We start from the raw sequence: 56,297 nt of genomic DNA, 5'->3' as shown, positions 1-56,297 counted from the left end.
CGCTGCGGACCTCGGGCGCGAATGCCATCGCGGGCATCTCGATGGCGGCCACCTCGGCGCTGAACCTGGCCATCGCCGCCCCCGGCCTCTATCGCGCGGTCGGCTCCTACAGCGGCTGCGCCTCCACCTACGACGAGACCAGCCGCGCCTTCGTCCGGCTGGTGATGGAACGCTCCGGCGCGGATGTCCGCAATATGTTCGGCGCGGACGACGATCCGGCCTGGCTCGAGCACGATGCCGTGCGCAATGCCGAGAAGTTGCGCGGCACCACGCTCTTCATCTCCAACTCGACCGGATTGCCCGGCTCGGAGGACACCCTCGACGCTCCCAATATCGCGGGCCGGACCATGACCCTCGCCAATCAGATCGCTCTCGGCGGCATGATCGAGGCGGCCACCAACCTGTGCACGCACCAGCTCGCCGACCGGCTCGGTGAGCTCGGCATCCCGGCCCAGGTCGAATTCCGCTCGGCCGGAACACATTCCTGGCGGTACTGGCAGGACGCCCTGCACCGGTCCTGGCCGACGCTGGAGGCCGCGCTGCTGCGCTGAGGGGGCGAACCGACGTAAATCGGACGATTTCCGAGGCTCGGTGGCAACTGCGCCAAGGGCCCTTTATTGTTATGCACGGTGTGTCGCCGATCTCGTCGTATGGGCGGGGTTCGCGCATCTCATAACGGGCGGGTAACCAGCGTTAACCCAGCGTGCACCGTCAGGTCACGAGGCGATATCACCATGATGAGGACTGGGACGGAATACGGTCCCGGGTAGGCATGTGTGAACTGGAGCAGTATGCGGTTGAAGAATATTGTCGCGGCTGCGGGGGCAGCGGCGAGTGTGCTCATGTCGGGTGTCGTTCTCGGCAGCGGCCCCGTTACGGCGGACCCGGGTTGTCCGTCGCTGTACACGGTGGCGGTCCCCGGTACCTGGGAGACCGGTCACGACAAGACGCCGCAGCCCGGCATGTTGTCGACCGTCACCAATGGCCTACCCGGCGAGGTCGAGTACGTAACCTATGCGGCGACCGCCTTCCCGTGGGAGGGCGACGTCTACGGCGCGTCCAAGAACGAGGCTCTCTCCAATGCCCGTGCGGCCGTGCGGAACTTCGCGGCCCGTTGCGGCGCTTCGAAGATCGCCATCACCGGCTACAGCCAGGGTGCCGACGCCGCCGGTGATCTCGCCGCCGAGATCGGCAGCGGACTCGGCGTGGTCCCGCCGGATCGCATCGCCGCCGTGGCGCTGATCTCCGATCCGCGGCGTTCCCCGACCGATATCCAGGTCGGCCCGTTCGCGCCCGGCGCGGGTGCGGGTGGCGCTCGGGTGGGCGGCTTCGGCTGGATCGCGGACAAGGTGCGCACCGTGTGCGTGGTCGGCGATCTCTACTGCTCCACCGAGGAATCCGACTTCGTCACTCGGTTCGCGGGCTTCCTCGCCCAGACCTCGAACCCCAACCCGCTCAACATGTGGCGCTACCAGCTCGAGGTCGGCTCCATCATCAACGATCTGATGGCGCAGGGCGGTATCGCCACCTTGCAGTCGCAGCTCAGCGAAGGCGCCAATCAGGAGCGAGTCGCGCAGTTCGAGCAGTTCTTCAAGACCGGCAAGCACACCAGCTACGGCAGCTACTCGGTGGGCGGCGGCCAGACCGCTCTCACCTGGATGCACAACTGGATCGCGACCAACGCGTAGCGCACCGGATTCGAACGAACATCGCTGGGGCCGCTCTCCGAAAAAGGGAGCGGCCCTCGGCTTTTCCGGGATCAGCGCATCAGCTGCGCGGAGCTTGGTTGCGGGGCAGTAGATCCCAGACGTGCCCGTTCTCGTTGACGGTCGCCGCGGTGCGGGTGCCGGTGCGCGAGTACAGGATCCGGGTGATCGAGCAGTAGTCGATCGGGAAGGTGAGTGGGCGCGCCAGCCCGAGCACGTCCTGCAAGAGCACGTTGATCACGCCGCCGTGTGCGAAGGCGACGACGGTGTCGGTGTGGTTCGCGGCGGCGACGATGTCGGCGACCTTGGTCAGCACCCGCGAGGTGAACGCGGCGGCATCGATGGGCTCGGGGATGTATCCGGCCTTGATCCGGGCGTACACGTCCTTGAAGTCGCGCTGCGCGTCCTCGATCGGAATGTAGGCGGGCAGGTCGCGGTCGTACTCGGCCAGATCGTCGAACACTTCGACGTCGAGGCCGAGCTTCGCCGCGGTGGGCCGCGCGGTTTCGCGGGCGCGCAGCTGCGAGCTGCTCACCACGCGCGCGATGTCGTGGTGGGCGAGCGCGGCCGGAAGCCGCCCGGCCTGCTGGATTCCGATCTCGGTGAGATCCGGGTCGGCCGGGCCGGAGGCATCCGTGACACGACGCGGCTGGGCATGGCGAACGAGGATCAACTGCACGTCACCACTGTGCCGCACCGTGCCTTCAGTCGGCTCGGCGGGGGAGCCTGGCTAGCCCTGGTTCTTCTTCCGGTTCTGCATCAGGTAGACGATGCCGAGGATCAGTGCGACGATGCCGATGCAGCAGACGGCGGCGAAGATCCAGAAGCTGCCGCCCTTCTTCTTGCTCGACTTCTTCGCCGTGTACTCCATGGCGGTGGTCCAGGTGTCGGGGTTGGTCCAGACCGTGTGGTCCAGCAGGTTGGCTTGGGACATCAGTTCTAGGTACATCTCTAACCCCATCGTCGAGCGGTAAGCCGGCCTCCTCCCAGGGGCCGCCTTAAAGATTAGCTGCCGATTCTGTATTGCGGCACAGGTTCTTTGCGACCCGCGCCGCGCCGTCAGGTATTGCGCGGTTTCACCAGTGGGAAGGGCAGCGTCTCGCGGATGCTGCGGCCGGTCAGCAGCATGACCACCCGGTCCACACCGACGCCGAGGCCACCGGTCGGCGGCATGGCGTGCTCCAGCGCCTGGAGGAAATCCTCGTCCAGTTCCATGGCCTCCGGATCGCCGCCGGCGGCCAGCATGGACTGTTCGGTGAGCCGTCGTCGCTGTTCGATCGGATCGGTCAATTCGCTGTAGGCGGTGGCGAGTTCGACGCCCCAGGCCACCAGATCCCAGCGTTCGGTGACGCCCGCGATATGGCGGTGCGCGCGGGTCAGCGGCGACACCGAGGTGGGGAAGTCGATGTAGAAGGTGGGTTCCTCGGTGGCCGACTCGACCAGCTGCTCGTACATCTCGAGGACGATCTGCCCGGCGTCCCAACCCAATTGGCAAGGGACCCCGGCCTTGTCGCAGAGCATCCGCAGCCGTTCCTCGTCGGTCTCCGGCGTGATGGTCTCGCCCAGCTTCTCCGACACCGCCCCGTGCACGGTCTTGACGCTCCATTCCCCGGAGATGTCGACCTCGGTGACGGTGCCGTCGTCGGCGGCGCGCAGCGCCACCATCTTGCCGTTGGCAGCCACCGCGGCTTCCTGGATGAGCTGGCGGCAAGCGTGCATCATGCGTTCGTAATCGCTGTGCGCCTCATAGGCTTCCAGAATCGTGAACTCGGGATTGTGGCTGTAGTCGACGCCCTCGTTGCGGAACACCCGCCCGAGTTCGAACACCTTCTCCATGCCGCCCACGCAGAGCCGCTTCAAATACAGCTCCGGTGCGATACGTAGGTAGAGGTCGAGGTCGTAGGCGTTGATGTGGGTGGTGAACGGCAGGGCGTTGGCGCCGCCGTGCACCTGTTGCAGGACAGGGGTTTCCACCTCCAGGAAGCCCCAGCCGTGCAGGGTGTCGCGCAGCGAGCGCACCACGGCGCTGCGCTTGGCCATCACCTCGCGGATATCGGTGTTGATGGCCATGTCGACATAGCGTTGCCGCACTTTGGCTTCCGGGTCGGCCAGACCCTTCCACTTGTCGGGCAGCGGGTGCAGGCATTTGCCGAGCATCCGCCAATCCGCGGCCAGTAAAGACAATTCGCCGCGCCGGCTGCGCCCGATCTGCCCGCTGATCTCGATCAGATCGCCCAGGTCGAAGAATTCGTGGAATTCGTCGCTGCGCTCGGCGCCCACCCGCTCACGATCGATGACCAGCTGGATCTCCCCGGACCAGTCACGGACCACGGCGAAGATGACGCCGCCGTAATCGCGGATCCGCAAGAGCCGCCCGCAGACTCGCACCGTGGTGCCCTGCGGGGCGCGGCGGGCTCCGGCGACGGTGTGCGTGGGCGGGTAGGCGACCGGATAGGCGTCGATGCCGGCGTCGTTGAGCTTGGCCAGCTTGTCCATCCGCACCCGCACCTGTTCGGGGCGGCGCGGACCGGTCTCCTCCAGCTCCTCGGGCGGCAGATCGGGCAGGCTGCCGTCGGCGTGCAGCCCGGTCATGGTGTCGGGCACCGAGGATCGGACGCCGGTGTGCGAGGTGGTGTCGGGTTGCTTGCCGATGCGCGGCAGGAAGCCTTCGGCGATGGCGCTGGCGGTGGCCACCCGCACCAGGTGGCGGCGGTCCTCGAAGAGCGAGAAGCGCGGCACCCAATCCGGCTGGTACTTCACATTGGAGCGGTACAGGGCTTCGAGCTGATACCAGCGCGAGAAGAACATGAGCACGCCGCGCCACAGCCGCAGCACCGGGCCCGCGCCGATCCGCCCGCCCTCTTCGAAGACCGAGCGGAAGACCGCGAAGTTCAACGAGATTCGCGTGATCCCGTACTGCTCGGAGGTGAGCGCCAGCCGCGAGATCATCAATTCCATGATCCCGTTGGGGCTGGTGCGGTCGCGGCGCATGAGATCCAGGGAGACGCCGGTGCGGCCCCACGGGACGAGGGACAGCATGCCCAGTACCCGGCCGCCGGAGTCCACGGCCTCGACCAGCAGGCAATCGCCGTCGAGGGGATCGCCGAGGCGGTCCAGCGCCATGGAGAAACCGCGTTCGGTCTCGGTGTCGCGCCAGGCGGCGGCGCGTGCCATGACCTCCTTCATCTCCTCCGGATCGAGCTCTTTGTGCCGCCGTACGCGCACCGAGATGCCCTGTTTGGCAAGGCGATTGGCGGCCTGGCGGACCTGCTTCATATCGGGGCCGGCCAGCGAGAAGGTGCGGGTTTCCAGAATGGCCTCGTCACCCAGGCGCAGCGCGGAGAGTCCGGCGCGGCGGTAGGCGGTGGCGCCGATCTCGCTGGCGCCCATCACCGCGGGGGCCCAGCCGTACTGGTCGGCCAGTTTCAGCCAGGCGTCGATGGCATGCGGCCACGCCTCTTTCATGCCGATCGGGTCGCCGGAGGCCAGGCAGACGCCCATCTCCACGCGATAGGTGACCGCCGCCTTGCCGCTGGGCGCGAACACCACGGCCTTGTCGCGGCGGGTGGCGAAGTAGGCGAGCGAATCCTCGACATCGGAGCGTTCGATGAGCCCGCGCAGCGCCGATTCGTCGATGCCGGTGAGCGCGTTGGACGCCCGTTGCGAACGGAACAGCACGATCACCGCCGCCAGCAGCGCCAGCGCGCCGAACAGGCCGAGCAGCAGGTTCACCGGATGCGGCGGATGGCCGTCGAAATCGTCATTGCTGACCAGAATGGCGGCGGTGACCCGGTAGACCGCCCACAGCGGCCGTTGCGCACCGCCGGGCAGGCTGCCCGGGAACAGCTCCACCAGACCCCAGCCGAGCAGGCAGCCCAGTGCGATGCCGCCGGCCAGCACGCCCAGTGCCCGCCATACCGCGCCGCGCTGCACATGCGTGTAGAACTCCGACCAGGAGGCCAGCAGCAGGCCGATCACCAGCAGGTGCACGATGAGCGCCATCAGGGCGCTGACATCGTTCTCGGCGGCGAAGTCGAGGGCATTGGCGAGCGCGTATGCCGCCATGTAGCCGATCAGCAGCCACCAGGCGATGCGTTTGCGGCTCGCGGTCGCGCCCGCGAGCAGGCCGACCACCAGTGCCCACACCAGCGAGGTGTCGGGCGCGTCGAAGTAATAGGTGTCGACGTAGTGCCGCAGGCCCGAGGTCAGATACCGCAGTCCTGGCGAAATGCTCCACAGTGCGCAGAAGGTGGCGAAAACGCCCAGGACCAGGCCCGCGATATGCGGCACCTCGCTGAATCGCCCGTGCCCGCGATGCGGCACCTCGGATTCTCGCGAGCCCACTCTCGGCTCGATGTCGTGGTGTTGCCGGTCCTGCGTCGAAGTCACCGCACCAGTGTGTATGTTGCCGCTGCCCATGTGCACTCAGAACCCGTTTCGTGTCTCCGTGCCGCGTCCTACCGACCGGTTGCGGGGCCCGCATTTTGGTGTCCCGGGATTCGCGGGTAAGGATGTACCCATGTCGGATCCCATCGATATCCCGATCACGGACGACGTCATTCGACTCGGCCAGTTCCTGAAACTGGCGAACCTCATCGATTCCGGTTCGGAAGCCAAGAACGTCATCGCCCAGGGCCTGGTCCGCGTCAACGACGAAGTAGAACTCCGCCGCGGCCGCCAGCTGCAAACCGGCGACGTGGTAACCCTCGCCGGCCACAAGGCCCGCGTCACCGACGGGTAGGAGGTATTCGGGGGCAAGCCCCCGAACCCCCGATCAGATGGGGACGCCTTCGCCGCCGAACCCATAGGGCGGGCCCATCGACCAACCGGGATGCCCGCACCACCGAACCTCCGATCGGGAGGGCTGGGGCAGTGCCCGGGAGCGCGAGCCCGCCCTTCCCGACTGGGGTTTCAGGGCTTGCCCCTGAGAGTTACGAGAGTTGTCTAACTCTCGGCCCGCACCACGACGCCGTCGGAGTCGCTGTAGAGCATGTCGCCGGGCACGAAAGTCACTCCGCCGAATTCGACGGGGACGTCCTTGTCGCCGGATCCGGTCTGGGTGGACTTGCGGGGGTTGGTGCCCAGCGCCTTGATGCCGATGGGCAGGGTGCGCAGGATCGCCGAGTCGCGGACGGCGCCGTTGACGATCACACCGGCCCAGCCGTTGTCGACGCCGCGGCCCGCGATGATGTCGCCGACCAGGGCGGTGTGCACGCTGGCACCGCCGTCGACGACGAGCACCCGGCCTTCGCCCGGTTCGCCGAGGGTCTGCTTGACCAGGAGGTTGTCCTGGAAGCAACGGATCGTCACGATGCGGCCCGCGAAGGCTTCGCGCCCGCCGAATTGAATGAATTGGGTATCGCAGCTGCGGATCTCAGGGCCGATCTCATCGGCTAGGTCGGCAGTCGCCACAACGTTTGCTGATTCGGTCACGAGATCATCTTGTCAGGGCGAAAATGCGCAAGTCGCGCGTGGTGCGGTTGCGGTAGGCCGTGTACGCCGAGGTGGTCTCCTCGAAGCGCGCGAAAATCGCCCGCTTGCGCTCCTCATCGGTGACGAGGGTGGCGGTGACCGGAATCCGCTCCCCGGCGATGGTGACCTCGCCGTGCGGGTCGGCCAGCAGGTTTCCGGTCCACGCCGGATGCGTCGCCTGCCCGAAATTACTGCCGATCACATACAGCGTGTCCCCGTCGTGCACGTAGATCAGGGGAGTGGTGCGCGGCTCCCCGGATTTGCGCCCGGTGGTGGTGAGCAGGATGAGCGGCGCCCCGATCGGCCCGAGCACGGTGTATTTGCCGGCGGTGCGCTCGAGCACCTTGCGATCCAGCGGGGTGAGTTTGCGGATCACCAGTGACCCGAACGCGCTGGCGGCGAACGGACTGGCCAGTCGGCCAAGGATATTCGTGCGCGAACCCCAGATGCGGTCCGGAAACTGCTCACTCATGTTCGAGGAACTTACCCGGCTCGTGGATACGTTGCCGGGCCGCCGGACGATCTACAGGGGACGAAATATTCGCCTGTGCGGTCCGGAAACCGGGCGCATACTGGCGATACCCGCTAGGCGATCGGGGGGAGTGCATGAGTGTCGATCCAGTCGTGGATTCGGGGGCCGTCGACGAGACCCGTTCCCTGCTGACCGCCGTCGCCGCCCGATTCACCGCCGCCTGGGAGGCCGCCGGCGCACCCCCGGACCTGGCCCGATTCCTCCCCGAAGTGACCCCGCAACTGCGCCGCCTGTGCCTGATCGAGCTGATCAAGGTGGATCTCGAGTACCGCTGGATCCGCTACGACTTCCCCAAGCGCCTGGCCGAATATCGCCTGGAATTCGACGAATTGCGCTCCGGCCCGCTCCCGATGGACCTGGCCTACGAGGAGTTCCACGCCCTGCGCCGCTCCGGCCGCGGCCCGGATCAGAGCGGATACCCGACCGAAGCCGGCCCGACCGCCGTCTGGGGTGAACGCGACTATCGCAGCACCCTGATCGCCCGCCCCGCGGCCCGGGAAGCCTTGGACGGCATCGAGGTCGGTGATCGAGTCGACGATTTCGACCTGCTCGTGGAGTTGGGCGCGGGCGCGTTCGCCCGGGTCTTCCTGGCCCGCCAGCGTTCCATGCAACGCCTGGTGGCGGTGAAGATCTCGCAGAATCACGGCACCGAATCCGAGACCCTCGCCCAGCTCGATCACGAGAACATCGTCCGCGTCTTCGACCAGCGCCTGATGGCCGACCGCGAACTCAAGCTCATGTACATGCAGTACCTGCCCGGCGGCACATTGTCGAAGGTGCTGAGCCTGGTCCGCGAGCGCCCGCCCGAGCAGCGCGACGGCGGCCTGCTGCTGGACGCGGTCGACGCCGCCATGCGCGACAAGGGCGGCCTGGTGCCCAGCGAGTCCACCACCCGCACCGCCATGCGCGCCCGCAGTTGGCCCGAGGCGGTGGCCTGGCTGGGTAGCCGCCTGGCCCGCGCACTGGACTACGCCGCGGAAAACGGTGTGCTGCACCGCGATATCAAGCCCGCGAACGTGCTGCTCACCGCCGACGGCATCCCGAAACTCGCGGATTTCAACATCAGCTTCAGCCTGCACGTGGCGGGCACGAGCCCGCTCGCCTACTTCGGCGGCTCGCTGGCCTACATGTCGCCCGAGCAGCTGGCCGCCTGCCACCCGAGCCTGCCCGATACCCCCGAGCAGCTCGACGGCCGCAGCGATATCTACGCGCTCGGGGTGGTGCTGTGGGAACTGCTCACCGGCCGCCGCCCCTTCGACGACGAATCCCGGGCGGGCGATTCGGAATCCTCGCTCGAGCGCATGCTGCGCCTGCGCCGGCATCCGGTGGATCCCATCCACCTCTCCGACCTGCCGCCCGACACCCCGCCGACGCTGCGCCGCGTGCTGCTGAAATGCCTTGCCCCGCACCGCGAGGACCGCTGGCCAACCGGGGCCGCGCTGGCCCAGCAACTGGATCTGTGCCTGGATCACCGCGCCCGCGACCTGGTGGATCCGCCGAGCCGCAGCCTGCGCGCCCGGGTCGGCCCGTGGTCGCTGATCCTGCTGGTCACCCTCGCCACCTTCGTCGGCGACTATCTCGGCATCCTCTACGCCAACCTGCACAACGGCCCGCTGTTCGAGCTCTGGTTCACCCCGGACGAGCACGTGAAGTTGCAGACGGTCGGCCTGCTGCTCGGGTTGATCACCACGCCGGCGGCGGTCGCGGTCACGAACTATCTGTGCCGCAAGGCGTTCCTGGTGTGGCGAGGTCTGCGCAAAGGCCGTGCCTACGAGCCGGAAGCCCTCGCCGTGGCTCGCCGCGACACCCTGGTGAACGGCGACCGGGTGGCGCTGCTGGCGTTCCTGTGGTGGGTGGTGTCGGCCGTCGTCTCCACCGCCGCGCTGATCGGCTACACCGATCTGCCCGCCGACCGCATCGTGAATCTGACCGCGACACTGCTGGTCGCGGGCGCGATCGCGACGGCGTACCCGTTCTTCCTGGTGACCTTCGCGGTGGTGCGCTGCTTCTATCCGCGGCTGCTCTCGCACGGGGAGACCGCCGACGACGGCCGGGCCCTGCGCGCCCTGGGCCGGCGCTGCACGCTGTATCTCGCTGTCGCCGCGGCCATTCCATTGATCGGCGTGGTGGTCAGCCTGATGTTCCTGGACTCGCACGAGGTGTCGCTGGTGCTGGGCCCGATTCGCTGGCTGTGCCTGCTGGGCGTGCTGGGTTTCATCGGAAACTATTGGTTGTTCCGGCAATTGGAGGCGGACCTGCGTGCTTTCGAACGCGCGCTCTCCGCCCCGCTCAGCTGAAGAACCACCAGCCGAACAGCATCATCCACATGCCGCCGACCGCCACTCCGGCGATCGCGAAGCCTTTGTCGTCGCGTTCGGAATCGATTGCCAGCGCCACCAATCCGAGCACCACCGCCGGTACCGCGGTGATCCCGCAGATCACCCCGAAGACGCTGAGCACGAATGCGGTGATCCCCATCCCGCGTTGCCGTTTTTCCGGCATCGGTTGATAGAACATCGGCGTCGGCGGATATCCCGGCGGCATATTCGGATACACCGGAATGCTCGTGCGAATCGAGGGCAGCCCGTGCATCGCGATATCGAGATCGGCGAAAGTCCGTGCGGCGAGCGCCTGCCCGATGCGTTCGGACAACTGGTCGACCCCGATACGCCCGGCTTGGAAATTCTGTTTGAGGGCCTCGACCGTGCGTTCCCGATCGGTATCGCTCGCGAGGAAATGCTCGCCTGCCCAGTGAGGTTCCATGGGGCTCTCCGTCGAACCGTGCCGAATCCGTCTGGCTCCGAGCGTATTCCCGGGGATGCCGGTGTGCCCGAATGGAGACCGGAACCACAGGGTTCCCTCAGGCGCGGCCGTGCCGCCTTTCGTAGGACCGGCGGTCGGAGTCCTCGCGGGCGCGGCGATCGGCATCGGCGAGCGCGGGATCGAGGCCGTGCTTGATGAGCCGATTGCGGCGGAAGACGTAGGTGAGCGCCGCGGTGAAATAGATCAGCGGCAGGTACAGCAGCGCCATCATCGCCAGGCCCACCCATTTCGGGCCGGGCACCAGGAGAAAGACGCAGAGCAGCGGAATGATCGGGACGAGAATGCGCAACAGGTAGCGGCGGGTGGCGCCGGGCCCGATCAGATCGTTCAGCACCCAGTCGTTCATGGCGGGCGGCAGCGTCCTGCCGCAGATGTAGCCGAGCCGCTGGGCCGGGCCGGGGGTGCTGCGTTCGGGCATGCGCCCAGGATCCTCGGGGGCGCGGGGCGCGGGCAACTCAGGGGGTCGGCGGCTTTGGCGACCCCGGATCGTCAGGCGTTCTCGCGCTCGGCGTGGAAGGCGGCGACCTGGGTGGTCAGATTGTGGGTGGAGCTCTTCACGGCCAATTTCACGAACGGCTCGATGGTCTTGCCGAGCAGTTTGCCCGCGATCCCGCCCGGCACCCGGTAATCGACAATGGCGTCGATGGTGCAGGACTCCTCGCCCTTGGCGTGGAAGAGGAAGGTGGATTCGATTTCGAAGCCCTTGATGGACTTCACGGCAATGGCGTAACCCGGTTCGTGCCGCACGATTTTGATGGTCGAATGCAGCGTGATGGGGCCGAGGCCGATGGTGCCGTCGAAAGTGGCGTCCACACCTTCGGTCTGCTCGGTGAGCGGTTCGAATGCGCTGATCTCATTGATGAATCGCGGCAGATGGCGGTAGTCGTTGACATAGGCGAAGGCCGATTCGGCCGAGGCGGCGCAATCTGCGACGATCTTGACTTCGGTCATGCGCTCGACTGTAACGTGTTCTAGTTTTCGTCGCAGATCTTGTGATGCATGCCATCTATGAGAACGGCCTCACGCCGTGACGGCCAAGGTCGCGGCCAGCCCGAAGACTACCGCCATCGCCAGCACTTCGAAAATCGAACGCCGCAGCGAGGATTCCGCATCCATCCGATGGTCGGTGGCGCGCGGCACCCAGGTGCGCCGCCACCACCAGCCCAGTGCCAGCAGGCCGATCAGCAGCAGCGTCTTCGCCAGCAGGATCCGGCCGTAGCCCGTGGTGAGCAACGGCGTCAGGCCGCCGATCCGGACCAGGCCGTCGATGACGCCGGTGACCGTGACCGTAGCGGCCAGCGGCAGCGCCCAATTCGAATAGCGGGGGAGCAGCACCGCCCACTCGCCGCGCGTGCGCACCACCAGCGCCAGCGCCAGCAGGCCGCCGAACCAGAGCGAGGCCGCCAGCGCGTGCACCGCGCCCAGCACCGAACCGAGGAACTGCTGCGAGAGATGCCCGGTGATGGGTCGCAGCGCGATCGTCACCGCCGTGAACACCAGCACCAGGTCCGCGGTGGCGCGCTCCGGGCTGCGGAACCCGAAAGCGCTGTAGATCGCCACCGCGCCACAGCCGACCAGCAGGGCGATGCCGATCTGACCGCCGCTGACATCGGTCAGATACTCACCGAAGCGCTCGGCGCTCAACCGCCGCACCGGAACGCCCTGCACCTCGGCGGCTTCCACCACCAGCATGGTGAATTCCATTGCCGCCCACAGGCCCGCCAGCAAGGTCAGCAGCCGCCAATGGGTATCGAGGCGGTCGTGCAGGCGCGGCAGCGCGGCCAGGCCGAGCACCGTCGCGCCCGCGCAATCGGCGAGCACCCGGGCGGTGGCCTCCGGCTGCACCGGATCGTCGGCGGCGAGAATCCAGGCCAGCAGCGCACCGAACAGGCCGCACGGAACGACCAGCAGCAGTAGCCATCTCGTGCTGCTGCCGCCGGTCGCCCCGCGGTCGCGGCGATCGGTGCGGTCGGACCGGTTCACTTACGCTGCTTACCCCGGCCGCCCAGCAGTGCGAACGCCAGACCGCCGCCGAACAGCACCACCGCGCCCGCGATGAACACCCACAGCGGGACGCCGCCGTCATCGGAGTCGCCGGACTTGGCCGAGCTGTCCGCCTTCGGGCCGGGCGTGCCGTTGCCCGCCTTGGTGAGGGTGAAGGAACGGGTGCCCTTCACCGGGTGACCGTCGGCCGAGGTGACCCGGTAGGCGATCTTGTATTCGCCGGCCGGGCCGAGCTCACCGACTTCGATGCTGACCGTGGCGCCCTCGACCTTCGGCTGGCCCTTGGACCACAGGTTGCCGTCCGGGCCGGTCACCGTCATGGACGGGAACGACGCCTGGAGATCCTCGTTGAAGGTGACGGTCACCCGCGCGGGCGAGGCGTCGATCTGCGCGCCGTCGGCGGGATCGGAGCCGATGGCGGCCGAATGCGCGCTCGCCACACCGCTTCCCAGCAGTGCCATGCCGGTGACCAGCAGGCCGGTGAGCACACCGGCGAAGACCTTGCGCATCATGAGCGGCGACTCCGGATCACGCTGCCCAGACCCAGGGCCGCACCCAGCGCGCCCAGCGCCAGGCCGAGGCCGCCGAGCCAGCGGGCGGTGGTGTCGGTGCCCTTGTCGTCATCCTTCGCGGCGGTATCGGCGTCGTGATCGTCGCCCTTCGCCGCGCTCAAAGACAGTGCGGGAGCGGGATGCTCGGGCTCGGAGCCGTCCGCGTTCTCCGGCTGATTCCACTCCACGACCTTGCCGTCGCTGTAGGTCTGGGAGGCCGGGAAGCTCAGCTTCTCCTGCTTGGGCAGCGGGCCCAGCGACAGCACGAACCGCTGGAACTGCCCCGGGGCCACGCCCGCATTGCCCGGCTCGACGGCCCAGGTGACCGAGACCGCCTCGCCCTTGTCATTGCGGTCGATCTTCTCCGACCAACCGGCCATCGGCTCGGTCCGGATGCTCTTCAGATTCGGCACCGCCACGGTCAATTTCGTGGTGGACGCGGTATTCGACTCGGTCGGCACCTTGAAAGTGGCCACGGTGTAACCGTTCTGGGCCGCGCCCGGCGCGTCCACGGTCACGTGCGCGGACGCCGCGCCCGCACCGAGCAGGGTCAGCCCCACGACCGCGCCGCTCGCGGTGAGCGCGCGCGAAATAGAGGTATGCATGAATGAATGGCCTTTTCTCACAAAGGGTTACGGGTGAATTCGGGAATCACGCCGCAACCGGAGGCGCGCGCGGCCCCGCCGCACCCGCGATGCGCAGGCTTCTCAATGTGGAACGTGGGGAGGTCCACGTCCTCGGCCGAGGCCCGGCGGCCAGGGCGCCCGGGCGGTTGACCGCCACCCGGACCGCCTGTGCCACAAGGCCGTACAGGCGGTCCGCGGCCGCTATGAGGAGGGCACACACCACCGCGGCCGCCGCGTGCCCGGCCGCCATCGCCGCATCCGAGACGATCGCGGCGCTACCGGACAGGAATCCGCTGAATCCGCCTGCCGCCGAACCGTGCCCGCCATGGGAGAGCCCGGTCAACGCCACATGGCACAGCGGTTGCGCCGCCGCCATCAGCGCGGGCAGCGCGGTACGTGACGCGCTGCGCGGCAACGTCATGGCGACGGCCCCGATCGCGGCCGCCGCGAGCAGCAACAGCGTCACGCCCGTCGATCCCGGCGTCGGGCCGCCCGCCGCCGCGTGCGCCGCGATCGCCAGGGCCGCGGTCAGCGCGCCCGCCGAACCACCGCGCAGCCGAGACGTTCGATCCTGCCCGCCACCCGCCTTCCACATCCCGCCGCGGGTGGTCACCGCCGCGCCGGCGTGCGCCCGGAACGCGGTGTCCGGCAATCGCATTCCGGAACGGCGGCGGGGCATCGCAGGCTCAGTTCACGCCGAGGCGGGCGAGCACGTCGGCTTCGATGCCGGAGAGCTCGTTGGAGATGGAGGCGTGCACGGCGCGACGGCGCTGCACCGGCATCTGGGCGGCGGTGCGGGTGGCGGCGGCCAGGCTTTCCAGGCGGTCGCGGGTCGCGGTCGCGAACTTCTTGGTGTCCGCGTCGGAGTTCTTCTTCTCCACCTCGGCGAGCGTGGACTCCACATTCGCCAGGCGGGCCTGCAATTTCGAACCGGGACCGGAGAATTCGCCGAGCTGGTTCACGCCGATGCCCAGCTGCTGCGCCCGCCGATTGTCCAGCTGCGCGCGCACCATGGTCGCGCCCCGGTAGGCCAGCGGCGCCAGCACCGGAACCAGCAGCCGCGCCACGCTCAAATACTTGCGCACCGACGCCACGCTGAACGGATCCCGCTCCGCCTTGGCGGCCAGCTTCAAAGCGGCCTTCTCCTCCGCCTGCAACTTGGCGATCTCGGCCTTGGCGACCTTGGACTGCGTCCGCGCCTCGATCCGATGCCGCTTGCGCTCGTTGCGCGCCCCGAGCTTGGCCTCCATACCGGCCTTGTGCTTGAGGGCTTTCGCCTCGGCTCGGCGGCTGACCCGCTTCTTGCGCTTGGTGAACAACCCCATTGATGGCCTCCGTCATGCTGGTTCGCCATGGCAGCACAGGGCCGGGGGAATGCCTGTCCGCCCATGAAACACAGTTTGCCGATCACCTTAACCGGTGAGCGTGAAGCGCCGCCCGCACCCGGCGGTTTCGACGCCTCATCGTGGTCAGGAAGGACCTGGGGGCTACGCCCCGAACCCCGTAGCGGTGGCCCCGGACCGTCAGGTCCGGGGCCACCTTTTCCTTCTTTTCCGGCTGAGCTGAAACGTCTCGGGCGCGGCGGGATTCGGCGTGGCGGGGACGCGGGGCCAACGGTGTCGGGGGTTAACGCCATACTGCTAGGCGTGTATTCGGGCATCGGTGACCATGGCGAGCGGGCCGCGTTTCTGGACGCGCGGGCGCTGATCGGGTGCCGGCACCGGCTGCTTCTGGACGCCACCCACCCGGAGGTGCTGCACGGAGTTGCCGAGGACGCCGGCGTGCAGCAGCGGCGGGAGGCGGCGGCCGCACACCGGTTGAATGTGCGAGACACGCTGGTGGGGGCGGATCCGGACAAGTGGGTGGTGATCACGCCCGGACTGCCCGCGAGGGAGCGCGCGGCGGCGACCATGGCCGCCATGGAGTCGGGTGTGGAGCGGATCTGGGGCGGGCTGCTGCCGCAGGAGACCGATACCGGCCGGCGCGGCGGATGCGAGATCCTGTGGCGGGATACCGACCGGGGCGGATACATCCCCGTGGTCGTGGTCAACCACAAGGTCACCGATCCCCGGCAGCCCGACCCGGCGGACTACCACCCGCTGACCACCGGCATGTACGAGTGGAATCCGAAGCCGGACAAGCACGTCCGCACCCGCCCGCAACCGCGCGATCAGCAACGCCTCGCGCACCTGTACCGCATGTTGCAGCGGCACGGGCAAGCCAGCCCGGCCCTGACCGGCGGCGCCATCGGCTACCACTTCGACCGCATTCTGGTGCACGACCTCGGCCCCGTTCTGGACGATTACGACCGCCGCTACGCCGACCGCATCGCCGTGGTGCGCGGGGAACTCCCCACCATCCCGTCCAAGGTCCCCGAATGCCGCCAATGCCCGTGGTGGACACGCGCTCCCGAGGAGGGCGGCCAGAGCTGCGAGAAGTGGCTGATCGCCCACCGCGACGTCAGCCTGGTCGCCCCGGGCGCGCGCGGAGGTGCTGCGCCGGCACGGCGTGGAGACCATCGACGAGCTGGCCGCCTGGTCCGGCGACGACCCGGACGACTGGCATTTCGAACCCTTCACCGAAACCGTGGTGACCGCCCGCGCCTGGGCCACCGGCGCCCCGCTGGTCCGCCGCGTCGAGCACATCCGCGTGCAGCGCGCCGACGTCGAGGTGGACGTGGACCTGGAGAGCTACCAGGAGTACGGCGCCTACCTGTGGGGCACCCTGCTGGACGGCGTCTATCGCGGCTTCGTCACCTGGGACCCGCTGCCCACCGAGGACGAGGGCCGCTCCTTCGCCGAGTTCTGGACCTGGCTCATGGAGGTGCGCGCGCAGGCCGCCGCGGACGGCAAAACCTTTGCCGCCTACTGCTATTCCCGCACCGCCGAGGACAAGTGGCTCTACGAGTCGGCCCGCCGCTTCGCCGGTCAGCCCGGCATCCCCACCGAGAAGCAGATCCAGCAGTTCGTCGACGGCCCGCAATGGGTCGATATGTTCCAGGCGGTCTCGGACCAGTTCATCTGCCCGAACGGCAAGGGCCTGAAGAAGATCGCCCCGGTCGCCGGTTTCCACTGGCGCGACCCGGAGGCCGGGGGAGAGGCCAGTATGGCCTGGTACCGCTTGGCCGTCGCCTACGACGGCGGCGACCCCGACCTGTCCCAGCGCACCCGCATCCTCGAGTACAACGAGGACGATGTGCTGGCCACGAAGGCATTACGGGAGTGGATGTCCGATCGCGCCGATGCCGAGGTTCCCTCCATCGCCGAGTTCGCCCGTCGTAATATCGCGTCGTGACCGAACACATCGAACACCTGGAGTTTCAGGCCGAGACCCATCAGCTCCTGGAGCTGATGATTCACTCGGTGTATTCGAACAAGGACACGTTCCTTCGCGAACTCATCTCGAACGCCTCCGACGCGCTGGACAAGCTGCGCCTGGAGTCGTTCCGCGACAAGGACCTGTCCGCCGACATCTCCGATCTGCACATCGAGCTCGAGGTCGATCGCGACAATCGGGTGCTGACCGTGCGCGACAACGGCATCGGCATGTCGCGCGCCGAAGTGGTGGATCTGATCGGCACGCTGGCCAAATCGGGCACCGCCCAATTGCGCAAGCAGCTGCTGGAGACCAAGCCGGATCAGGCGGCCGAGGAGCTCATCGGCCAGTTCGGCATCGGCTTCTACTCGACCTTCATGGTGGCCGACAAGGTCGCCCTGACCACCCGTAAAGCCGGCGAAACCACCGGCACCCGTTGGGAATCTGAGGCGGGCAGCCCCACCTATTCGATCGAGGAACTCGAAGAGGCCCCGCAGGGCACCACGGTGACCCTGCACCTCAAGCCCGCCGACGAGGACGATCACCTCTTCGACTACACGCAGGAGTGGAAGCTCCGCGAAATCGTCAAGAAGTACTCCGATTTCATCGCCTGGCCGATCCGCATGGACGTGACCCGCACGGTCATGGACGGCGAGGGCGAGGACAAGGTCGAGAAGGAACTCACCGAGACCCAGACCCTCAACTCTCAGAAGGCGCTGTGGACGCGCCCCAAGTCCGAGGTGTCGGACGAGGAGTACAAGGAGTTCTACAAGCACGTCTCGCACGCCTGGGACGATCCGCTCGAGATCATCCCGATGAAGGCCGAGGGCACCTTCGAATACCAAGCGCTGCTGTTCATTCCGTCGCACGCGCCGTTCGACCTGTTCGCCCGCGAGCACAAGCGCGGCGTGCAGCTCTACGTGCGCCGGGTGTTCATCATGGACAACTGCGAAGAGCTGATGCCGGAGTACCTGCGCTTCGTCAAGGGCGTGGTGGACGCGCAGGACCTCTCGCTCAATGTCTCGCGCGAGATCCTGCAACAGGACCGCCAGATCCGGATGATCCGCAAGCGCCTGGTCAAGAAGGTGCTCTCCACGGTCAAGGATTTGAAGAACGCCGAGGATCAGGCCAAGTACCAGTCGTTCTGGTCGGAGTTCGGCCGGGTGCTCAAGGAGGGCCTGCTCTCCGATCCCGACAATCGCGAATCCATCCTGGCCGTCTCGTCCTTCGCCTCCACCAATTCCGAGTCCGAGCTGACCACGCTCGCGGAGTACGTGGAGCGGATGAAGGAGGGCCAGCAGGGGATCTACTACCTGACCGGCGAATCGCGGCAGCAGATCGAGAACTCCCCGCACATGGAGGCGTTCAAGGCCAAGGGTCTCGAGGTGCTGGTGCTGACCGATCCGGTCGACGAGATGTGGGTCGGCTCGGTCACCGAGTTCGAGGGCAAGCCGATCCAGTCCATCGCCAAGGGTGAGATCGACCTGGAGACCGAGGACGAGAAGCAGGCGTCGGAGCAGCTGCGCGAGCAGCAGGAGAAGGATTTCGCCGACGTCCTGGGCTGGTTGCGGACGACCCTCGACGCGGACGTCAAAGAGGTGCGCCTGACCAACCGGCTCACCACCTCCCCGGCCTGCATCGTCGGCGACGTCTTCGATTTCACCCCGATGCTGGAGCGCATGTACCGCGCCTCCGGGCAGGATCTGCCGCACAGCAAGCGCATCCTCGAGCTGAACCCGGATCACCCGCTGGTGACCGGTCTGCGCGATGCGTACGCGGGTGTGAAGGACGCCGAGGAGAAGCCCGCCGAACTGGGTGAGACCGCCGAATTGCTCTACGGCACAGCGGTTCTCGCCGAGGGCGGCGAACTGAAGGATCCGGCGCACTTCGCCCGCATCCTGGCCGATCGCCTGACTCGCACGCTCTGACCGAACCGACCGCCCGCCTTCGCCAGCTGCGCGAAGGCGGGTTTCGGTCATGCCTGACGTGGCGCAAATGTGACGTCCAACATGCTCGCGTCATCCCGGGAACTGTTCCGCGATGCGTACGTTGTACGTCTTGGTCGTAAGTTTTACGTGTTCGTGTTTTTCAGCATGTCGCCTTCTGATCGACCCGGTCACCGCAACCTGTGGGTGACCACGCACCAAAAGAAACACCTCGTCAGGAGAAGGTAATGGTTCAGGGCACCGTCAAGTGGTTCAACGCGGAGAAGGGCTACGGCTTCATCGCCCGCGAAGACGGCCCCGACGTATTCGTCCACTACTCGGAGATCGAGGGCAACGGATACCGTCAGCTCGAGGAAGGCCAGTCGGTCTCCTTCGAGATCACCGAGGGCAAGAAGGGTCCGCAGGCAGCGGCCGTCCAGCCCCACTGAGACCGGTCCGTCGCGCACCTGAAGGCGCGCGCCGCCCCGCTTCGAAATAACAAAACCCGCACCGGCAACGGCGCGGGTTTTGTCGTATTCAGAGGTTTGGGGACCGGGGGCTGGCCCCCGGATTCCCCCTTCCCGCAGGGGGTTTGGGGGTGAAACCCCCAAAACCAAGCGTTAGCGCGGGGCCATGCGGAGGGCGCCGTCCATGCGGATGGTCTCGCCGTTCAGGTAGTCGTGCTCGGTGATGTACTGCGCCAGCTGGGCGTACTCGTCCGGGCGGCCCAGGCGGGACGGGAAGGGGACGCCGGCCTCGAGGCCCTTGCGGTACTCCTCGGTGACACCGGCCAGCATCGGGGTGTCGATGATGCCGGGGGCGATGGTGTTCACGCGAATACCGAACTGCGCCAGGTCGCGAGCGGCCGGAATGGTCATACCGGCGACGCCGCCCTTGGACGCGGAGTAGGCGATCTGCCCGATCTGGCCTTCGAACGCCGCCACGGAAGCGGTGTTGATGACCACGCCGCGCTGCCCGTACTCGTCGACCGGCTCGGTCTTGGCGATGGCGTCGGCGGCCAGGCGCATCACGTTGAAGGATCCGAGCAGGTTCACGGTGATCACGGTCCGGAACAGCTCGAGGTCGTGTGGCCCGTTCTTGGACAGGATGCGTCCCGCCCAGCCCACGCCCGCGCAGTTGACGACGATGCGCAGCGGCACACCGGATTCCACGACCTTGGCGACCGCGGCGGCCACCTCGTCACTGCTGGTGACGTCGGTCGGGATGAGGGTGACGCCGGCGGGGACGTTGTCGCCCGCACGCTCGATCGACTGTGCCAGGTCCAGGCCGAAGACGGTGGCGCCGGCATCGGCGAAGCGCTTGGCGGTGGCCGCACCCAGTCCGGAAGCGCCTCCGGTGACAATGGCGGCGGAGCCCGAAATCTCCACGGTGTTGGTCCTCTCGAACGTGGACGGCCCTCTCACTGGCCCTCCGTCAATAAGCACGATATCCGGATCGATCATGATGCCCGCGCGGGGTCCGCGGAAGACGACCATCGAGTTTGCGAACAAGAGTGTTCGCCTAGTGGTACCGTCATCACATGAACGCCAGCACGGCCGAACGTCCGCGCCGTGGTCTCTTCCGCCCGGCCCCCCAGGTCGCCGGGAAGCGAATCCTGATCACCGGCGCCGCCCGCGGCATCGGCGCGGCCCTGGCCCGCCAACTGCACGCGCACGGCGCGCGCGTCGCCCTGCTCGGCATCGAGGAAGCCCTGCTCGCCGAGACCGCCACCGAATGCGGCGACGCCCCCTGGCGGTACTGCGACATCGGCGACCCGGCGCAGGTGGAGCGCGCGGTGCAATCCCTGGTCACCGAATTGGGCGGCCTGGACGCGGTCGTCGTCAACGCCGGCATCGCCCGCCAGCTCGCCCTGCTCTCCGGTGATCCCGAGGTGCTCGAGCAGACCCTCACCGTGAACGTGCTCGGCGCGTACTACACGATGCGCGCCGCCGGCCCGCACATCGCGCACCCGAACGGCTATGTGCTGCTGGTGTCTTCGCTGGCCGCGGCCGTGCACCTACCCTTGGCCGGGGCCTACAGCGCGTCCAAAGCGGCGGTCGAGGCCCTCGGCCAAACCCTGCGAATCGAGCTGCGCCACACCGGCGCCCGCGTCGGTCTCGCCTACTTCGCCGAACTCGATACCGAGATGACCAGCCGCGGCTTCGGGACCGAGGCCGCCCGCAGCATTCTCGGCCAGGCCCAGGGCGGCGGCGTCAGCAGCGTCTCCGGCATCGCCCCGCTCGGCCCGGCCATCGACGCCATGCAGCGGGCCCTGGCCCGGCGTTCGCGCCGGGTGGTCTCCCCGTACTGGGTCGGCACCGTACTGTGGTGGCGACCACTCGCCCAGCGCGTGATCGAGTACACGCTGCGGCATGGTGTCGCCTCGGGATTGGCCATCGCCGACACCGAAGCGACGCGATACACCACCGATCAACCGGCCAGGCCCCGCAGAATGGGAAAGATCGCCTGAACGTTCCTTCGGCACAACGGAGTTCACCGCATGCCCGAATCGGCAACCACCGTCGGCCGGCTGCCCCGCGGCCGGCACGGACTACCGCGTGAAACCGTGGTCGCCGCTCAGCGCGACCGCATCCTGCTCGCCCTGGCGGAGGCGATGGCCGAAAACGGTTATGTCGGAACGCCGGTCGCCGCGGTCATCAAACGCGCCGGAGTTTCACGGGAAACCTTCTACGAGCAATTCCGTTCCAAGGAGGATTGTTTCGAGGCCGCCTTCGAGCGGGCCGCGGAGCTCATGCTGACCGGCATCTTCGCCGCCACCGGCGTGGGCTTCGAGGGCGAGACGCCGGCCGAGCGCATCGAACGCGTCCTCGGTTCCTACCTCGACGCCGTCGCCTCGCAACCCGCCTACGCCCGGCTGTTCCTGGTCGAGGTGTACGCGGTCGGCCCGGATGCCATCGCGCGCCGGGCCTCGCTCCAGGAAGCGTTCTCGGCCATGGTGGCCGACATTCTCGGCGCGGACACCGAGGATCAGCTCTTCGCCTGCCAGACCCTGGTCGCCGCCATGAGCGCCATGGTCACCGCGCGTATCGCGGCCGGTGACGTGGACGGTCTGCGCGCGCTGCGGAGACCGCTACTGGGCCTGGTGGGGCGCAGCCGCGATCTCTTCGGCAACGTCCCGCTCGGCGACTGAGGTCCCGGCCCGGCGGCGCAGCGCCAGCAGAATCGCAGCCGCGAGCGCGGGCAGCCCGGCGGCGAGCACCGCGGCGATCGGGGTGCTCACGCCCGTCGCGAAGGCTTCCAGCAGAGTGAGCGCGCCGAAGTACAGGAACAGCAGACCCGAGCAGATCGCGATGAAGCGTTCCGGAATGTGCTTGCCGACCGTCACCCCGACCAGAATGGCGAGCCCACCGGCCGCGACCATGCCCGCGACGGAACCGATCCACACCGCGACCCAGCCGTTCTTGGTGGCCAGGGCCATGGTGGCGAACATGGTGCGGTCGCCGAGCGCGGCAAGCAGGAAGGCCGAGAGCACGACCAGGAACGCCGACCGCGACTTGGGCTGCGGTGCGGGGGTTTCGTCATCCGCCCCGCCGGAACCGGGCAGCGTCTCGCGCAGCGTCCACAGGCCCACGCCGATGAGAGTGGCCGCGGCGCACAGGGAAATGAGTTCGGTGGGCAGGGCCGCCCCGAGGAAATGACCGACTCCGACCGCGATCAGGTTGACCAGCACGCTCGCCGCGGTGATCGCGCTCAGCACCACCCACCAGCGGTAGCGCAGCGCGAAGGTCAATGCCATGAGCTGGGATTTGTCTCCCAGTTCGGCGAGAAAGAGCACGCCGAAGCTCAGCAATATCGTGGCGATCATGAAGGTCAGCTCCCAGGTCTCCGGCCTGTCGGCTGAAATGCGGGGGCGCTTCAGCCGACACCGCACCGGTAAAACGGTTTGGTTTTCGTTCGGCCGAAGGTCTCGCCCACCGGAACTCCGGTTCACACAGCCGGATCCGAGCTGGACCAGTATGTCGACTGCGCGATTGCGGGCTACTCCCCTTCGCTGCCCGCCATGCTACCCCGGCAAATCCGGCGCGCGCAAACCCGTGTCCTCGAAATCGCAATGCGCGCAATAAGTTTGGTTGCGCTGCCGCGAGGTTTCGGGAACCCTTACGCGGCCAGCAGCATAGCCAGAACCGCGGTGTCGGGATCGCTGATCGGATCGACCCCCACCCGCGAAACCATCGAGGTGACGGTGCCGTCGCTGTCGGTCTCGACCCAGGCGGCGCGATGCTCCAAGCCCAGATGGGGGAGTCCCGGCAGCAGCAGGCATCCGGACGCCGCACCCGAACATTCGGGTAGCGAAGGCCGCGTCTCGCGCGGCGGATGCAACATGATCAAGGCCGGTGGCACATGTCCGGCAAACTGCCCGGGCCGCAAGCCCTCCTCGCCCAGCACGGTCCCCTCCGCGATCACCAGGCCCACCATCCCCGGGTCCGGATCATCCGGCAGCTCCTCGCGCGCCCCGAAAACCGTCGAGGTCGGCAGCAATCCCGGCAGGCTGGCCACGCGCACCGCCAGCACCAGCACCTGCGCCCATTCCTTGGTCGAATCGGGCCACCGGCCCGAGATGACGAATCCGCATAGCGACCCGCGCGAATGAAACGGCATGATGCCGATCTGCTCGCTCATCGCGTGCCTCCCGATCGATCCGGGGCCGCTTTGCCCATCCATTTGTAGGACCATCAGGTTGTACCGAGAACGAACTGGCACACAAGTACCAAAGACTGCTAGCAGTCGGCCCCCTGAAATGCGAAAAGCCCGCAGACCGAAATCGGTCTGCGGGCCTTTGCGCACGTGACAACTGATTTCGTGCGGCGGGGGTAACCCGTCGGGCACGCCCGAAATCGGGTTGGCACCCGACCGCCGGCACGCGTTGCCATCAGCCAACGGCTCTCAGCCGGGCGCTAGTCCCGGAGAGGCGGATCAGAAGATGAGGCCCTTGCCCTGCTGGGTGGCGCGGGCGAAGCGGTCCTGCACCTCGGCCCAGTTCACGACGTTCCAGAACGCCTTGACGTAGTCGGCCTTCACGTTCTTGTACTGGAGGTAGAAGGCGTGCTCCCACATGTCCAGGCCGAGCAGCGGGATGATGCCGAGCGGCACGTTGCCCTGCTGGTCGGTGAGCTGGAAGGTGAGCAGCTTCTCGCCGAGGGTGTCCCAGCCCAGCCAGGCCCAGCCGGAACCCTGGAGCCCGTTGGCCGCGGCGGAGAACTGCGCGACGAACTTGTCGAACGAACCGAACTGGTTGTCGATGGCGGCCTCGAGCTCGCCGACCGGCTTGTCGCCACCGTCCTTGGAGAGGCTCTTCCACCAGATCGAGTGGTTGACGTGGCCGCCCAGGTGGAAGGCCAGGTTCTTCTCGTTCAGGAAGATGGCGGCGTGGTCGCCGGCCTCGCGGGCGGCTTCCAGCTTCTCGACGGCGGCATTCGCGCCGGCGACATAGGCGGCGTGGTGCTTGGTGTGGTGGATCTCGTTGATCTGCCCGGAGATGAAAGGCTCCAGGGCGCTGTAGTCGTAATCCAGTTCCGGCAGCGTGTACTCAGCCACGATGTCCCTTCCTCAGTGTCGGGGCTGTGTGCCTCGATATATGTCGAGCGCACCCAACCATCATTCGTACACCCGCTCGGGTGCAACCGGGTCGTTCGCCCCCACATTCCGGTCCGGGACGGATCGTCTCGAGGAGTGGACAGCCCGACTGAGTTCGGTCTACAGCGGCGGCACGATATTCGGCCGCATGGTGCGCGGATCGCCCGCGTCGTGCGCTTTCCACCAGCGCACCCCGCCCGCGATGAACTCCTCGAGCGGAATCTCGTTGCTCTGCTTGTCGGTGATGGTCAACCCGTCGAACCACACCCGCACATCGAGTTCGCGCGGATCGATGCCCTCCTCCTGGGAGAACTCCAGCATGTGCGAGGCGGGGCCATCGCCGATCGTGGTGTCGAAGCTGAGCAGCTTGCGCCACTGATTCCAGGCGTTGTCGTCCAGGTCGATGAATTCCCACCCGTGCAATGCGCCGCCGCCGAAACTGTTGACCGCGTCGTGCAATCCCTCGAGTTCCAAGGGCAGCACGACCGGTTCCAGGTCGTCCCAGCGCTGTCGCCGCAGCGAGGCGGCCACCCGGCTGACGCCGGTGAGCACCAGGTAGACGTCGCAGTCGTCCGGCGGCGGGCCGTCGGCCGGGAGGGTGAGGACGTCGAGTTCCAGCCGTAGGGTCGCGGCCACCGGGTCGACGTCGATCCCGAGGCAGGTCGCCTCGGACAGCGCGGTGCTGAGTCCGGTGATATCCAGTCCGTCGAGTAGCCCCCTGCTCACAGTCATAGCGCCAGGCTACCGATACGGCCAGGCCGGGCCTAGGATTTCCGTTTTTCGGTAGTGTTGTCGTTTTTTTCGGATCCGAACGGAACCACGGCGTCACCGGGCGCGTCAGAGTAGGTGAGGGCCGGGTAGGCGGTCCTCGGAACGGGCGGTCGCTCCGGAACGTGGAGGGGACTTCCGGATCGGCCGACCGGACATTTCAGACGAGTCTGAAGCTGTGGATCAGGTTGTGGATTATGTGGATAACTGCTGTCCGGCCATGCACAGGACACCGATAGCACTGCACGACACCCCCGCCCGCGTGGCAGGATCGAAACCGTGACGATGCCCCATGTCCCCTCGGTGCCGATCGATGCCGTCCCGGCCGAGTTCGACACGCCCGAGCCGTGGGCAGGCGCCGAACCCCTGCCCGCCCAGCTCCTGGATGTCCGTGAGGATGACGAATGGCAGCTCGGCCACGCGCCGGGCGCGCTGCACATCCCGCTCGTCGATGTGCCCGCCCGGATCGGCGAACTGGATATCGACGCCCAGATCTACGTGATCTGCCGGCAGGGCGGCCGCTCCATCACCGCGGTGCAGTACCTGGAACAACTCGGCTACGAAGCCGTGCACGTCAACGGCGGCATGGTGGCCTGGCAGCAGACCGGGCGCCCGCTCACCGGCGACGCCGACGAGCCCAAGATCTACTGATGACGACGAACCACCGATGACAGGGGGACGAGTGGCCGACACGCGATCCGCGGTCGTACAGCCGTGCGCCCGCTGCGGCGCCCGCTGGGCCGTGCAGGGCAAACCGCTGCACTGGTGTCCCCGCTGCCACGGTGTCCTGCTCTCACCCGCGCCCGTGGACGCCCCCGCCGAACGGCGCAACTACCGCTGGGTGGCGCGCGTCCCCGGCCGCCGGAGCCATCCGGCGGGCGGGGCGCGCCGGACGGTGAGCCGGGAGACGCCGCGCTACACCACGATTCCGCGCTGGGGACTGCGCGATCGTCCCGTCACGCCGGCCCCGGAGCCCCGGAACGCGCTGTCGCCGTTCGTCGATCGCCTGCACAGCCTGCTGTACGCGACCGTCGCGCTGTTCGTGCTCGCGGCGCTCGCCGAGCTGGGCCGGTACGGCGTGCTGCTGCGCAATCGCACCCGGCTGATCCAGCCCGCGCTGCTGTGGGCCTCGGATATCGCCGTCTACGTCACTTCCCTGCTGTCGCTGGTGTTCGCGCTGGCCACCGCTGTCGCCCTGGTCGGCTGGCTGGTGCGGACCCGCGCCACGCTCTACGCCGCGCGGGGGCAACGGGATCCGCGCTCGCCGCGCGCCCTCGCCCTCGGCTGTCTGATCCCCGGCGTGAACCTGGTCTTCCCCGGCGTCTTCCTCAGCGAGGCCGCCCGCCTGCGCGGCCTCGACGCCGATGTCGTCCCCGCGCGCTCCGGCGGAGCAGGAGCCGGGGTGGCCGGTCGCGCGCGTCCGGGCGCGTCGGCGGTCGGACGGTCCGGCGCCGAAGGCATTGCGGCGGAACCGGTCGCGGATCCCCGCCTGCTGCGCGCCGTGCGGATCTGGTGGGGCGCCTGGGTTCTCGACGCGCTGCTGGTCGTGGTCACGCAGCTGTACCGATTCGCGGATTCGTTGCAGGTCAAGGCCGATGGCGTACTGGCCGCCATGTGGACCGATCTGGCCGCGGCCGGGGTGGCGGTGCTGACGCTGTGGCTGGTGCGCGCCTTCGCCGGACAGGATCTGCGCGGGCGGCCCACCACGGTCACCCGCTGGCTGCCCGCGACCGCCCCGGCGCAGCCGGTCATCGAACCGGTGCAGCCCGCCGAACGTGGTACGGCTGCCGCCGGACGCGCGCCCGGCGCCGCCGTCGGGAATGATGAGGCCACCGCATCCGATTCGGAATCCGGCGTCGCCGATACCGAGGGGGCGGCGGAGTCCGAACATGAGGAGGTATTGGCGAAGTGAGCCGGGTCAGTCGCGCGCCGTTCGTGGTCGCGCACCGGGGGGCGTCGGCGGCGCGACCCGAACACACCCTCGCCGCATACGAACTCGCCTTGCAGGAGGGCGCCGACGGCGTCGAATGCGATGTCCGGCTGACCAAGGACGGGGTGCTGGTGTGCGTGCACGACCGCACCGTCGATCGCACCTCCAACGGGATCGGCGCGGTCAGCGAGATGACCCTGGACGAGTTGAAGGCCCTGAACTTCGGGACCGACGGCGAGCCCGCCGAGGTGCTGACGCTCGCCGAGCTCATCGAACTGGTCCTGGATTGGAAGAGCCGCCCCACCAAGCTCTTCATCGAGACCAAGCATCCGGTGCGCTACGGCGCCCAGGTGGAAACCACACTGCTGGAACAACTTCAGCATTACGGCATCGCCGCCCCCGCCTCCGCCGACCATTCCCGCGCCGTCGTCATCTCCTTCGCCGCCACCGCGGTCTGGCGTATTCGCCGTGCGGCCCCGCTGCTGCCGACCGTCCTGCTCGGCGAATCCTCCCTCTACCTCTCCGGCGGCGCGGCCACCACGGTCGGCGCGACCGCCATCGGCCCCTCGGTCCGTACCCTTCGTGAACACCCCGACCTGGTGGACAAGGCCGCCGCCGCCGGCCGCGCCACCTACGTCTGGACCGTCGACGACGCCGAAGACGTCCGCCTCTGCGCCGATCTCGGCGTCAGCTGGATCGCGACCAACCACCCGGGCCGCACCAAGAACCGGCTCCCGGTCGGGTAAACCCGCAGGCCGCACCGGCTTTCGTGGCCCCAACCCGTCGCGTGGATGCCGGGGCCGCGTTCTCCGTGGTTCGGGGGCCCGCCCCCGAATTCTCTTGTCCCTCGCGGGGTCCGGGGCGAAGCCCCACGGTGATCGCCGGTCGGTGGCAACGGACCCTGTAGGTTTGCCTCTCATGGGTAAGAGCAAGCGCAACAGTCCGAAGCCGGACAGTAACCGGGCGCAGAAGCTGGCCGCGCGCAAGGCCGCACAGGAGCAGGCCGCGCAGACCGTCACCCGCCCGTTCGAGGGCTTGGCCGCGGAATGCGATCTGGTCGCGCTCCGCGAGTTCGTCCCGTCGGCCACCGCCACGCTGAAGCTGTCGCCGAGCGTCGGCGCCGAGCGCGCGGTCACCCTCGCCACGGTGCTGCCGGGTGCGGTGGCCGCGCTGGTACGGGCTGGGGACGAGCCGGTCGGTTTCGTCGGCACGCAGGTGCAGCACCAGTCCGCGAATCCGGCCGCCGATCTGGCGAGCGCCATTCTGTGGACCCAGGCCGCCGAGCCGGGCGAGTCCCTGAACGCCGCGAATGTGGATGGGGCCCCGAGCCTTTCGGAGGTGCTGGACGCGGGTGCGGGCCTGGACCTGACCGTGCACCAGGACTTCAACTGGTGGGTCCCGGACGGCGTCACCCCGGACCCGCAGGTGGCCGCCACCATCGAGCAGGCCAATCAGGCGATCATGCCGTCGGCGCGACTGGAGCTGGGCGCGGACGCCGTCGGCGCGGCCTGGTGGGTGGATGCCGGCGAGAAGGCGCACGTGCGCTGGGTGCGCCCGGAGGACGAGGATCAGCTGATGCTGGCGCTGGCGCGCCTGCACGCGGCCGGTGACCTGCACCTGGGCGAGGGTTCGCGGTTCGCGGGTTCGTTCCGCACGCACGGCCTGCTGGTCCCGGTCTTCGATCTGGATCCCGAGCGGCACGCCACCGAGTGGGAGGCTCCGGCGCGCGAGTTCGGCGCCAAGCTGGCGGCCGCCCTGAAGTCGGACACCCCGCTCTCCTCGGATGAGCGCCGGTCGCGCGACGGCCTGCGTTCGCGGCAGGTCACCCTGCGCTGATCCGCGGCCTCCGATCGGGGGCCGAGCCGGTCGCTGCGGGCCGTTCACCGGTGGTTTCGAACCGTCGGCGGACGGCCCGAAGATTTTCCCGGGTTATTTTTTGAAAAACACTCATTTCGGTCCGCGTGTCGCGTTAAGTTCTCTTCACCCGAGAGGATCGGGGCAAGGTGAGGGAAAGCCTTACCGAAGTTAGATGAGGAGAAAATCATGGATGCCATTCTCACCCTGCTCAAGGGCCTGGTCTCTACCCTGTCCGCCAGCATCTCCGCCAAGTGAGCAGCATTCGCTCATAACATGCGTAATGGGCCCGATCCAGCGCAAGGGATCGGGCCCATTCGTATTTCTCCGGTCGGTTAGAGCGAGCCGCCCGCGGCGGACGGCGAACCGGAAGCATCCTTGGGGGAACTCATTTCCCGCGAGACGTAATTCTCCAGATCGAACAGGTTGGCGCTGGCCCGCTCGGCGACGGTCAGCAGGGTGCGCATGGTGGCGACCTCCTCGACCTGCTCCTTCAGGAACCACTGCATGAACTGCTCGCCCTGGTAATCGCCTTCTTCCCGGGCGGTACGGGCGAGTGCGACGATCTGCTCGGTGACCGTCTCCTCCTGCGCCAGGGCCAATGCGATCGGCTCCTTGGCATTCTCGAATTGGGACTTCGCGGCATCCACGTTCGGGATCTCCACGCCGAAATCCTGATCCAGCAGGTACTGCGCGATCATCATCGCGTGATTGCGCTCTTCGACGGCCTGCTTGTAGAAGTACTTGGCGAGCACCGGCAGATCCGCGTGGTCATACCAGGTCGCAATCGCGATGTACTGGTGTTCGGCATTGAATTCATTGCGGATCTGGTCTTGCAGCAAACCATGGAACTTGCTGCGCTTGGTTTGATTACGGATGGCCATGGGAGAAGACATTAGCCCTGGTCATACCGCGTGTCATCCAAGTGCAGCCTTATTGAGCCCAGCCTTATTGAGGCAAGTATTGCCTAATTTCAGCTAATTCGGGACCGTGGTGATCAGGTCGGCCGGGATCTGCTTGTCCGCCGCCAGCGCCTCGAAGAACTGGCTCGCCTTGGTCTTGTCCCACAGCAGCACATTGCCGCTGCCGTCGACGTCGGTGAACCCGCCGATCGGCACCGTCGTCGCCACCGGATCGCCGCTCAGCGCCCGCCCCAGTGAGACCAGATTCCACACGTGCGCACCGTTGTCGACCTTCAACGCTGCGGTCGAATCGGCCACCAGCGGCCAGGCGCGGAAGGGATTCAGCAGGGTGGACGGGCTCGCGGCCTTCTTCAGTAGCGCGCTGAGGAACTTGCGCTGGTTCAGCATGCGCTGGATATCAGCGGTCGGCGTGGCCCGGCTGCGCACGAACCCGAGCGCTTCCTTACCGCTCAGCGTCTGACATCCGGCTTGCAGGTCGATACCCGCCAGCGGATCGTTGATGGCCTGGTCCAGGCACATATCGATACCGCCCACCGCGTCGACGATGCCCGCGAAACCACCGAAACCGATCTGCGCGTAATGATCGATGCGCAATCCGGTCGCGCCCTCCACGGTCTGCACCAGCAATTGCGGGCCGCCGAAGGCGAAAGAGGCGTTGAGCTTGTCCTTTCCGTGGCCGGGAATGCTCACGTAGGAATCGCGCGGCAGGCTGACCAGCGTCGGCTTCCCCGATTCCGGGACGTGCACCAGGATGATGGTGTCGGTCCGTTCCGACCCGACCTCACCGCCGGTGGCCAGCTCCTGCTCCTGCTCGGTCGAGAGCCCGGAGCGGCTGTCGGAACCGACCAGCAGCCAATTCGTGCCGGGCGTGTCGGCGGGGCGTCCGGAGTAACTGGTGAGCGCGTCGATCCGCGTCAGATGGGTCTCCACATAGATCGCCGCGCCGATCGGCAGCAGCAGAATCAGCAGCAGCAACACCAGGATCCAGCGGAACCAATGCCGTTTGCGCTTGGGTCGTTTCGGGCGCGGGGCATTGTTGTCACCGCCCCCGCGCTTGGCCGGTCGGGAAGGCGGCGGCGGGGGAGGGGATTCACGATAGGGGACCGGTCGCTGCGTCGGCGCGTGCGTGACGCCCGCGCTCTCGCGCCGCGGTGAATTCCCGTACGCGGGGGGCGGACCCTGATCGTCCTGCCGCATCTTCCTGGTCGGCTCGGGTCGCCGCGGCTGCTGTCGTTGCGGCGGAACCGCATTCGAGCGCTGCTGCGGACCGGCGTTCGAACGCGGCGGCGGGGCCGGATTACCGCGCGGCGGGGGCGCGGCGTTGCCGCGTTGCGGGGGTACGGCATTGGGCCGCTGCGGCCGCCCGGGCTGCGCGGGCGGCGGATTGCCGGTCGAGCGCGCGGGCCCGCCGGGATATCCGCGCTGTGGTTGCGCGGGATTTGCTCGTGGTTGCCGGGGTGGCACCGGAGGCTCGCCCGGCCGTCTCGGCGGCGGCTCCCGGCGCATCCGTGCAAACTGCTGGGGGTCGTCGCCGTTCATCAAGGAAAGCCTACTGATGGAAGCGCTCGAGCGGTTCATTCCAATCGCATTACGGCCGCCGGAGTTCGGTGAGCGTGACCGGGATTACGGCAGCCAGGACACGTGACCGCGCAGCGCGGCGTATCCGAGGTAGGCGATGGTGTCGATCAGCGCGTGCGCCAGCAGCAGCGGCCACAGTCGATTGCTGCGCTGCCAATAGCGTCCGAACACCAACCCCATCACCAGATTTCCGAGCCCGCCGCCGATGCCCTGATACAGGTGATAGCTGCCCCGCAGCAGCGCCGATGCCAGCAGCGATCGGTTCTCCGACCAGCCCAGCGCGCGCAGCCGGGTGATCAGATAGGCGACGACCAGCACTTCCTCGGCCGCGGAATTCGCCCAGGCGTTCAGCACCAGCATCGGCAGCCGCCACCAATGCTCCAGCGAGCCGGGCACAATCGTGACGCTCACGCCCAGCGCGTGCGCGATCAGGTAGAGGCAGAGTCCCGGGATGCCGATCACCGCGGCCAAAACCAGGCCGGGCAGTACATCGGATCGCCATCGGGGCCGGGCCAATCCGATCAGCCGCGGCCCGATCCCGCTGCGCCACAACAGGTAAAGCCCGAGCGCCGCCCACCCCAGCAGCCGCCCCACGCTCAACAGCTGAAACAGCAGGTCCAGCAAGGATTGCGCGGCCCGCGACGGATTCAACGCGACCGTCTGCCCGCCCACTCCGCCCGGTGAGAGCGCGCTCTCGATCAGCGAAAGCAGCGCATTGGCCCCGCTCAATCCGAACGTGACGACCAGTACCACCGCGATCTCGACCCGTATGGCCCGCAATTCCGCCTCCCCGAGTATTCAGCGGGCAGCCGAGTGCCGCGAGACTTGTCGATCCGTGCCTGCGTTATGCGATGGGTTGGGTTTCGGGCGTACCCGACGAGTTACCCCGACAGTCGCGAGATCAGTTGTAGCGTTTCATTCGCGATCATGAGGTTAGCGGGTGCTGTGCAATCCGCGCTGGAAGGGATTGCCCGCCAAGGTCTGTACCGCCCGGCTCAGCGATTCGACATCATCGGCGGGCGCGTGGAACGGCAGCCGGATGTCGTGATCACGGTCGACGGCCTCGACCCGCAGCGTCACCCCATACCGGTCGATGGCCAGCGGATGCACCAGCGCACCCCGGCGCATGGCGGTCGGCAGATGCCGCGCCAGCCGGTCGATGACATCGGCGTGGTCGGCGTGCAGATGCTGCAACCAGGCTGCCTCCATGCCGCAGAACGGATCGGGCCGGGCCGCCCGGAGTTGTTCGCGCGTCACCGAATCCGCGCCGGCGGTATCGGCGACCACCGCGGAGTCGATGACCAGCCGCATCAGCACCGAGGTGTGCCCGACATCCAGCAGGTTCGGATGCGGATGATCCTCGGCGACCGCGGTGGCCAGCGCCCGTTGCGCATGCGCCGGAACCGCGTGCACCCATCCGCGCAGCCAGACCAGCGCCCGCACCGGTTCCCGCAGCGGCAGCGGCGCGTTGTCGGTCAGCTCCAGCACGGCGGGTGATCCGGTGGTGCCGCACCGATCCACCAGCATGGCGGCGGTGGTCTCGGCGGGCACGGCGATGACCATGTCCCCGCACAGCCGCAGCCGATGCACCGAGGTGGGCACCGGATCCAGCCCCGGCAGGGCCAGCACCGAACTCTCGGCGTGGCTGCACGCACTGTGCACGCGCTCGGCGGTAGTGGGTGAGGCAACCGGAGCAGCCGCGGGTGGCATACACACCTCCATCATGAATTAGGTAAACCTAAGCTAAGTGACGCAGGTCGCCCGCGCAACCCGTACCCCGCTCCGAATCGACCCGCTCGCTACCGTGAACGAGTGCCGCACGATCTGCCCCCCGCGCCCGAACCGGTCGCGCTCTCCCTCTCCATGCCGCCCGCCCCCGCCCGCGGCCTCACCCAGGACCTGGTCCGCCCGATCGCGGCGACCCCCGGAACCGAAGTCCTCGACCTGACCGCCGGCGACGAGGCGATCTCCGAGTTCCTGGTCCGAATCGCCCACGCCGACACCGGTTTCGTCGCCCGCACCGATTCCGGCGACCGCGCCATCGCCATCGTCGCCGCGACCGTCGCCGCACTCTGCGGCGAAGACATCCGCGCCGCCCTCACCGCACCGGATATCGCCTTCCTGAAGGGCCTGAAGCCGCCCGCGGTCGAGGCTTTCCGCAGCGTTCTGCTCGCCATCGAATCCGACGATCCGGCCGTGGCCACCGCACTCACCGCCCTCGCCTGACCCCGGTCCCGGTGCTGTCGGACATCCGAGGTGGCGGCTGATTTCGTGAGGTTCGGGGTAACTCGCCGGGTACGACCGAACCTTTCGGCACCGGACGTGACTACGGGTCAGGAACGTCGACGGCACTTTGCTGCCGGCTAAGTATCCGGGGAGGCGGAACAGGACAGTAATGTCGTTAGCGTGCCGCGCATCGCCTACTTCGGGCCGTCCGGAACCTTCACGGAGATGGCCCTCGCGAAATTGGAGTCCACCGGACTATTCGGTGGGCCGGTCGAGCGTGTCCCGGCTCCGAGTCAAGGGGCGGCGATCGAGTTGGTGCGGGCCGGGGAGGTCGAAGCGGCGGTAGTGCCGATCGAGAGCTCCGTCGAAGGGTCGATCGCGCCGACCCTCGATGCGCTGGCCGTCGGGCCGCGGTTGCAGATCATCGCCGAGGCCGAACTGGATGTGGCGTTCACGATCGTCGGGCGGCCGGGGATCATGCTGAGCGAGGTGCGGCGGGTCGCGGCGTATCCCGTTGCGGCGGCGCAGGTGCGGATGTGGCTGGCGCATCGGATGCCGCAGGCCGAGATGTACACATCCGCTTCGAATGCCGCCGCCGCCGACGATGTCGTCGCCGGGCACGCGGATGCCGCTGTCTCCACGCTGCTGGCGGGGGAGCGGCGGGGGCTGGCGGTGCTGGCTTCCGGTGTGGCCGACCATGATCGGGCCATCACCCGGTTCGTGCTGGTGACCACGCCGCGACCGGCGCCGAAGCGCACGGGCGCGGATCGGACCTCCATCGTGCTGGAGCTGGCCAACGAGCCGGGCTCGCTGATGCGCGCGTTCGCCGAATTCGCCACCCGCGGTATCGATCTCACGCGCATCGAGTCGCGGCCCACCCGCACCGGGATGGGCACCTATCGCTTCTATCTGGACTGCGTCGGGCATATCGACGATGCCGCGGTCGCCGAGGCGCTGAAAGCCCTGCACCGCACCGCCGCCCGGATTCGCTACCTGGGTTCCTGGCCGGCGACCTCGGCCACCGGAACCCCGCCGCCGCCCGACGAACCGGCGGCGGTCTGGCTGACCGACCTCAAGAAGGGGGTGGCTGACCTGTGACCGGCAAATTGATTCTGGTGCGGCACGGTGAGACCGAAGGCAATGTGGCCAAGATCCTGGACACCCGGCTCCCGGGGCTGCCGCTCACCGAACGCGGTGTGGCGCAGGCGAAAACGTTCGGATCGAATCTGATCGCACCGCCGCAGCGGCTGTTCTCGTCGGAGGCATTGCGGGCGCGGCAAACTGGCAGCTACATCGAAGCGGCGACGGGCGTGCCGCTGGTGCCGCTCGAAGGATTGCAGGAAGTGCAGCTCGGCGATCTGGAAGGGCTGAACACCCGCGAGGCGCACGAGACGTTCCAGGACATCTATCACGCATGGCATTTCGATGATCTGAGCATGCGGGTGCCCGGCGGTGAATCGGGCCGCGAGGTGCTGGACCGTTACGTGCCCACGCTGGAACAGATTCGCGCCGACTACCTGACCGATCCGGATGCGCCGGATGTCATCCTGGTCAGCCACGGCGCGGCCATGCGCCTGGTGTCGCGCGAATTGACCGGTGTGCCGCGAAGTTTCGCCGCCAACAATCACCTCGACAACACCGAGACGATCGAACTGCTGCCCGCCGCGAACGGCACCTGGGAATGCACCCGCTGGGGCCGCTACCTCCCGCCGTTCGGCGACGATATCGCCCCCACCGGCGACGACCCCATGGGCTGACACCCCCGTCATTACGGCGCGCTTTCGGCCGGAATCCACACGGTTCGAAGCGAAGTCGGCGTGTGGATCCCGGCTAAAAGCATGCCGGGATGACCTCGGGGGTGATCAGCGCGGATTCGCGCCGGGGAACTCGGAACGCAGCGGTAGCGAGTTGATCAGGTCTTGGAGCGCCGTCCGCAAACGGCCCGGCGTCCCGCTGGCCAGCGCGGTCCACTTGGTGCCGTCGTCCGCGCGACTGGCGATGGCCAGCAGCCGGCCGTGGCGGGTGTTGAACACGGCGACGTGATTGTCGGTGACCTCGCGCGCGCCGTCACCGTAGACGACCCCGACGATCTCGGCGTGCGAATGCACCTGTACCAGCGCGGCGGCCAGCGTCTGCGCGTCACGGGCCGGATTGCCCACACGCGCAAGTTGATTCGCGGTGGTGGTGACATCCCCGGCATTGTCGAAGATCGGCGCCAAGTCTTCGGTGGGCGCGTTCATGCCGCCGATCTCGAGCGGATCCGCCGGACCGAGCGCCGCCATCAGCGTGCCCGGCAGATCATGCCCGGCTTCGTCGAGCATGTACGAGTCCGCCCCGCGCAGCACGACCACCTCGAAGTCGTCACCCTTGGCGATACAACCGCGATTGACCTGCCCGTCCACGTACCAGCGCAGTGCGACGACCCAGTGCGGCCGGTTCAGCACCCGCAGCCGCTCGGCCAATTCCGGATGCACTTCGCCGCCGTCGAGCAATTCGCGTTCGGTGAGCGACGCGGCGGCAGCGGCCATCGCCGCGTCGTGGTCGGCCGCATTGTCGTAGCGCCCCATGGCATTCAGCACCACGGGAAGTTCGTCGATCCCCAATGTCTCCTGGAGATACTGCAATTCGTCGAGTGCGAGCGTCACCGCCCGCAGCTGGGCCGGACCGCGGCCCGCACCCAGCACCGTCACCGCTGATCCGCCGGATCGCCGCCGATCACCGCGGGCGCGATGGCCCGGCCGTCGGCGAAGTGCTCGACCGACCGCCCGTACCCGTTGCCGTTGTGCGTCTCGTCCTCGTCCTCGGCCTGCGCGCCCAGCAATGGACTGCCGGAACCCGCGTTCCGCACCGGCGCGACGCCATTGTTCGCCGCCGCCGCGACCGGTTCCGCGACGGGCGCGACCGGCGCGGAAGTCGTCGCGCCGCCACCGATCGCGGCGCCCGCACCCCAGCCCTCGGGCAATTTCAAAGTGCCGCCACCGTTTCCGATGCTCACCCCGCCGCTCCCGAAGGACGCCGCACGGGTGCCGACCGCAGCCGCGCCACCGGCCGCGACGCTCGCGCCCGCCGTCATCGGCAGCTGCGTCGCGCCGCCGGTGGAAGTTTGCGTCACCGCATTGGTGATCGCCGTGACCGCACTGCTCGCCACATTGCCGACACTGGTCGCGCCCGTGGTGACCACGGTCCCGGCCACCTGCCCGGCCTGCGAGAGCGCACTCATCACGGCCGGATTGTTGGCCAGCGCGGTAGCGGCCGTCATGGCCATCTGAATCGGATCCCCGCCGCCGGTGCCGAACGCGTCACCGCCGTCGGCCGAACCCGCGCCCATGGCGATGGGCGGCGGCATCAGGAACTGTCCCGGCGTGCTGACCATGAAAGTGGTTGCGGCCTCGTAGGTCTCCATGACGAGCGCGGCCCGGATATCGAGGGCCAGCTTGGCCGCCTCGGCCGCTTCGGCGGTCCCGTTGAGCGCGCCACCGGTGGAGTGCGCGGCCACCCGCGCCGTCTCGACCAGTGCGATCTCCGGCAGGCTCGGCATGGCGATCGAGGCCACGGTGTAGGCGGTGGCGTTGAAGGCGGCCTTGCCCGCCATCACCGCGGCCATCACGCCCTGCTGTTCGGCCCAGAGATTGAAACCGGTGAGCCGCCCCAGCACATTGAGTCCGTTGATGCCCTGCAAGCCGACACCCAGTTCGGCCATGACCCGGGCGACGGTCGCGGTGGCATCCACCCAGGCGGCGGTGAGCACGCCCCACGAACTGCCGGCGGCGGCGATCGGAATCGCGTGCGCGCCCGCGTTCAGCGAGACGGAGTTCAGTTCGGCCATGCGGGGCAGCCAGAACACCCCGGTGATTCCCAGCGTCATTCGAGTGTTCCCCTCTACACCTGGATGGCGGCGACGCCGACGGCCCGCACCGCGTCCTGCGCGATGTACTGCGCGAGCTGACTGCGCAGCGTGGCGGCGGCGTGATGCAGTTCGAGAATGCCCTGCGCGACGGCTCGGTCATGGCTCAGCGCCGCGTTGTTGAAATGCCCGGCGGCCAGGAAAGACACCTCTTCGGTGCCCGAGGGCAGCACATGGGTGGCGGGTCCGGCGAAGGTCGAGGCGGCGGCCAGTCTTTCGGCGAGCAGATCCAGCTCCAAGGCGGCGGCGAGAATGACCTCCGCCTGTACGTGCACGTGGCCGACCATGCTCGGACTCCCTTCGGCGCTTCCCCCGATAACGCGGTCAGCTAATTTCCAGCTGCCGCGGACTTCAGCCCCATCCCAGCTGATGAAGGCGGTCGTCGTCAATCCCGAAATAGTGCGCTATTTCGTGAATCACTGTGATTGCCACCTCCTCCACCACTTCTTCTTCGCTGCGACACATCTCCAGGATGGCTTCGCGATAGATGGTGATGGTGTCCGGCAAGGCCCCGGCATAGTGGCTGTAGTCCCGGTCGGTGAGGGCGATCCCGTGATAGAGCCCGAGCAGGTGCGGGTCCTCTTCACTGCGGGGCTCGATGAGAACCACCACATTGTCGATGGCCCGCGCCAGCTCCGGCGGAATCAGGTCGAGCGATTCCCCGACCAGCTGCTCGAAGCGGTCGTCGGACATGGAGACCGGCATGCCTATCCGTTCCGCCGCGCCGCGCCGCCGAGCACCGGGCCGTCGATAATCGGAAAGCCGATCACCGCGGCGCCGGGATGACGGGCGGGGCGGCGCCGGGTAGTGGCGACGGGGTGGAGCGGCCGTTGTTCGGCGGCGGCACCGGGGCCTGCCCGTCGATCAGGATCTCGCCGCGCGCCGAACCGGTGATGGCCGCGAAGCCCTCCTGGTCCGCGCCCTTGCCGATCATGCAGTTCAGGCTGCGGCTGCCCGCCAGCCAGCTGCGGGTGTCGAGGAAGTCCCAGAACAGCGTGAGGGTCTTGTTGCGCAGCGCGTCCGGCGAGCCGAGGTAGTCGGTGGAGTCCTTGGCGCAGGCCTCCTCCATGAACTTGTCCTGCTCGTCCTTGGACGGCGGGCCGCCGGTGAAACGCGGGCCCAGGTCCACGGTGGAGACGATTTCGAAGGCGTGCGACTTGCTGCAATCGGTCGGATCGGTGGGGAGATTGCGGCTGATGCCGACGCAGGTGCCGGTGTCGAAGACCTTGGACTGGTTGGACTCCCGCACGCTGCCGCTGATCGGATGGGTGGCGGTGCCGGAGCTGCCGGCGACCTGGAGGCCGCAGCGCAGCGTGCGCTCGCCCGCCTTCCAGCCCGCCTCACCCGGATTGATCAGGCCGACCACGAACTTGCCGCGCGGGTCGAGCTTGCCGCCGAGGTAGGACTGGGCGGCGCTGACGCAGTGCTCGTCGCGGAGTTCGGTGAAGCGCAGCGAGTCGGGGAAGCGGGAGCCGGGCCCGAATTCGACGCCCGGATACCTGCTCAGGTCGATGTCCTCGGTGACCTCGAACAGGTGCTTGCTCGAGCAGTCCACCTTCACCAGATCGCTGGCGTTGGATTTGCTCCAGCTCAGGCAGTCGCCCTGGGAGGCGGTGCCGAAGGCCGCGCCCGCCACCGCACCGGTGGGCTGGGCCGCGCCCGGGGTGTGCGCCTCGATGCGATTCGAGTCGAACCCGGTGAAGACCAGGGTGAGCAGCGCGGCGAGCACCGCGCCGCCGGCGACGGCGAGCAGACCCCAGCGCATGGTCGGGGCCGACAGCGCGCCATTGGTGTCGAGCTTGGCGCGCAGGGTGTGCAGCGGGCCGAGCAAGCCACCGGATTTACCGCCCCGGGACTCGGGACGGTGGGGCGGCCACTCGGGCGACGGAGGCAACTGTTCGTCGGACATCGCGCTCCATCATTGCAGCGCCAGGCCACCGCCGCCACGAGCTACACATCCTCGCGCACGCCAGCTGTGTTTAATTTGCCCTCCGCTTCGCTCCGGGCGGGTTCGCGGCCTTTATGTCTCGTTCTTCCCTCCCTCCCTCCGCTCCTCCGCTTCGCTCCCCCGCTCCACTCAGTCCAGAACGAGACGGCCGCGAACCTTGGGTGCCGGTGGCAGAGAGTTAGTTCAGGATCAGGTCGGCGGCCTTATCGCCGATGAGTACGGCGGGGGCGTGGGTGTGCCCGCGGGTGATGACCGGCATGACCGAGGTGTCGGCGATGCGGAGTCCTTCGACGCCGCGCACTCGCAGCTGTGGATCCACGACGCCGGAGTCGTCGGAGGTCATCCGGCAGGTGCCGACGGGGTGGTACAGCGTGTGCGAGTGGTCTTCCAGGCAGCGCCGCAGTACCTCGTCCATCGGGGTGCTGGAGGGGACGGCGGGCTGCATGAGGTCGCCGATGTGGTCTTTCAGGGCAGGCTGGGAGGCCAGGTTGGCGCAGATGCGCAGCCCGGCCAGCAGCGCGGTGCGGTCCGCGGGTTCGCTGAGGTAGTACGGATTGATCTTGGGCGCTTCGAACGGGTCCGGCGAGGTGAGCGTGATGGTGCCGATGGATTTCGGCTTGAGCAGCACGGCCGCGAAGGTCAGTGCGTGCCCGTCCGGTTCGCCCAGTCCTTCGCCGATATAGGGCGCGGGCCCGAAGATCAGCTCCAGGTCCGGCAGGTCCAGATCCTCCCGGCTGCGCACGAATCCGTACGCCTCACCCACATTGGAGGTGAGCTGTCCGCGCCGTCGGAGCAGATAGTTGCCGAGTTCGAGGAGGTTCTTGTCGGCTCCGAAGAGGCTGCCGCCGCGGGTCCGGTAGACGATCGGCGCGGCCAGATGGTCGCGCAGGTTCTGCCCCACCTCCGCAAGGTGTTGCAGCACCGGGATTCCCAGCTCGCGCAGCTTGTCCCCGTCGCCGATACCCGACAGCATGAGCAGCTGCGGCGTATTGATGGCCCCGCCGGAGAGGATGACCTCGCGCTTGGCGGTGATGGTCTTGGTCTCGTCCCCGATCCGGAATTCGACCCCGACGGCTCGCCGCCCCTCGAACAGCACCCGCGTCACGTGCGCGTCGGTGACCACGGTCAGATCCCGGTGCTTCTGGAGCGCCGGCCGCAGATAGGCGTCGGCGGTACTCCACCGCGCGCCCCGCTTCTGGTTCACCATGGTCTGCGTGAACCCTTGCGGCTCATCGAGATTGGCCCGCTCCAGCGGATACCCGGCCTGGCTGGCCGCTTGCAGGTATTCGTGGGTGAGCGGTCGCGGGCTGCGCTGCGCCGAGATGTGCAGCGGCCCATCGGTGCCCTCGCTCGGACCGCTGGCCCGTTCGACGGACTCCATCCGCCGGAAGTAGGGCAGTACCTGCTCGAACGACCACTCGGGCCCGGCGTACCGGCCCCATTCGTCGTAGTCGGCGGCGAACCCGCGCACCCACATCATGGCGTTCATCGACGACGATCCGCCGAGCATCTTCCCGCGCGGCCAATAGACCTGCCGCCCACTCAGTTCCGGTTGCGGGTCGGTCCGGTAGTTCCAGTCGTTCGGCCCTTGGAACAGGGTGTGGAACGCGGCCGGAATATGCGCCATCTTGTCGCTGTCCGGCCCGCCCGCCTCCAGGACGACAACGCTGACGCCCGGCCGATCGCTCAGCCGCGCGGCGACAGCGGCTCCCGCCGAGCCCGCGCCGACGACGACGAAATCCGTTGTGCTCGGGGTATATTGCGGCATACTGACTCCTCGCAGAGGGTGCTGAATGTGGACAACGGTCCTCGGCATCGCGCCGCTCCGGTCCCCATGACCTCAGACTATGGCGCTGCGCCCGTCCCCGCCCCCCAGAATGACCGATCCAAAGCAAAACTGATGGCCGCTGACGCCCACGCCCGCCCGGAGCGAAGCGGAGGGCAGATAAGACAGAGCCCTACGGGAAAAGTTCTGGACCCGGCCCACTAGGCTGTTTGCCTATGATCGACCTTCGATTCCTGCGGGAGAATCCAGACGTGGTCCGCGCTTCGCAGCGCGCTCGTGGCGAGGACCCGGCCCTGGTGGACTCCCTGCTCGAGGCGGATGTGGCCCGCCGCGCGGCGGTCGCCAACGCCGACGGCCTGCGCGCCGAGCAGAAGGCGCTGGGCAAGAAGGTCGGCAAGGCTTCCGCCGAGGAGCGCCCCGCCCTGCTGGCCACCGGTCAGGAGCTGTCGGCGAAGGTCAAGGAGGCGGAGGCCGCGGAGAACGCCGCCGACGCCGTTATGGACGCCGCGCAGCGCGCCATCTCGAATGTGGTGCAGGAGGGTGCGCCCGCCGGCGGCGAGGACGACTACATCGTGCTCGAAACGGTCGGCACCCCGCGCGAATTCGATTTCAAGCCCAAAGACCATCTGGAATTGGGTGAATCGCTGGGCGTCATCGATATGGAACGCGGCGCGAAGGTTTCGGGCGCGCGCTTCTATTTCCTCACCGGCTACGGCGCCATGCTTCAACTGGGTCTGCTCCAGCTGGCCGCGCAGAAGGCGGTCGCCAACGGTTTCACCATGATGATCCCGCCGGTGCTGGTGCGCCCGGAGATCATGGCCGGCACCGGTTTCCTGGGCCAGCACGCCGCCGAGGTCTACCACTTGGAAGAGGACGACCTGTACCTGGTCGGCACCTCGGAGGTCCCGCTGGCCGGCTACCACTCGAACGAGATCCTGGATTTGAGCGGCGGCGCCAAGCGCTACGCCGGCTGGTCGTCGTGCTTCCGCCGTGAAGCGGGCAGCTACGGCAAGGACACCCGCGGCATCATCCGCGTCCACCAGTTCGACAAGGTGGAGATGTTCGTCTACACCAAGCCGGAGGACGCCACCGCCGAGCATCAGCGCCTGCTGGCCTGGGAGAAGGAGATGCTGGCCGCCGTCGAGGTCCCCTACCGCGTCATCGACGTGGCCGCCGGTGACCTGGGCAGCTCGGCCGCCCGTAAGTTCGACTGCGAGGGCTGGGTCCCCACCCAGCAGACCTATCGCGAGCTCACCTCCACCTCGAACTGCACCACTTTCCAGGGCCGCCGCTTGAATGTGCGTTACCGCGACGAGAACAACAAGCCGCAGACCGCCGCGACTTTGAACGGCACCCTGGCCACCACCCGCTGGATCGTTTCCATTCTGGAAAACCACCAGCAGGCCGATGGTTCGGTGAAAGTGCCTGCCGCGCTGGTGCCTTTCGTCGGCACGGAAGTTCTGGAACCGCGCTGAGCACGGAATGAAGCCTTTTCGATCGGCTTCGGTCCGGCCGCAGCGAAGCGGAGGCAAAAATCAGCAGACCGTTTAGGCTAGGCAGCGTGCGAGGAATCGGGTCTCGCGGCGATACCCGGACGCGGGTGCGGGCTGCATCGGCGCTGGCGACGGCAATGGTCATGGCTCGGACCACCGGGGCGTTCTACGTCATGGGTGGCGCCCTGGGTCTGATCCTCACCGCTGTCGCGCCAGGTGATGAGGGCAATCGACCGCTCGTTGGTTCGGCTGCGTTCGTGGCGCTGCTGTTGGGTATCAGCCTGCTCATCTGGGGTCCGCGGCTGCCGCATTGGGCGCATCACCTGTATGTCGGTACCGCCACGGTGCTGGTGACCATTGCGGTGCATTGGTTTCCGAATACCGTCGGCGCCATCAGTTTGGCCGCGTTCTATGTGTTCGTGGCCTGCGATGCCGCCATTTTCTTCTCCTGGCGCTGGCTCGGCGCGCATCTGGCGTTCGCGATCGTGTGCTGCCTGTGGGTGGTGCCGTCGCGCGGACTGCCGTGGTGGTCGGGTCTGATTCCGGCGGGCATCACCGTCGGAATCGGCATTGTGGTCGGCATTTTGACGCGCATGGCGTCGAATGCGGATATCGATGTGCTGACCGGTTTGCTGAATCGGCGCGGTTTCGACCGGGTGCTGAGCAATGCCATCGCGCATGCCACCCGTACCGGTCAGGGGCTGGCGCTGGTGCTGGTCGACCTCGATCGCTTCCAGAAGATCAACGATCACCTCGGCCATCGCGCCGGTGACGCCGTGCTGCAACGGGTGGCCGATACCTGGGCCGGGCTGCTCTCGCCGGATCAGCGGCTGGCCCGCTACGGCGGTGACGCTTTCGCGGTGCTGCTGCCGAACACCACCGAGCAGGCCGCGATCCTGTTGACCGAGCAGCTGCGCGCGGCGGTCACCACCGGTTGTTCGGCGGGTGTGACCTCCTGGCAGCCGGGCGAATCCGGTTCGCTGCTGGTTTCGCGCGCCGATGTGGGTCTGTATCGCGCCAAGCAGGCGGGCCGCAATCGCACGGTGCTGGAGTCCTCGCGGCAGCTGCCGCTGGCGGTGGAGCTGCGCGAGGCCATCGACCGCGGCACCCTCGATGTGCAGTACCAGCCGATCGTCTCGCTCACCGACGGCGCGACCCGCGCGGTCGGGGTGGAGGCGCTGCTGCGCTGGTCCTCGCAGGCGCAACCGGAGGTGACCACCGAGGGCCTGATCCGGGTCGCCGAGGAGTACGACCTCATCTCCGATCTGGACGAGCTGGTGCTGCGCCGGGCCTGCGCCGACGCGGCCCGTCTCCAGGAGACCTTCGCGCAGCTGGATCTGACCTTGAACGTCAATGTGTCCGGGCTGGAGCTCGCCGAAACCGATTACGCGGACCGGGTTTCCGGCATTCTCACCGAAACCGGCTGGCCCGCCGACCAGCTGGTGCTCGAGGTGACCGAGTCCGAACTGGCCGCCGAATCCGATACCGCCATCGCCAACCTGCACAAGCTGCGCGACCGCGGCGTCCGGATCGCCATCGACGATTTCGGCACCGGCTACTCCTCGCTGAGCCGCCTGGCCACGCTGCCCTCGGACATCCTCAAGGTCGACCAGTCCTTCGTGGCCGCCATCCGCTCCGATTCCCCGGCGCCGCCGCTGCTGGGAGTCATTGCCGCGCTGAGCAAGTCGCTGGACCTCCAGGTCATCGCCGAGGGCGTCGAGACCGAGCATCAGGCCGCCGTGCTCACCGAGCTCGGTTTCGCGCTGGCTCAGGGCTACCACTACAGCGATTCGCACCCGGTCTCCGAGCTGATCAACGACCTCAACGACCGGCACGGCCTGGTGGGCGCGGCGCTGTCGGATCACGAGCCGAACACCAACGGCTGGATTCCGATCGATAATCCCTTGACGGACGAGTGAGCGCGCGCGATCCTGACCGCATGCGTTTGCTCGTCTACGGCTGTTGATTCCTAGCCGCCCTCCGCACCGCCGCCCGCCGGCCTGAGAACGGTGGCGCGCATTCGGTGCGCGCACTCACGGTCAGCGCGGTGCTGTTCGCCCTCACCGCCGACCTGATTCCGCTGTACGCGCTGTACGCGCTGCTCTTCGCCGACCACGGCCTCGGCACCGCGCAGATCTCTTCGCTGCTCGCCATCTGGTCGGCGACCGCTTTCCTCTTGGAGATCCCATCCGGCGCGTGGGCCGACACCGTCTCCCGCCGCGGGCTGCTCATCCTCTCCGGCGTCCTGCTCGCGGCCGGTTTCGCGGTATGGACGCTGGTACCGAACTACCTCGGTTTCGCGGCCGGTTTCGTACTGTGGGGCAGCTCCGGCGCCCTGCGCTCCGGAACCTTCGAAGCCCTCCTCTACGACGATCTCGCGGCCCGCCACGCGACGGCCGAGTACCCGCGCATAGCGGGTTACGTGCGTGCAGCAGCCGAATTCGCCGCGCTGATAGGCATTCTCGCCGCCGCGCCGTTGTACGCCTGGGGCGGATACGGCCTGGTCGGATGGTCGAGCGTGCTGATCGCGGTGGTGCACACGCTCGCCGCGATCGCGCTGCCCGGTGCCCCGAAGGTGGTGTCCGCCAGCGAGATAGAGGACCTCGAAGAGGTGGGCCCGGAGCCGGATCGACCGGTGCGCGTGCAGACGACGTACCTCGACATGCTCCGTTCGGGTGTGCGGGAAGCCCTGCAAGTCCGCATGATTCGCCGTGGTGTCGTGCTGGCGGCCTTGCTGAACGGCATCACGGCATACGACGAATACTTCGGTCTGCTGGCCGATTCCACCGGTGTCGCACCGTCGATCACCGCCCTACTGGTCGGTCTGACCGTGGCGGGCGCCCTGGCCGGCGCCGCGCTGGCGGGCCGCACCGCGGGCATGCGCACACGTACCCTGGCCTTCGCCGTCGCAGCGGCCGGTGTGCTGTTCATCGGCGGCGCGCTGCTGGCCGGTGCCGCGAACACCGCCCCGCAGTTCCCGTATCTGCTGACTCTGGCGGGCTTTTCGGCGATCGGCATCGCCTACGGCATCGACTACAACGCCGAAGTGATCGCGGCGGCGCGTCTCCAGGACGCCATCGCGGGCCCGGCGCGCGCCACCGTCACCTCGGTGTCCGGGGTGGTCACCGAGGTGATCGCGCTGATCGTATTCGTGTTCGTGGGTGTGGCGTCCGCGTGGTTGCCGATGCCGGTCGTGGTGGCCGTGCTCGGTATCCCGCTGCTGCTCATCGCCCCGCTGTTGCCGGCCTGGCTGCCGCCGCGCCCGGAGGACGACGACCCGGAGGAGGCGGAATCAGACGACGGACGGCCGCCGCAGGCTGGACCAGAGCATGTCGCCCTGGGCGGCGAAGCGGCGCGCTAGCTCGTGCTGGGCTTCGATCTCACCCAGCGGCGAGTCCACGCAGAACTGCCCCTCGGCCGCGGTGAGAATCTTGATGTTCACCAACCGAATCCGGGAGAGCGGCCCGTCGACGAACCCCGGCACTTCGCGGTCGGTGAGCCCGAGCATGACCACCATCTGCCCGCCGGCATCGAGATAGGTGCCGACGGCTTCGGGCGGAAGCACCGCGTTGTCGATCGGAATGGTGATGAGCCCGTAGTGCTCGAGCATCCGGATCACCTGAAACCCGTACCGCGCCACCAGGTTCGACACCGTCATCACGGTCTGCCCGAGCCAGGAGGCCGCCACTTCCACGGTTCCGCTGTCGACCGGCACATCGGGGGAGATGGCGTAGACCTCGAGCTCGAAACCGTTGGTATTAGGCGAATTATCCCATTCGGCCGGATCGGAGAGCCCGCTGCTGGCCACCATCAAGGCGTCGTCGCGCCGCACGATCAAATGCGCCTGGCGCAATGCGGGCCATTCCGGTCCGTCGATGAAGGCCGGACTGTTCTGCTGTGCGATGACCCGGCGGTCCTTGCGCCCCCACGAATTCCACGCGGTGTCGAGCGCGTCCCAGGTCGCGACACCGTGGAGTGCGTAAGTTCTCGTTTCGCTCACGGGCATAACCGTACTGAGGCAATGCGTTTCATTGTGGCTAGCCCCGCCGCGTTTGCCGAAGTTCGATGAGAAACCGGTAATTCGACGGCTCGCCGATGATCCGAATCGTGCGTCCGGGCGATTCCCGAATACGACACAGCCACCCACCTTTCCTCCGCATACCGGCGACCGGCGGCGAACCGGGCAGAATCGACCGATGGGTTCGATCGGATTACCCGGATCAGGTGATGCGCGCGGGCGCTATTGGGCCGGGCTCGGTCTCGGCGTGTCGATCGGCGCGGGTGTGGCGGTGCAGGCCCGGCTGAACGGTGAGCTGGGGGAGCGGCTCGGGGACGGATTGGCCGCCGCGGCGATCAGCTTCGGTTCCGGGCTCGCCGTATTGCTCGTGGTGCTCGCCGTGCACCCGCGTCTGCGTGCCGGATTGGCGCGGGTTCGCGCCGGATTGCGGACGAACACGCGAAGCGCGGCCGCCGGCTCGCATTCCGCGGAAAGTGTTGCGGCGCGGCTGCGCTGGTGGGAATTGCTGGGCGGCCTGTGTGGCGCGTTCTTCGTCGCGAGCCAGGGGCTCACGGTCGCCATGCTGGGCGTCACCGTGTTCACGGTGGCCGTGGTGTCGGGTCAGCTGGTCAGCAGTCTGGTGGTGGATCGGCTCGGCGCGGGGCCGGCGGATCGCACGCCGGTGACGCCGTGGCGGTTGGCCGGTGCGGCACTGGCATTGACGGCGGTGGTGGCGACGGCGGCCGGGCGTCCCGATAATGCCGTGGCAGGTCCGGCTTCCGACATTCTGCGCGGGGTGCCGACCGCCGTGCTGGTCTTGCTGCCCGCGCTGGCCGGGATCGGTTTGGCCTGGCAGCAGGCGGTGAACGGCCGGGTCGGGGTGGTCGGCGGTCCGCTGTCGGCGACGTTCGTGAATTTCGCGGTGGGGACGGCGGCGCTGCTGGTGGTCGAGGTGCTGTTGCGAGTGCGGGTCGGCTGGTCGATGCGTTTCCCGGCGGAGCCGTGGCTCTATCTGGGTGGTCTGATCGGGGTGGTCTTCATTGCCGCGGCCGTGCTGGCGGTGCGCTGGATCGGCGTGCTGCTGCTCGGCCTCACCTCGGTGGCGGGTCAGCTGTCGATGTCATTGCTGCTGGATGCGGTGGTACCGACCGGTCCGGGTCTATCGTTGTCCGCGCTCATCGGGTGCCTACTGACCTTCGTCGCGGTGGCGGTGGCGGCGCGTGGCCGGCCGGGCGGCGAAGCGGACAATTGACCGTCTGGTCGGTTCGTCGTCACTGAAAGCTGTTCCGCGCATTCACGATTCGACCGCCGTCCGGGTATGCGATGGTGCGGTGATGGCTATCGACTACGGGGTGTGGGCGGTCCGGCTATTACTCGCAGCGGTGTTCGGCCTTTCGGCGTCCGGGAAGTTCGCCGACCTACCGGGCACGCGAAAATCGGTGGGGGAGTTCGGCGTTCCGATCCGGCTGGTCCCCACTGTCGCCTGGGCGCTACCGGTCGCGGAGGCGGCGACGGCGGCCGGTCTGCTGATCCCATGGGCGGCGATCGCGGCCGCCGCGCTCGGCCTGTCGCTGCTGCTCGTGTTCACGGTGGCGGTTATCCGCCTGCTGCGCGCCGGGAAGCATCCCGCCTGTTCATGTTTCGGTGCGGCCGGCACCGCGCCGATCGGCTGGGCGACCATCCTCCGAAATGCCGCGCTGATCGCCGTCGCCGCCCTCGCCCTGGCCGGAGCCGTTGTCCGCCCGCGAGTTCCGCTCGGTCTGCCTGCGGACCACGTCCTGATCTCGGCCGTCGCCGCCGTCTTCGCGGTGACCCTGATCCGTCTCGGCGGCGAACTCCGAGCCCTGCGCCGCCGCTTGGACGCACAGGCGCTCTCCACCCTCGGCGCGGAGGGCCTCCCGGTCGGTGCGGTCGCTCCGGAGTTCGACCTCCGCTCCACCGCCGGCGGACGGACCGGTCTGCACGACCTGCTGACCGGCCGAAACCTGCTGCTGGTCTTCGTACATCCGGCCTGTGAGATGTGTGCCGCCCTGGCCCGTGAACTGCCGCGCTGGCAGGCACGCACCACGAATTCGCTCACGATCGTGGTCGTCGGCAACGGCGAGCTGGACGAACACGCCGCCTGGGCCCGGCAGCAGGCCCTGGGCGAGATCCCGGTCCTGGTACAGCAGGGAAACGAGGCGGCCCTGCGGTATAGAGTGCGCGGCACCCCTTCCGGAGTCTTGATCGGCCCCGATGCCCGGGTGGCCGCTCCGGTGGCCCGTGGCGCAATGGCCATTCGCGATCTGATTTTCCAGGCGAAACGGACTGCGGGGCAGCGATCCGCCGAGACAAACGGGGCGGTTCTCTAAATCGACTGCCGCACAGTCGAATTCGCTGATCAGCGTGATTCGTGAGGCTTACCATCGAATGGCAAGGCTCCATCCACCCGAGCGTCGAGTGAGGGAATCATCATGGCGGACTTCGCATTCACCGATTACTCCGGCAAGGAATTCGTCATCCGGCTGACCAACGAGCAGCGGATCGAAGAAGCACGTCGCATCCTATCCGGCGAGGAGCAGATGTCGATACATGTCATGGGCCGGATCCGGAAATCCCAGGCCGAGTACAACCCGGGCTGGAGTTTCCACCTGGACCCGGACACCATTTCCTTCTTCACCGTGGCGATCGAAGTGTGTGATGCCGGTATCGATTACACCGAGGATCACCTCGACGAAGCCTGCGGCGCTTTCCTGCCGGGCTGCTTCTGGTGTCCGTGGTCGTCGCGCCTGACCCGGGAAATCACGTAATCCCCGGTAGCGACAATTTCTCCGGCCGAGGTGAAACCCCGGCCGGAGTCGTGTGATCAGAGCTTGCGCGAGCGCAGCTCGTGCCCCTTGGACGTCTTGCAACGCCCCGATTCCAGATCCCACTGCCACCCGTGCAGGTTGCAGGTGAGCGTATTGCCCTCCACCACACCGAATTTCGACAGATCCGCCTTCAGGTGCGGACAGCGCCGCTGCACTTCCCAGCCCGCGAGCTCGGTCGAGGCGGAATCGTCGTGCGCCTCGGAGAACCAGCCGTCGGCGTACGCGATGCGCTCGTCGGTCAGGCACTTGAAGAAGGTGTAGAGGAATTCGTTGTAGCCGCCGATCCGCCAGGTGGTGAATCGGGTGGACAGGAAGATGGTGTTCACCCAGTCGGGTTCGTTGTCCCGCAGCACCGTCCGCACCAGCACCGGATCGATCCGGAAACCGTAGCGGTACTTGCCTTCTCCCGCGATGACCTCGCGCACCACCCGCTTGGGGAAGTCCAGTACCACGGTCTCGTCACCCATGACCAGCCCGACCGGATACCCGATGCCATCGCAGATGAGATCGCTCTGCGCCATGATCGGCTCGAAGAGTTCCTTGAGCCGAGGCAGCAGCGGCCCGTCGTCCTCGGTTGCCCAGGAAGCCTTCTCGGCCGCGATGACCGGCGCGAACCGCTGCGCCATGGCCTCGATGTAGGCGGCCTTGTCCCCGAAGATGGTGTCCGGATCGACCGGATGGGTGAGCGAATTCAGTTCCTTGCCACGCAGATCCGCGGTCGAGCCGGGGATCATCAGCAGCCCGCCCTCGTTGCCGTGGATGCGCATCTGCTCCAGGAACACGATCTGGTCGGGGAAGATATTGCCTTCGTCGCCGTGATCGTCGTTGAGGTAGCGCAGTTCGTCGTCGAGGAAGACCGGCGGCCCGGCGGAGGGCACCACCCAGGTGGCCCCGACCTGCTCGATGTAGGACCGGCAGCGGTCCATGCCGCGCTGGCGCTTCTGCTTACCGAAGTTGGTCTTGGTCTTGGACGGGATGTCGTAGACCATCGGGTACCAGATGGCCCCGGAGTACTGGAGCAGGTGGATGTCGACGTGCCCGAACGCGTCGTGCAGCACATCCATATCGACCGGCCGCGCGTCGTTCATGTTGAAGCACACGGTCTCCCCGTCGGAGACCACCAGCCCGGAGTCGCCGATCGGCCCGTCGGCGGGCGCGCGCAGGGCGATGATCATGATCTCCAGGTCGCCGCCCGGCCCGGTCACGGTCTGCTTGACCGAGTCCTCGGTCTCGATGAACTTGTGGAAGCCCAGCGCGCGCAGCTCGCGCTCGAGATCCGGCACCGGGTAGTCCGGCAGCAGAACCGTGGTGTCCTTGTTGACGTGCCGCTTCAGGTGCTCGGCGTCGAAGTGGTCGCGGTGCAGGTGCGATACGTAGAGGAAATCGCAATTGCCCAAGTCGTCCCAGTCGAGCTGGGTATTGTCCGGAAAGGGAACCCACGAGGCGAAATACGCGGGGTTGACCCATGGATCGCAGAGGATCGTCCCGGCCGCGGTTCGGATGTGGAAACCGGCGTGTCCGACGCTGGTGATCTGCACGAGCTTCTTCCTCCCTGACCGTTACCAGCCACCTAGACTACTGGCTACCCCGAAACGTCGCCGATGCAGTAACCCTCGGCGCCCGACTCCGGGGTGTATGTCTGTTTTTTCGGGATTCCCGCGGTGGTCGTAACCGGAACGGTCACGGCGATGTATTTGCCGCACGGCCATTCGGATTCGATGGAGCCGTCCACGAACGACGCCCGGCACCCCGACCGCCGCATCGCAGCCCGTCAGCAGGCAGATCGCGGCTGCTGCCGCGCCGAGCGTGCCTCCGCGCGCACGGCCACGTCGTGCGGTCTCCACTCGTGCGAACCTCTTTCGTGTCCTGGCGGCGCTGGGAACGCACACCCGGGGGCGAATGTTGCCTGGGTCACTGGTCAGAGCTGAAGCAGCGACTACGCTAGCGGAATTGTGGAACCCGTCTACTTCCCGATCATCGGGATCGCCCGCACCGTCTTCGCGTTGCAGGGCCTGAAGTTCACCGTCAAGGGCGATGAGAACATTCCGGCGGTCGGTGGTGCGGTCATCGCCATCAATCACACCGGCTACATGGACTTCACGTACGCGGGTCTGCCCGCGCGTACGACGAAGCGCTATATCCGGTTCATGGCGAAAAAGGAGGTTTTCGACAATCCGGTCGGTGGTCCGGTCATGCGGGCGCTCAAGCATATTCCGGTCGATCGCTCCGCGGGCGCGGATTCGTACCGCGAGGCCGTGAACCGGCTGCGCGCCGGCGAACTGGTCGGTGTCTACCCGGAAGCCACCATCAGCCGCAGCTTCGAATTGAAGGAATTCAAATCGGGCGCGGCGCGCATGGCCATCGAAGCCGGTGTGCCGATCATCCCCATCACCATCTGGGGCGCGCAGCGGGTGTGGACCAAGGGCCACCCGAAGCGCCTGGGCCGCACCAAAACTCCCATCTCGATCGCGGTGGGCAAGCCCATCCAGCCCTACGAACCGGCCTCGGCGCTCACCGAGGAATTGCACGCCACCATGCAGGAAATGCTGCTGGACCTGCAAAAGGACTATGCGCACGAGCCGGGCGCGTACTGGGTGCCCGCTCGATTGGGCGGCAGCGCACCGACTCTCGAAGAGGCCAATGCCCTCGACGAGGCGGAGGCGGCGGAGAAGGCCGCGCGCCGCGCCCCGAAGCCGGAGTGATGACTTCGCGAAAGTAGCAGGGGTCCGGGGGTTTCAACCCGGACCCCCTCAGCTTTCCCGAAGGGTCATTCGGCGCCGACGGCCGCCTGACTGGTGATGGCCTCCGCCGCCGCGACCGCATCCTCGGGCTCCGGCGCGGTGGCCGGGAGCTCGGTGTGGTCGAGGACGTAGGCGGTCTCACCGTGCACGGCCAGGTCGAGGCCGCTCTCCTCGTGATCCTCGTCGGCGCGGATGCCGCCGAACATTTGCAGCACCTTGGCGATGATCATGGTCATCACGAAGGTGTAGGCGAGCACCGCCAGCGCCGCGACCGACTGCCGCCAGAGCTGATCCACCCCGCCGCCGTAGAACAGGCCGGAGACGGCGTTCGGCGCGGCGCCGGAGGCCAGGAAGCCGATCAGCACGGTGCCGAGAATGCCGCCGACCAGGTGGATGCCGACCACATCGAGCGAATCGTCGAAGCCGAAGCGGTATTTCAGCGAAACGGCCAGGCAGCACACCGCTCCGCAGAGCGCGCCCACGATGAGCGCACCCATGGGCGTGACCGCACCGCAGGCGGGCGTGATGCCGACCAGCGCCGCGATCAACCCCGACGCCGCACCCAGCGAAGTCGCGTGTCCCGCTTTGTATTTCTCGACCACGAGCCAGCCGCACATGCCGGCGCAGGACGCGGCGATGGTGTTCAGCACGACCACTGAGGCCGAATTCCCGGCCGCCAGCGCGGAACCGCCGTTGAATCCGAACCAGCCGAAGAACAGGATGCCCGCGCCCAGCATGGTGAGCGGAAGGTTGTGCGGCCGCGGCGGATTCGGGAACACCTTGCGCTTGCCGAGGATCAGCGCCAGCGCCAGCCCCGCGATACCGGCGTTGATGTGCACCGCGGTGCCGCCCGCGAAGTCGATCGCTTTCAGCTTGTTGGCGATCCAGCCGCCGTGCACCGAGCCGTCCTTGCTGTCGAAGGCGAAGACCCAGTGCGCGACCGGGAAATACACCAGCAGCGCCCAGACGCCCGCGAAGATCATCCACGAGCCGAACTTCATCCGATCGGCGACCGCGCCCGCGATGAGGGCGACGGTGATGGCGGCGAACAGTAGCTGGAACGCCGAGAAGATGGCCGGCGGCAGCCCCGGCGTCGCGGGTGCGTCGAGCAGCTTGGACGATCCGAAGTACTCCGTCGGATCACCCAGTAGCCCGAGGCCGCCCAGGGAATCGCCGAACGACGCCGAGTATCCGACGATGATCCACAGCACGCCCACCACGGCCAGCGCGCCGAAGACCATCATGGCCATATTGAGTGTGTTCTTGACGCTGACCATGCCGCCGTAGAACAGCGCCAGCCCCGCCACCATGATCGACACGGCGGCGAAGGCGGCGAGCATCCATGCGGTATCGGCCGCTGCTACTGCTTGCTCCATAGTTCACCTGACTTAGAGATTCCATTCGAACGGGTTCCTCGATGGGAATCACCGTTGCTTGGCAGTGAACCACCGTGCATGTTGCGCCGGAGCGCGCCGCAGTGAACGGTGCGTAAACCGAAGTGCCTGGACTCGGGTGTGCCGCGCGGGTGTTCGTGCGGATGTCGACACGATGGCGTGACGTCGGCGTAATGGCGGCGACACACTCCGTTGGTTTCCTATCAATCAACACTGATTCACAACAGAAGACATTGAGTGAAATCGAGGACGCCCATGACAGATACCGCCGAGTTCCTGATCATCGGCGGCGGCCTGGAAGGGCTCGCCATCGCCTGGTCCCTGGCCGAACGCGGCGCCACCGACATCCTGGTGCTGGAACGCGCCACCCTGTGCTCGGGCATGACCGGAAAATCCAGCGGCGTGGTCCGATGCCATTACGGCGCACCGTCTTTGGCGGCCTTGTCGTGGTGGTCGGTGCCGTTCTTCGAGAACGCCCGCGACATCCTCGGCGACGATCTGGGGTTCAGCCGGTGCGGATACGCGGTCGGCGTGGGCGCGGAGAATCTGGAGCCCCTGAAAGCCAATGTCGCCATGCAGCAGGGGCTGGGTATCGCCGTAGAGCTGATCAGCCCCGGCGAGCTGGCCGAGCTTTGGCCCGGACTGCGCGTCGAGGATTTCGCCGGGATCGCCTACGAACCGCGGGGCGGGCGCGGCGAAGCCTATTTGACCGGAATGGGTTTCGCGGCGGCGGCCCGGCAGCGCGGAGTACGGATCCGGCAGCAGACCCCGGTGGTGAAACTGCTCGTCGATGCCGACCGGGTGATCGGCGCACAGCTCGCCGACGGCACGCAGGTGCACGCCGGCACCACGGTGCTGGCGGCGGGACCGTGGACGCCGGCGCTCGCCGCGACGGCCGGCCTCGAGGTGGATGTGAAAGCCCAACGCGCCCAGCTCATCCTGGTCGATCAAGGTGCACCCCTCGATCAGGTCCCGGTGCTCTCGGATCTGGCGAGCCTGCAATACCTGTGCCGCGAACCCAATGGCGAAGTGCTGGCGGGCAACAGCGATCACGCCGACCCGCAGTACCTCGATCCCGACGATTTCGTGAACCGCGCCGACGCCACCGCCATCGACAAGGTGATCGCCAAACTCGGTCATCGCCTGCCGCACATGCCCGATCCGCGCGTCACCGGCAGCTATGTCGGCGCGTACGACGTGACCCCCGACTACAACCCGATCATCGGACCCGCACCCGTGCCCGGCCTGTTCCTCGCCACCGGCTTCTCCGGCCACGGTTTCAAAATCTCTCCCGCCGTCGGCCGCCTGGTCGCCGACCTGCTGCTGCACGGCCGCACCGAACTGCCGGACGTCGATCCCGCCGACTTCCGCTTTGAGCGGTTCGCCGAAGGAAAACCCCTGCTCAGCCCCCATCCCTACCGGGGTGCGGGCGAAATGCGCTGAACCACAGGAGCCGACATGGCCATAGACACCACCGCGACCATCACCCCCATCGCCACGCACCGCACGCTGGCCGAACAGGCGCGGCTCACCGACACCACCTTCATCCTGGCGGTCTTCACCACCTTGTCCGGAAAGCCCTGCGCCAAGCTGGTTCCGGTGCAAGCGGTGGAGCAGCTGGCCACCGACGGCGTGGGTTTCGCCGGGTACGCGGCCGGGATGATCGGCCAGCAGCCGCGCGATCCGGATCTGGTCGCCATTCCGGACGTCGCCACCTTCACCCCGATTCCGTTCGTGAAACCCGGTCTGGCCATGGTGCATTGCACCCCGCACGTCGAGGGCCGGCCGTGGCCGTTCGCGCCCCGGGTGATCCTGCAACGCATGCTGGCGCGCGCCGCCGAGCGCGGGTACACCGTGAATGTCGGCGCGGAGATCGAATACTTCCTGGTGGACAAGGCGGCGGGGGGCCTCGCGCCCGCCGATACCGCCGATGTCAGCCTGCAACCCTGTTACGACGCCCGCGATGTGACCCGCATGTACGACCATCTGGCCGAGGTGTCGACGGCCATGAACTCACTGGGCTGGGGCAATTACGCCAGCGACCACGAGGACGGGAACGGGCAGTTCGAGCAGAACTTCGATTACGCGGACGCGCTCACCACGGCCGATCGGGTGATCACCGCACGCTATCTGCTGTCGGTGATCGCCGAAAAACGGGGTATGAAGGCCACTTTCATGCCGAAACCGTTCACCGATCGCACCGGGTCGGGGATGCATATGCACCTGTCGCTGTGGAACGGCGACCAGGCCCTGTTCCCCGATGCCGCCGATCCGCGCGGGCTCGGATTGTCGCCGACCGCGTACGGATTCCTCGCCGGGATGCTCGAGCACGCCTGCGCATTGCAGGGGGTGATCGC

General features: G+C 67.7%; 56 protein-coding genes and 1 pseudogene (2 of these 57 running past the window's edge). 25 read left to right on the top strand and 32 right to left on the bottom strand.

Going from position 1 to position 56,297, the window contains the following annotated elements; translation table 11 throughout:
- On the top strand, positions 1–551 hold the 3' portion of the coding sequence (locus NI1_RS26925) for an alpha/beta hydrolase (RefSeq protein ID WP_245663412.1). It extends 412 nt beyond the left edge of the window; the window shows 551 of its 963 coding nt (coding positions 413–963); its start codon lies beyond the left edge, outside the window; its stop codon occupies positions 549–551.
- 240 nt (positions 552–791) lie between these two features.
- Entirely contained in the window at positions 792–1,688 is an 897-nt protein-coding gene (locus tag NI1_RS26920; RefSeq protein ID WP_084523754.1) for a cutinase family protein, read from the top strand.
- A gap of 79 nt (positions 1,689–1,767) precedes the next feature.
- Here NI1_RS26920 and NI1_RS26915 read toward each other — a convergent pair whose 3' ends face one another.
- From NI1_RS26915 to lysX, 3 genes are all read right to left on the bottom strand, one after another.
- Positions 1,768–2,385, bottom strand: coding sequence for a histidine phosphatase family protein (locus NI1_RS26915; RefSeq protein WP_067825962.1), 618 nt, complete (start codon positions 2,383–2,385; stop codon positions 1,768–1,770).
- Positions 2,386–2,436: 51 nt separating this feature from the next.
- Complete coding sequence (locus NI1_RS26910) at positions 2,437–2,640, bottom strand: hypothetical protein (RefSeq protein ID WP_157535363.1); 204 nt, start codon at positions 2,638–2,640, stop codon at positions 2,437–2,439.
- A 125-nt stretch (positions 2,641–2,765) separates the two neighbouring features.
- Entirely contained in the window at positions 2,766–6,125 is a 3,360-nt protein-coding gene (gene lysX / locus NI1_RS26905) for a bifunctional lysylphosphatidylglycerol synthetase/lysine--tRNA ligase LysX (protein WP_084523752.1), read from the bottom strand.
- A 100-nt stretch (positions 6,126–6,225) separates the two neighbouring features.
- Here lysX and NI1_RS26900 point away from each other — a divergent pair, with 100 nt between their 5' ends.
- Positions 6,226–6,447 (top strand): RNA-binding S4 domain-containing protein, encoded by a 222-nt coding sequence (locus tag NI1_RS26900; RefSeq protein ID WP_067825958.1) that lies wholly within the window; start codon positions 6,226–6,228, stop codon positions 6,445–6,447.
- Between the two features lie 203 nt (positions 6,448–6,650).
- On the opposite strand, the gene rraA is transcribed toward NI1_RS26900, so the two are convergent.
- Both rraA and NI1_RS26890 read right to left on the bottom strand, forming a co-directional pair.
- Positions 6,651–7,139: a ribonuclease E activity regulator RraA gene (rraA, locus tag NI1_RS26895; RefSeq protein ID WP_067825956.1), complete on the bottom strand. Its 489-nt coding sequence runs from the start codon at positions 7,137–7,139 to the stop codon at positions 6,651–6,653.
- Between the two features lie 4 nt (positions 7,140–7,143).
- A complete protein-coding gene (locus NI1_RS26890) occupies positions 7,144–7,650 on the bottom strand; it encodes a nitroreductase/quinone reductase family protein (protein WP_067825953.1) in 507 nt (168 codons plus the stop codon).
- A gap of 134 nt (positions 7,651–7,784) precedes the next feature.
- Between NI1_RS26890 and NI1_RS26885 the strand changes: the two genes are divergently transcribed.
- Positions 7,785–10,007 (top strand): serine/threonine-protein kinase, encoded by a 2,223-nt coding sequence (locus tag NI1_RS26885; protein ID WP_067825952.1) that lies wholly within the window; start codon positions 7,785–7,787, stop codon positions 10,005–10,007.
- Here the strand turns inward: NI1_RS26885 and NI1_RS26880 are convergent.
- The 9 genes from NI1_RS26880 to NI1_RS39555 all read right to left on the bottom strand — a co-directional run bounded on the left by NI1_RS26880 (position 10,000) and on the right by NI1_RS39555 (position 15,528).
- The gene (locus tag NI1_RS26880) at positions 10,000–10,473 is read right to left on the bottom strand and encodes a DUF1707 and DUF4190 domain-containing protein (RefSeq protein WP_067825949.1); all 474 of its coding nucleotides are present in this window, start codon (positions 10,471–10,473) and stop codon (positions 10,000–10,002) included. The genes NI1_RS26885 and NI1_RS26880 overlap by 8 nt on opposite strands.
- 97 nt (positions 10,474–10,570) lie before the next feature.
- Positions 10,571–10,951: a DUF5313 family protein gene (locus NI1_RS26875; RefSeq protein WP_067825947.1), complete on the bottom strand. Its 381-nt coding sequence runs from the start codon at positions 10,949–10,951 to the stop codon at positions 10,571–10,573.
- Positions 10,952–11,022: 71 nt separating this feature from the next.
- The gene (locus NI1_RS26870; protein ID WP_067825945.1) at positions 11,023–11,484 is read right to left on the bottom strand and encodes an SRPBCC family protein; all 462 of its coding nucleotides are present in this window, start codon (positions 11,482–11,484) and stop codon (positions 11,023–11,025) included.
- A 69-nt stretch (positions 11,485–11,553) separates the two neighbouring features.
- Positions 11,554–12,516, bottom strand: coding sequence for a CopD family protein (locus NI1_RS26865; RefSeq protein ID WP_084523748.1), 963 nt, complete (start codon positions 12,514–12,516; stop codon positions 11,554–11,556).
- A complete protein-coding gene (locus NI1_RS26860) occupies positions 12,513–13,049 on the bottom strand; it encodes a copper resistance CopC family protein (RefSeq protein ID WP_439957301.1) in 537 nt (178 codons plus the stop codon). Before NI1_RS26860 ends, NI1_RS26865 begins: the two co-directional genes overlap by 4 nt.
- Entirely contained in the window at positions 13,046–13,693 is a 648-nt protein-coding gene (locus NI1_RS26855; protein WP_067825941.1) for a YcnI family copper-binding membrane protein, read from the bottom strand. The genes NI1_RS26860 and NI1_RS26855 overlap by 4 nt, the downstream gene beginning before the upstream one ends.
- A 46-nt stretch (positions 13,694–13,739) precedes the next feature.
- Positions 13,740–14,372, bottom strand: coding sequence for a hypothetical protein (locus tag NI1_RS26850; protein ID WP_067825939.1), 633 nt, complete (start codon positions 14,370–14,372; stop codon positions 13,740–13,742).
- 28 nt (positions 14,373–14,400) lie between these two features.
- On the bottom strand, positions 14,401–15,039 hold the full coding sequence (locus tag NI1_RS26845) for a DUF6474 family protein (protein WP_067825937.1): 639 nt from the start codon (positions 15,037–15,039) through the stop codon (positions 14,401–14,403).
- A 315-nt stretch (positions 15,040–15,354) separates the two neighbouring features.
- Positions 15,355–15,528: a hypothetical protein gene (locus tag NI1_RS39555; RefSeq protein ID WP_245663423.1), complete on the bottom strand. Its 174-nt coding sequence runs from the start codon at positions 15,526–15,528 to the stop codon at positions 15,355–15,357.
- Here NI1_RS39555 and NI1_RS26840 point away from each other — a divergent pair.
- The 3 genes and pseudogenes from NI1_RS26840 to NI1_RS26830 all read left to right on the top strand — a co-directional run bounded on the left by NI1_RS26840 (position 15,445) and on the right by NI1_RS26830 (position 19,403).
- Positions 15,445–17,008: pseudogene (locus NI1_RS26840) on the top strand (TM0106 family RecB-like putative nuclease). The gene NI1_RS39555 and the pseudogene NI1_RS26840 sit on opposite strands and share 84 nt — an antisense overlap.
- Complete coding sequence (htpG, locus tag NI1_RS26835) at positions 17,005–18,957, top strand: molecular chaperone HtpG (RefSeq protein WP_067825935.1); 1,953 nt, start codon at positions 17,005–17,007, stop codon at positions 18,955–18,957. The pseudogene NI1_RS26840 and the gene htpG overlap by 4 nt, the downstream one beginning before the upstream one ends.
- A 245-nt stretch (positions 18,958–19,202) precedes the next feature.
- Complete coding sequence (locus tag NI1_RS26830) at positions 19,203–19,403, top strand: cold-shock protein (protein WP_067825933.1); 201 nt, start codon at positions 19,203–19,205, stop codon at positions 19,401–19,403.
- A gap of 171 nt (positions 19,404–19,574) precedes the next feature.
- On the opposite strand, the gene NI1_RS26825 is transcribed toward NI1_RS26830, so the two are convergent.
- Positions 19,575–20,342 (bottom strand): SDR family NAD(P)-dependent oxidoreductase, encoded by a 768-nt coding sequence (locus NI1_RS26825; RefSeq protein WP_067826053.1) that lies wholly within the window; start codon positions 20,340–20,342, stop codon positions 19,575–19,577.
- Between the two features lie 152 nt (positions 20,343–20,494).
- Here NI1_RS26825 and NI1_RS26820 point away from each other — a divergent pair, with 152 nt between their 5' ends.
- Together NI1_RS26820 and NI1_RS26815 are read left to right on the top strand one after the other, a co-directional pair.
- Positions 20,495–21,424: an SDR family NAD(P)-dependent oxidoreductase gene (locus NI1_RS26820; RefSeq protein ID WP_067825932.1), complete on the top strand. Its 930-nt coding sequence runs from the start codon at positions 20,495–20,497 to the stop codon at positions 21,422–21,424.
- A 30-nt stretch (positions 21,425–21,454) separates the two neighbouring features.
- Positions 21,455–22,105, top strand: coding sequence for a TetR/AcrR family transcriptional regulator (locus NI1_RS26815; protein WP_067825930.1), 651 nt, complete (start codon positions 21,455–21,457; stop codon positions 22,103–22,105).
- On the opposite strand, the gene NI1_RS26810 is transcribed toward NI1_RS26815, so the two are convergent.
- The 4 genes from NI1_RS26810 to NI1_RS26795 all read right to left on the bottom strand — a co-directional run bounded on the left by NI1_RS26810 (position 22,046) and on the right by NI1_RS26795 (position 25,281).
- Complete coding sequence (locus tag NI1_RS26810) at positions 22,046–22,780, bottom strand: TMEM165/GDT1 family protein (RefSeq protein ID WP_067825929.1); 735 nt, start codon at positions 22,778–22,780, stop codon at positions 22,046–22,048. The two genes, NI1_RS26815 and NI1_RS26810, sit on opposite strands and share 60 nt — an antisense overlap.
- A gap of 293 nt (positions 22,781–23,073) precedes the next feature.
- On the bottom strand, positions 23,074–23,595 hold the full coding sequence (locus tag NI1_RS26805) for a peptidase (RefSeq protein ID WP_067825927.1): 522 nt from the start codon (positions 23,593–23,595) through the stop codon (positions 23,074–23,076).
- Between the two features lie 294 nt (positions 23,596–23,889).
- Complete coding sequence (locus NI1_RS26800) at positions 23,890–24,510, bottom strand: superoxide dismutase (RefSeq protein ID WP_067825925.1); 621 nt, start codon at positions 24,508–24,510, stop codon at positions 23,890–23,892.
- A gap of 159 nt (positions 24,511–24,669) precedes the next feature.
- The gene (locus tag NI1_RS26795; protein ID WP_067825922.1) at positions 24,670–25,281 is read right to left on the bottom strand and encodes a hypothetical protein; all 612 of its coding nucleotides are present in this window, start codon (positions 25,279–25,281) and stop codon (positions 24,670–24,672) included.
- A gap of 321 nt (positions 25,282–25,602) precedes the next feature.
- Between NI1_RS26795 and NI1_RS26790 the strand changes: the two genes are divergently transcribed.
- The 4 genes from NI1_RS26790 (at position 25,603) to NI1_RS26775 (ending at position 29,083) form a co-directional block, all read left to right on the top strand.
- Complete coding sequence (locus NI1_RS26790) at positions 25,603–25,968, top strand: rhodanese-like domain-containing protein (protein ID WP_067825920.1); 366 nt, start codon at positions 25,603–25,605, stop codon at positions 25,966–25,968.
- Positions 25,969–25,999: 31 nt separating this feature from the next.
- On the top strand, positions 26,000–27,229 hold the full coding sequence (locus NI1_RS38185) for a DUF4328 domain-containing protein (RefSeq protein ID WP_067825918.1): 1,230 nt from the start codon (positions 26,000–26,002) through the stop codon (positions 27,227–27,229).
- A complete protein-coding gene (locus tag NI1_RS26780; protein ID WP_067825916.1) occupies positions 27,226–27,993 on the top strand; it encodes a glycerophosphodiester phosphodiesterase in 768 nt (255 codons plus the stop codon). Before NI1_RS38185 ends, NI1_RS26780 begins: the two co-directional genes overlap by 4 nt.
- 172 nt (positions 27,994–28,165) lie before the next feature.
- Positions 28,166–29,083, top strand: a complete 918-nt coding sequence (locus NI1_RS26775; RefSeq protein WP_067825914.1) for a DUF5926 family protein — start codon at positions 28,166–28,168, stop codon at positions 29,081–29,083.
- Between the two features lie 353 nt (positions 29,084–29,436).
- On the opposite strand, the gene NI1_RS26770 is transcribed toward NI1_RS26775, so the two are convergent.
- The 4 genes from NI1_RS26770 to NI1_RS26755 all read right to left on the bottom strand — a co-directional run bounded on the left by NI1_RS26770 (position 29,437) and on the right by NI1_RS26755 (position 33,312).
- A complete protein-coding gene (locus NI1_RS26770) occupies positions 29,437–29,985 on the bottom strand; it encodes a ferritin (RefSeq protein WP_067825912.1) in 549 nt (182 codons plus the stop codon).
- Positions 29,986–30,078: 93 nt separating this feature from the next.
- Positions 30,079–31,563: an LCP family protein gene (locus NI1_RS37460; RefSeq protein WP_084523746.1), complete on the bottom strand. Its 1,485-nt coding sequence runs from the start codon at positions 31,561–31,563 to the stop codon at positions 30,079–30,081.
- Between the two features lie 84 nt (positions 31,564–31,647).
- Positions 31,648–32,400 carry a CPBP family intramembrane glutamic endopeptidase gene (locus NI1_RS26760; RefSeq protein WP_067825910.1) on the bottom strand — a complete coding sequence of 251 codons (753 nt, stop codon included), beginning with the start codon at positions 32,398–32,400 and terminating at the stop codon, positions 31,648–31,650.
- Between the two features lie 135 nt (positions 32,401–32,535).
- Positions 32,536–33,312 (bottom strand): DUF2470 domain-containing protein, encoded by a 777-nt coding sequence (locus NI1_RS26755; protein ID WP_067826049.1) that lies wholly within the window; start codon positions 33,310–33,312, stop codon positions 32,536–32,538.
- Between the two features lie 102 nt (positions 33,313–33,414).
- On the opposite strand from NI1_RS26755, the gene NI1_RS26750 reads away from it, so the two are divergent.
- The 3 genes from NI1_RS26750 to NI1_RS26740 all read left to right on the top strand — a co-directional run bounded on the left by NI1_RS26750 (position 33,415) and on the right by NI1_RS26740 (position 35,585).
- Positions 33,415–33,828 carry a hypothetical protein gene (locus NI1_RS26750; protein WP_067825908.1) on the top strand — a complete coding sequence of 138 codons (414 nt, stop codon included), beginning with the start codon at positions 33,415–33,417 and terminating at the stop codon, positions 33,826–33,828.
- Between the two features lie 180 nt (positions 33,829–34,008).
- Positions 34,009–34,926 carry a prephenate dehydratase gene (pheA, locus tag NI1_RS26745; RefSeq protein WP_067825907.1) on the top strand — a complete coding sequence of 306 codons (918 nt, stop codon included), beginning with the start codon at positions 34,009–34,011 and terminating at the stop codon, positions 34,924–34,926.
- Positions 34,923–35,585, top strand: a complete 663-nt coding sequence (locus NI1_RS26740; protein ID WP_067825905.1) for a histidine phosphatase family protein — start codon at positions 34,923–34,925, stop codon at positions 35,583–35,585. The genes pheA and NI1_RS26740 overlap by 4 nt, the downstream gene beginning before the upstream one ends.
- A gap of 105 nt (positions 35,586–35,690) precedes the next feature.
- Here NI1_RS26740 and NI1_RS26735 read toward each other — a convergent pair whose 3' ends face one another.
- The 6 genes from NI1_RS26735 to NI1_RS26710 all read right to left on the bottom strand — a co-directional run bounded on the left by NI1_RS26735 (position 35,691) and on the right by NI1_RS26710 (position 41,448).
- Positions 35,691–36,518, bottom strand: a complete 828-nt coding sequence (locus NI1_RS26735) for an ESX secretion-associated protein EspG (RefSeq protein WP_067825904.1) — start codon at positions 36,516–36,518, stop codon at positions 35,691–35,693.
- Positions 36,515–37,693 (bottom strand): PPE domain-containing protein, encoded by a 1,179-nt coding sequence (locus NI1_RS26730; RefSeq protein WP_067825902.1) that lies wholly within the window; start codon positions 37,691–37,693, stop codon positions 36,515–36,517. Before NI1_RS26730 ends, NI1_RS26735 begins: the two co-directional genes overlap by 4 nt.
- Positions 37,694–37,707: 14 nt before the next feature.
- Positions 37,708–38,019, bottom strand: a complete 312-nt coding sequence (locus NI1_RS26725; protein ID WP_067825901.1) for a PE family protein — start codon at positions 38,017–38,019, stop codon at positions 37,708–37,710.
- Between the two features lie 64 nt (positions 38,020–38,083).
- On the bottom strand, positions 38,084–38,437 hold the full coding sequence (locus NI1_RS26720; protein WP_067825899.1) for a metallopeptidase family protein: 354 nt from the start codon (positions 38,435–38,437) through the stop codon (positions 38,084–38,086).
- 61 nt (positions 38,438–38,498) lie between these two features.
- Positions 38,499–39,497: a septum formation family protein gene (locus tag NI1_RS26715; RefSeq protein ID WP_169815641.1), complete on the bottom strand. Its 999-nt coding sequence runs from the start codon at positions 39,495–39,497 to the stop codon at positions 38,499–38,501.
- A gap of 361 nt (positions 39,498–39,858) precedes the next feature.
- Positions 39,859–41,448, bottom strand: coding sequence for a GMC family oxidoreductase (locus tag NI1_RS26710; protein WP_067825895.1), 1,590 nt, complete (start codon positions 41,446–41,448; stop codon positions 39,859–39,861).
- Positions 41,449–41,681: 233 nt separating this feature from the next.
- Here NI1_RS26710 and serS point away from each other — a divergent pair, with 233 nt between their 5' ends.
- From serS to NI1_RS26695, 3 genes are all read left to right on the top strand, one after another.
- Positions 41,682–42,941 carry a serine--tRNA ligase gene (gene serS, locus NI1_RS26705; protein WP_067825893.1) on the top strand — a complete coding sequence of 420 codons (1,260 nt, stop codon included), beginning with the start codon at positions 41,682–41,684 and terminating at the stop codon, positions 42,939–42,941.
- 161 nt (positions 42,942–43,102) lie between these two features.
- On the top strand, positions 43,103–44,878 hold the full coding sequence (locus NI1_RS26700) for a putative bifunctional diguanylate cyclase/phosphodiesterase (protein ID WP_245663410.1): 1,776 nt from the start codon (positions 43,103–43,105) through the stop codon (positions 44,876–44,878).
- A 104-nt stretch (positions 44,879–44,982) separates the two neighbouring features.
- Positions 44,983–46,320, top strand: coding sequence for an MFS transporter (locus tag NI1_RS26695; protein WP_067825888.1), 1,338 nt, complete (start codon positions 44,983–44,985; stop codon positions 46,318–46,320).
- On the opposite strand, the gene NI1_RS26690 is transcribed toward NI1_RS26695, so the two are convergent.
- Positions 46,252–46,959 (bottom strand): hypothetical protein, encoded by a 708-nt coding sequence (locus NI1_RS26690; protein ID WP_157535361.1) that lies wholly within the window; start codon positions 46,957–46,959, stop codon positions 46,252–46,254. The genes NI1_RS26695 and NI1_RS26690 overlap by 69 nt on opposite strands.
- A 196-nt stretch (positions 46,960–47,155) precedes the next feature.
- Between NI1_RS26690 and NI1_RS26685 the strand changes: the two genes are divergently transcribed.
- The 3 genes from NI1_RS26685 to NI1_RS26675 all read left to right on the top strand — a co-directional run bounded on the left by NI1_RS26685 (position 47,156) and on the right by NI1_RS26675 (position 49,745).
- A complete protein-coding gene (locus tag NI1_RS26685; RefSeq protein WP_067825884.1) occupies positions 47,156–48,208 on the top strand; it encodes a DMT family transporter in 1,053 nt (350 codons plus the stop codon).
- An 82-nt stretch (positions 48,209–48,290) separates the two neighbouring features.
- Positions 48,291–49,307 carry a MauE/DoxX family redox-associated membrane protein gene (locus NI1_RS26680; RefSeq protein ID WP_067825882.1) on the top strand — a complete coding sequence of 339 codons (1,017 nt, stop codon included), beginning with the start codon at positions 48,291–48,293 and terminating at the stop codon, positions 49,305–49,307.
- 102 nt (positions 49,308–49,409) lie between these two features.
- Positions 49,410–49,745 (top strand): BP74-related protein, encoded by a 336-nt coding sequence (locus NI1_RS26675; protein WP_067825880.1) that lies wholly within the window; start codon positions 49,410–49,412, stop codon positions 49,743–49,745.
- Positions 49,746–49,801: 56 nt separating this feature from the next.
- On the opposite strand, the gene NI1_RS26670 is transcribed toward NI1_RS26675, so the two are convergent.
- A complete protein-coding gene (locus NI1_RS26670; RefSeq protein ID WP_067825878.1) occupies positions 49,802–51,343 on the bottom strand; it encodes a Rieske 2Fe-2S domain-containing protein in 1,542 nt (513 codons plus the stop codon).
- 414 nt (positions 51,344–51,757) lie between these two features.
- Here NI1_RS26670 and NI1_RS26660 point away from each other — a divergent pair, with 414 nt between their 5' ends.
- Entirely contained in the window at positions 51,758–52,507 is a 750-nt protein-coding gene (locus tag NI1_RS26660; protein ID WP_067825874.1) for a lysophospholipid acyltransferase family protein, read from the top strand.
- A 65-nt stretch (positions 52,508–52,572) separates the two neighbouring features.
- On the opposite strand, the gene NI1_RS26655 is transcribed toward NI1_RS26660, so the two are convergent.
- Positions 52,573–53,922 carry an ammonium transporter gene (locus tag NI1_RS26655; RefSeq protein ID WP_067825873.1) on the bottom strand — a complete coding sequence of 450 codons (1,350 nt, stop codon included), beginning with the start codon at positions 53,920–53,922 and terminating at the stop codon, positions 52,573–52,575.
- Positions 53,923–54,195: 273 nt separating this feature from the next.
- On the opposite strand from NI1_RS26655, the gene NI1_RS26650 reads away from it, so the two are divergent.
- Positions 54,196–55,383, top strand: coding sequence for an NAD(P)/FAD-dependent oxidoreductase (locus tag NI1_RS26650; protein WP_067825871.1), 1,188 nt, complete (start codon positions 54,196–54,198; stop codon positions 55,381–55,383).
- 15 nt (positions 55,384–55,398) lie between these two features.
- Positions 55,399–56,297, top strand: partial view of a type III glutamate--ammonia ligase gene (glnT, locus tag NI1_RS26645; protein WP_067825869.1) — the 5' portion only. 442 nt of this gene lie beyond the right edge of the window; the window shows 899 of its 1,341 coding nt (coding positions 1–899); its start codon is at positions 55,399–55,401; its stop codon lies off the right edge, out of view.

The sequence above is a fragment of the Nocardia inohanensis NBRC 100128 genome, from assembly GCF_001612945.1.
GTDB lineage: Bacteria > Actinomycetota > Actinomycetes > Mycobacteriales > Mycobacteriaceae > Nocardia > Nocardia inohanensis.
Note: the sequence above shows the minus strand (reverse complement) of the source record. Positions and strands in the feature narration are given on the sequence as shown.

Excerpts from the sequence above, each read along its gene's own strand:
- NI1_RS26810 (WP_067825929.1), bottom strand. The coding sequence starts at position 22,780 with ATGATCGCCACGATATTGCTGAGCTTCGGCGTGCTCTTTCTCGCCGAA.
- NI1_RS26910 (WP_157535363.1), bottom strand. The coding sequence starts at position 2,640 with ATGTCCCAAGCCAACCTGCTGGACCACACGGTCTGGACCAACCCCGAC.
- NI1_RS26770 (WP_067825912.1), bottom strand. The coding sequence starts at position 29,985 with ATGGCCATCCGTAATCAAACCAAGCGCAGCAAGTTCCATGGTTTGCTG.
- NI1_RS26815 (WP_067825930.1), top strand. The coding sequence starts at position 21,455 with ATGCCCGAATCGGCAACCACCGTCGGCCGGCTGCCCCGCGGCCGGCAC.
- NI1_RS26855 (WP_067825941.1), bottom strand. The coding sequence starts at position 13,693 with ATGCATACCTCTATTTCGCGCGCGCTCACCGCGAGCGGCGCGGTCGTG.
- NI1_RS26700 (WP_245663410.1), top strand. The coding sequence starts at position 43,103 with ATGGCTCGGACCACCGGGGCGTTCTACGTCATGGGTGGCGCCCTGGGT.
- NI1_RS26720 (WP_067825899.1), bottom strand. The coding sequence starts at position 38,437 with ATGCCGGTCTCCATGTCCGACGACCGCTTCGAGCAGCTGGTCGGGGAA.
- NI1_RS37460 (WP_084523746.1), bottom strand. The coding sequence starts at position 31,563 with ATGAACGGCGACGACCCCCAGCAGTTTGCACGGATGCGCCGGGAGCCG.
- NI1_RS26685 (WP_067825884.1), top strand. The coding sequence starts at position 47,156 with ATGGGTTCGATCGGATTACCCGGATCAGGTGATGCGCGCGGGCGCTAT.
- NI1_RS26820 (WP_067825932.1), top strand. The coding sequence starts at position 20,495 with ATGAACGCCAGCACGGCCGAACGTCCGCGCCGTGGTCTCTTCCGCCCG.
- NI1_RS26680 (WP_067825882.1), top strand. The coding sequence starts at position 48,291 with ATGGCTATCGACTACGGGGTGTGGGCGGTCCGGCTATTACTCGCAGCG.
- NI1_RS26725 (WP_067825901.1), bottom strand. The coding sequence starts at position 38,019 with ATGGTCGGCCACGTGCACGTACAGGCGGAGGTCATTCTCGCCGCCGCC.
- NI1_RS26900 (WP_067825958.1), top strand. The coding sequence starts at position 6,226 with ATGTCGGATCCCATCGATATCCCGATCACGGACGACGTCATTCGACTC.
- NI1_RS26805 (WP_067825927.1), bottom strand. The coding sequence starts at position 23,595 with ATGAGCGAGCAGATCGGCATCATGCCGTTTCATTCGCGCGGGTCGCTA.
- lysX (WP_084523752.1), bottom strand. The coding sequence starts at position 6,125 with ATGGGCAGCGGCAACATACACACTGGTGCGGTGACTTCGACGCAGGAC.
- NI1_RS26790 (WP_067825920.1), top strand. The coding sequence starts at position 25,603 with ATGCCCCATGTCCCCTCGGTGCCGATCGATGCCGTCCCGGCCGAGTTC.
- NI1_RS26655 (WP_067825873.1), bottom strand. The coding sequence starts at position 53,922 with ATGGAGCAAGCAGTAGCAGCGGCCGATACCGCATGGATGCTCGCCGCC.
- serS (WP_067825893.1), top strand. The coding sequence starts at position 41,682 with ATGATCGACCTTCGATTCCTGCGGGAGAATCCAGACGTGGTCCGCGCT.
- NI1_RS26850 (WP_067825939.1), bottom strand. The coding sequence starts at position 14,372 with ATGCGATTGCCGGACACCGCGTTCCGGGCGCACGCCGGCGCGGCGGTG.
- NI1_RS26830 (WP_067825933.1), top strand. The coding sequence starts at position 19,203 with ATGGTTCAGGGCACCGTCAAGTGGTTCAACGCGGAGAAGGGCTACGGC.
- NI1_RS26715 (WP_169815641.1), bottom strand. The coding sequence starts at position 39,497 with ATGCGCTGGGGTCTGCTCGCCGTCGCCGGCGGCGCGGTGCTCGCCGCG.
- NI1_RS26845 (WP_067825937.1), bottom strand. The coding sequence starts at position 15,039 with ATGGGGTTGTTCACCAAGCGCAAGAAGCGGGTCAGCCGCCGAGCCGAG.
- NI1_RS26755 (WP_067826049.1), bottom strand. The coding sequence starts at position 33,312 with ATGCCACCCGCGGCTGCTCCGGTTGCCTCACCCACTACCGCCGAGCGC.
- NI1_RS26775 (WP_067825914.1), top strand. The coding sequence starts at position 28,166 with ATGGGTAAGAGCAAGCGCAACAGTCCGAAGCCGGACAGTAACCGGGCG.
- NI1_RS26880 (WP_067825949.1), bottom strand. The coding sequence starts at position 10,473 with ATGGAACCTCACTGGGCAGGCGAGCATTTCCTCGCGAGCGATACCGAT.
- NI1_RS26860 (WP_439957301.1), bottom strand. The coding sequence starts at position 13,049 with ATGATGCGCAAGGTCTTCGCCGGTGTGCTCACCGGCCTGCTGGTCACC.
- NI1_RS26795 (WP_067825922.1), bottom strand. The coding sequence starts at position 25,281 with ATGACTGTGAGCAGGGGGCTACTCGACGGACTGGATATCACCGGACTC.
- NI1_RS26710 (WP_067825895.1), bottom strand. The coding sequence starts at position 41,448 with ATGCCGCAATATACCCCGAGCACAACGGATTTCGTCGTCGTCGGCGCG.
- NI1_RS26890 (WP_067825953.1), bottom strand. The coding sequence starts at position 7,650 with ATGAGTGAGCAGTTTCCGGACCGCATCTGGGGTTCGCGCACGAATATC.
- NI1_RS26885 (WP_067825952.1), top strand. The coding sequence starts at position 7,785 with ATGAGTGTCGATCCAGTCGTGGATTCGGGGGCCGTCGACGAGACCCGT.
- NI1_RS26875 (WP_067825947.1), bottom strand. The coding sequence starts at position 10,951 with ATGCCCGAACGCAGCACCCCCGGCCCGGCCCAGCGGCTCGGCTACATC.
- NI1_RS26870 (WP_067825945.1), bottom strand. The coding sequence starts at position 11,484 with ATGACCGAAGTCAAGATCGTCGCAGATTGCGCCGCCTCGGCCGAATCG.
- NI1_RS26920 (WP_084523754.1), top strand. The coding sequence starts at position 792 with ATGCGGTTGAAGAATATTGTCGCGGCTGCGGGGGCAGCGGCGAGTGTG.
- NI1_RS26730 (WP_067825902.1), bottom strand. The coding sequence starts at position 37,693 with ATGACGCTGGGAATCACCGGGGTGTTCTGGCTGCCCCGCATGGCCGAA.
- NI1_RS26675 (WP_067825880.1), top strand. The coding sequence starts at position 49,410 with ATGGCGGACTTCGCATTCACCGATTACTCCGGCAAGGAATTCGTCATC.
- NI1_RS26650 (WP_067825871.1), top strand. The coding sequence starts at position 54,196 with ATGACAGATACCGCCGAGTTCCTGATCATCGGCGGCGGCCTGGAAGGG.